Below are 57,671 nucleotides of genomic sequence, written 5' to 3'. Positions count from 1 at the left end.
CGATCTGATCTCTGCAGAAGAGCTGTCGGCAGATAAAGTCATTCCAGGGCCGTTCGACCCGCGTGTCGCGCCAAATGTCGCTGCGGCTGTCGCAAAAGCGGCGATGGAGAGTGGAGTAGCACGGATCACAGTCGATCCAGAGGCTGTCAAAGAAAAAACCAAAAAACTGACTGCGATTTCCTATCAGGAAGTGTAAAAGCAGGTCAGACTCCTATGCTTGCCATGCGAGCTGTATGCGGCTCGCCGAGGTGCAGGCGACAGAAGATCTAGTGAGGAGGATTCAGGGTGCTCGACTCTTCCCAAGAGCGAAAGGTGTACGAGGAGATTCTCCTGCACATCCATCAGATTGTACAGGAGCGCAACTTGCGGGTTGGCGACAAGCTTCCGTCCGAACGGGAGCTGTCGGAGCTATTAGGTGCAGGTCGTTCTTCCGTAAGAGAGGCGTTGCGCGCCCTGGAGCTGCTCGGATTGATCGAGACGCGCCGGGGGGAAGGCACTTTTCTCAAGCATTATCGGCATAATCGTTTGATCGATATCCTCGGTTTTTTCATTCTGCAGGATGGCAAGTCCAAGAAGGATTTGATCGAGATGCGCAGAATGTTGGAGTTGGACGCAGTTCGTCTGGCGTGCCGTCGTGCGACGGATAAGCATTTTGAGGAAATGGAGCGGATCCTGGCTGCTGCCGAGGAGCGGGTAGAGCGCGGAGAGGTTCCCGCGGAGGAAGATTACCAGTTCCATCGTGTAATCTGCCGATCGAGCCGCAACTCGATTCTTCACCGCATCTGGGCGCCGCTGGTTGAATACAGCAACAGCGTACGCGTCGAATCACTGTCTCGAGAGGGCAGGGCGAAGGCTGCGCTGCAGGAGCATCGGGAGATCATGGCTGCAATCCGTGCGGGAGATGTCCAGGTAGCTGTAGAGAAAATGAGGCATCATTTGGAGAACAGCAAGCTGTGATTTCCCCCATTTGCGACTTGCGTTTGGGCTGTGATATGATGATCCAGACCTGTATTGGAGGATGAAGGAGGAAGCCAGCATGTGGACGGTCATCTACATCGCTCCTAGCGCAAAAATAGCAGAACGGATACAGCAACGTTTGACAGATGAAGGATTCCTGGTCAAGGTTCGGGAGGCGAAGGTTTCCAAGCAATTCGAGATTCTCGTCCCCGAAAGCGAGCTTCAAGAGGTCCAGGATGTACTTGGCACGATCCTTCACTGAAGAGAAAGGTGGGGTGCAAAGGTGCTGAAAGACCTTTTCGGCAAAAAGCGAAAATTTGCTACCGTCCCATCGGAAAACCTCACACGTGTCCCCGCTTCTGGCGATCAGGCCAAAGAAGCGGGCGTACGTGAGAAGGAAGTTCCTGAGGGACTGATGAATAAATGCCCGCACTGCGGGACCATTCACTACTCCAAGGACTTGGAGAAGAACCTGCGCGTATGCAAAGGTTGCCAGTATCACTATTCCATATCAGCTCCGGAGCGTCTGGCCTTGCTGCTGGATGACGGCGTGCTGACAGAAGAATTTGATACGGATTTGATCACCTCCAATCCCCTCGGCTTTCCGGGCTATCTGGAGAAGCTGGAGCAGGACATGGCCAACACCAATCTGAACGAGGCGGTCGTGACCGGAGAAGGCTTGCTCGAAGGCAACCGCATTGTCGTCGGAGTGATGGATTCCCGTTTCCGCATGGCGAGCATGGGCTCGGTCGTAGGAGAAAAAATCACGCGTGCAATTGAGCGGGCGATCGACCGTCGACTGCCCTTTATTTTGTTCTCTGCTTCAGGCGGAGCGCGGATGCAGGAAGGTGTCCTCAGTCTGATGCAGATGGCCAAGACGAGTGCGGCATTGGCCAAGCTGGACCGGGAGCGGTTGTTGTACATCTCCGTCCTGACCAACCCTACATTTGGCGGTGTGTCGGCAAGCTTTTCCTCGCTGGGCGATTACAATATCGCCGAGCCGGGTGCGATGATCGGGTTTGCTGGCCGTCGTGTGATCGAGCAGACGATTCGCCAGGAGTTGCCGAAAGACTTCCAAACCGCGGAATTCTTGCTGCAAAACGGACAACTGGACATGGTTGTTCACCGCAAGGAAATGCGCAGTACGCTGGCAAAGCTGGTTGAGATGCACACGTCAACGCCACGGGAAGGAGTGGAAACATGGCAGGAGAGCTCCCCTTTGAAAAGCCTCTCGTAGAATTGCACGACAAGATCAAGGAATTGCGCCGCTTCACCGAGGAGAAGGGCATTGATTTCTCCGACGAAGTGAAGCGCCTGGAACAAAAAGCGAAGGAATTGGCCGATCAGATATACGGCAATCTCACGCCTTGGCAGCGCGTACAGCTTGCGCGCCATCCCGAACGGCCGACTACCCTGGACTATATTCAGCTTCTCTTTACGGACTTCATGGAAATTCACGGCGACCGTCTGTTCGGTGATGATCAGGCCATCGTCGGCGGAATTGCGAGATTGGATGGCCGTCCGGTGACGATCATCGGGAACCAGAAGGGGAAGGATACGAAAGACAATATCCGCAGAAACTTCGGAATGGCCCATCCGGAAGGCTATCGCAAAGCCTTGCGGATCATGGAACAGGCAAACAAGTTTGGCCGCCCTATCATCTGCTTTATCAACACATCCGGCGCGTATCCGGGGAAAGCGGCAGAAGAGCGGGGGCAAAGCGAGGCGATCGCGCGCAACCTGCGTCAGATGGCTACTTTTGGCGTGCCGATTATCTGTGTGGTCATCGGAGAAGGAGGCAGCGGCGGCGCATTGGCGATCGGTGTGGGCAACCGCGTCTTCATGCTGGAGAATTCCTATTACTCCGTGATCGCGCCCGAGAGTGCGGCGGCGATTCTCTGGAGAGATTCGAGCCTGGGCATGCGCGCGGCAGAAACCATGAAGATCACGGCCCCCGATCTGCTGGAGCTGGGTGTCATCGACGGAATTATCCCGGAGCCTTTTGGCGGCGCCCATCGCGATGTAGCCATGCAGGCTGACGCGGTGAAAAAGGTCCTGCTGGAACAACTGGAACAGCTCAGCCAATTGTCTCCGGATGAATTAGTACAGGATCGTTATGAAAAGTTCAAACAGATTGGTGAGTACGCCTCCCTGTAATCGGCAGGGGGCGTTTTTTTGCTTTTTTCTATAAGGATTATCTGCTACAATCGTAATCGGATAAAGCTTTTGCCAGTTCTTTGAAAAAGTATGGCACAAAAGAAAAAAGAGTATAACAGATATCGAAATGCAACTGATACAGCATGTTTCATAGCCGCTTTGGTACATACTGAAGCCAGTTGGAAGACATGCTAGATGGATGGAGGGGATGATTCCATGCAAAAGATTGCTGTACTGACCAGCGGTGGGGATGCGCCGGGCATGAATGCCGCAGTGCGGGCCGCTGTTCGCCGGGCTGCCTATCACAATGTGCAGATGCATGGGGTGTATCACGGGTATGAAGGCTTGATGAACGGCCATATTGAGGAGATGAGTCTCGGCTCGGTAGGCGACATTATCCATCGCGGCGGTACCATTCTCTATTCGGCGCGCAGCGAAGCCTTCAAGACAGAGGAAGGCCAGCAAAAAGCCGTCGAGCAATTACAAAACAAAGGCATCGAAGGTCTGATCGTAATCGGCGGAGATGGCTCGTTCCGCGGTGCGCAGAAATTGACGGAAAAGGGTATTCCCACGATCGGGGTACCTGGGACGATCGATAATGACATCCCATGCACGGATTTTACCATCGGATTCGATACCGCCCTCAACACCATCGTGGATGCGATTGATAAAATACGCGATACGGCAACCTCCCATGAGCGTACCTACATTATTGAGGTCATGGGACGAGACGCTGGAGACTTGGCTTTGTGGGCTGGGCTTGCAGCGGGAGCGGAGTCCATCATCATTCCGGAAGCAGAGCAGAACATGGATGACATCCTGGAACGGCTTCATGCGGGACAGCGGCGCGGGAAGAAGCACTCCATCATCATCGTGGCAGAAGGCGTCGGGAGCGCGACATCCTACGCGGAGGCGATCACCAAAGCTACGGGCTGGGAGACGCGAGTGACAGTTCTGGGCCACATCCAGCGCGGCGGTTCCCCTACCGCGATGGACCGCATGCTGGCAAGCCGTATGGGCGCAGCCGCAGTCGATCTGCTGCTGGAAGGCAAGCGGGATCGCATGGTCGGCATTCAGAACAACCAGATTGTAGACGTTGACTTCAAAGAAGCGCTGGCGAAAAAGCATCGCCTGGATTTATCCATTTACCAGTTGGCTAGAACACTGTCCATATAGGATTGTATGCAGGCAGGGAGCACAGAGGAGGCAGAAAGCATGTTGAGAAAGGCAAAAATCGTATGTACCATCGGACCGGCAAGCGAATCCGTAGAAACCCTGAAAAACCTTATTGAGGCGGGAATGAATGTAGCCCGGCTCAATTTTTCCCATGGCTCTCATGAAGAACACGCTGCGCGTATTGTAAATATCCGTGAGGCTTCCAGACAGACAGGCAAGTCTGTCGCGATCCTGCTCGATACCAAAGGACCCGAAATCCGTACAGGCTCCCTCGAAGTCGATGCGGTCGAATTGATCGAAGGAAACCGGATTGTATTGACGACCGAGGATGTGGCGGGGAATGCGGAGCGCGTCTCCATCACGTATCGGGAGCTGCCAGCTGATGTGACGGTGGGCGACACCATTTTGATCGATGACGGACTGATCGGTCTGACAGTCGAGGAAGTACGCCCTACCGAAATTGTCTGCTTGATTAAAAACGGCGGTACCTTGAAAAGCAAAAAAGGCGTCAACGTCCCAGGCGTCAGCATCAATCTGCCAGGGATCACGGAAAAGGACGCACAAGATATTGAATTCGGGATCAGGCAGGGCGTTGATTTCATCGCGGCCTCCTTCGTGCGCAAAGCAGCAGACATTCTGGAGATCCGGCAGATTTTGGAGCAGCATGGCGCATCGATTGATATTATCGCCAAAATCGAAAACCAGGAGGGCGTGGACAATGTCGACGAAATCCTGGTCGTATCAGATGGCATCATGGTGGCGCGCGGCGACCTGGGGGTAGAGATCCCTGCAGAGGAAGTGCCGCTCGTCCAGAAGCAGCTGATTAAAAAGTGCAACGAGCTGGCGAAACCGGTCATCACGGCGACCCAAATGCTGGATTCCATGCAGCGCAATCCTCGTCCGACGAGAGCGGAAGCAAGCGATGTAGCCAATGCGATCTTCGATGGCACAGACGCAATCATGCTGTCCGGAGAGACGGCAGCAGGCAAGTATCCGGTAGAATCCGTCGAGACGATGGATCGCATCGCATTGCGCGCTGAGCAGGAGCTCAATTATCGGGAAATCCTGCTCAAGCAAGTGACCATGAAGCATGTTACGATCACAGATGCGATCAGTCAGGCAGTCGCAAGCGCCGCGCTGGACCTGAACGCCGCTGCGATCATCACCGCAACAGAAAGCGGCCATACCGCGCGTATGGTCTCCAAGTTCCGTCCGAAGGCGCCGATTGTAGCTGTCACCCCGCATGCTGGCGTCATCCGCCGCCTGGCGCTCGTCAACGGCGTCTACCCGGTTCTGGGAGAGATTGCCCATACTACAGACGAGATGTTGGACAGGTCTGTCCAGGAGTCGTTGCAGAGCGGCTACGTCCGTCATGGGGATCTGGTTGTCATCACGGCAGGCGTGCCTGTACGTGAAGTGGGGACGACCAATCTGATGAAGATTCACGTGATTGGTGACATCGTCGCGAAAGGACAAGGCATCGGGCGCAAAGTCGTCTCCGGCAAGGTGGTCGTCGCCCGGTCCGCCCAGGAAGCGCTCGAAAAGACCGAGGAAGGCTCGATCCTGGTCACAATCGGCACGGATTCCGATATGATCGAGGCATTCCAGAAGGCAGCAGCCGTCATTACCGAGGAGGGGGGACTTACCTCGCATGCGGCGATAGTGGGACTCAATCTGAATGTTCCTGTCATCCTGGGAGTCCAAGCAGCCACCGATATACTGAAAGAAGGAACAGTCGTCACCGTCGATTCAGGTCGCGGACATATCTATTCGGGGCATGCCCGGGTTCTCTAGGTAAAAAGCATTATTTTTCATCCGGAGGAGAAGGAGGATGACATCGGGTCATCCTCTTTTTTTTGCTTTGCGAAGGCTGATTCGACAGGAGGCGCCATCATTTTCCAGGGTCCAACGAGGTATTTTAGCCGATGCTTTTAGATGAGCAATCTGGTAAAATCGTTCGGTAACTCTTCGCTTGTCCAAAAACGAAACTAGGTACAAAAGCCTGAATTCTTGTCAAGCACTTTTTTGGCTGATACACAACATATAGTATTGTCGAAAATTATTTCGCACTATATATGGGGAAAGCTATTGAGTTTTTCGGGGAAAAAGGGTTAACTAGAGTAGATAGATTTGAAGGAGGAACCGATATGCTAGCCACTGAGACGATTACCCCAACTCGTTTTCTAGGGGATGATTTTTTAGCGAAATACCCAGATTTTCCCTCGCATATGAGCCCGTTGGGACAATTTGTTTACTACCGTACTTATTCTCGCTTTATTCCGGAAAAGGGCAGAAGAGAGACTTGGAAGGAAACATGTCGTCGTTCGGTGGATTACAATATCAAGCTTGCTTATCAACACCTGAAGAAGATCGGATTGTATCCAGATATTCGCAAGCTAGAGGAAGAAGCGGAAGGACTGTTCGACAACATGTTCAATCTGCGCCAGTTCTTGTCTGGCCGCACACTGTGGGTAGGCGGAGCGGAGAATGGCGTCGCCGATCTGTATCCGTTGGCGAACTTCAACTGCTCATTTTTGAACATCAAATCGTGGGATGACCTCGGAGACCTGTTTTATTTGCTGTTGGTAGGAACAGGCGTCGGCTTCAAATGCACCAAGGAGATGGCTCGGGGGCTTGATCCGATCCGCACCAATGTCACCCTGCTTTCTTCCGAGTACAAGCCTTTGCCGAAGCATCAGCGCCTCGAGCGCTCCGAGCTGAATGTCCTGGACAACGGCTTTGCCAAGATTTATGTCGGGGACAGCAAGGAAGGCTGGGTAGAATCCTTGCGCCTGTATTTGCAAATCCTGACTGAAAAACAGTACGAGCACATCCATACCGTAAAGATTTCCTATAATAGCGTGCGTCCAAAAGGAGAGCGCTTGATGCGCTTTGGCGGCACTGCGAGCGGACATGAGCCGCTGCGTGAGATGTTTGAAGGCATCGACAAAGTGCTCAAAAACCAGATCGATCCGCATCTGGCCCCGATCGCATGCGACGAGAAGGGGTATGGCAAAGTCCGTCCGATACATATCCTGGACATCGGCAATCTGATCGGAGCCAACGTCGTAGTCGGCGGTGTTCGCCGGACTGCGGAGATCTTCCTGTTTGACCATGACGACTATGAGTGCATGATGGCGAAGTACGGAATCAACGGCTTCTGGACGGACGAGCAGATTGCTCACCACCGCCGCGTAGGAGAGTTGCTTGGAGATAACAAGCCGGTCTGGTTTGACAGCATTCAAAAGGTAGGCGATGGCCGTTTCGGTCTGGACCACCGCCGCATGTCCAACAACTCCATCGCTTTCATGAAGCAGCCGACTAGAGAGTTCCTGCATCTGGTGTTTACCCTGATGCAATTGGAGGGCGAGCCTGGCTTCGTCAATCTCGAAGAGGCCAACCGCCGACGTCCCAATGCTGAAGGCTTGAACCCTTGCGCAGAGATCCTGCTCGACTCTTACGGTGTCTGCAACCTGACGACCGTCAACCTGGTGGAATTCGTCAAGAAAAGCCCGGACGGCTCTCATTACCTGGATCTGGACGGCTTGCTTGAAGCACAGCGCAAATCCGCGCGTGCCGGACTGCGGATGACGCTGGTGACGCTGGAATTGCCGCACTGGGATACGGTGCAGCAGCGCGACCGTCTGCTTGGCACTTCGTTGACCGGTGTGAAGGATGCCCTCGCTACATTGGGCTATTCCGAAGCACAGGAGCTGGAGCTTTTGCGCATGCTGGGCGATGCGGCTCGCGACGAAGCTGACCGCTACGCATACGAGCTGCGCGTCAATTCTCCGCTGCTGGTAACGACTGTGAAGCCGGAAGGGACGCTTTCCCAGGTAGCCGGAGGGGTATCCAGCGGACTGCACTGGTCCCATTCGCCATACTACATCCGCCGCATTCGCATCAATGCGCAGGATCCGTTGGCTAAAGCGGTACAGGCTCTGGGCTGGACGATTAACCCAGAGGTCGGGACTCCAGGAGACACCTACGAGGAGCGGATGGCCAATGCGAGAACGCTGGTGATCGACTTCCCGGTAGCGTCCGGAGCCAAAGAAACGAAAAACGAGGTTAGCGCAAAACGCCAGTTTGATACCTATTTCCGCTTCCAGCAGGAGTATACGGAGCACAACTCTTCCAACACCATTACCGTGCGCAACGAAGAATGGGGCGAAGTCGAGGAAATCGTATACGCCAATTGGGATCAGTTTGTAGGAGTTTCCTTCCTGCAGCTGGATGGCGGAAACTATCAGCTCGCTCCGTACGAGGAATGCACCAAGGAGCAGTACGAGCAGTTGAAAGCTTCCATGAAGCCTTTCGATCCGGCGATCCTGCAGCAATACGAAAACGGCGGAGAGGCCGATCTGTCCACAGCAGAATCGTGCGAAGGCGGAGCTTGCCCGATTCGTTAAGAAATAGCAAGGTGTGACCATAAACCCAGTGCCATTAGGTACTGGGTTTACGTGTGTCGAGAATGTAGCTGTAGTGGAGAGAAGCATGTTTCCGATCTACGCTCCGGTCTGCGTCCTGCAAGGATGTGAAAGATGTCCCCTCCACTACAGTCCGTGGACCTGCAATTAAAAGGACACGGGTGATTGAGAATAGGACGCTATGGTAAAATGAAGATATAGAGAGAAAGGGGCGAATCAGATGAGTCCAATCATCCATACCCATACATTGCGCGCTCGATACGGAGAGACGGATCAGATGAGCGTCGTCTACCATGCCAATTACCTGAACTGGTTTGAAGTAGGGCGCACCGAACTGATTCGGGCAGCAGGGCTTACCTACCGACAGCTAGAAGAAAAGGGCATTCTGCTGCCATTGACGGATGCCAGTCTTTCCTTTAAAAAGCCCGCCAGATATGATGATGTTGTCGAGATTCGTACGCATGTGGACCTGATCAGCCCGCTGCGGCTTACATTTGCTTATGAGATCGTTCGGTTGCCGGACGAAGAATTGCTGGTCACAGGCAAAACCATGCACGTCTTCACTACGACCGACTTGAGACCGATCCGACTCTCCAAAACCGAGCCGGAGGTATACGCTTGGCTGGAAGCTCAGCATAAGGGAGAGCAACTCTAAGGAAAAGGAGGGGATGTCGATGATGTTTCGCATCCTCATCGTCCTGTTCATCGTGGTACCCGCTATTGAATTATGGGGATTGATTGCAGTAGGGAAGGTCATCGGGGGCTGGACTACCGTAGCGCTGGTTATTTTGACAGGTGTAGTGGGAGCATGGCTCGCCAAACAGCAGGGATTGCAGGTATTTCGGCTTGTACAGCTTCAGCTCTCCCGCGGTCAAATGCCGACGGAGACGCTGATCGACGGGTTTTTGGTCCTCGCGGGCGGTATCCTGCTGATGGCACCAGGCTTTGTTAGCGACGTCATCGGACTGATCCTGCTCATCCCCTATACGCGCATGATCGTGCGCCATCTGTTGAAGCTGTGGCTGTGGAGATTGGTATCCTCCGGCCGCATCCAGCTTTTCTTTCGCCGCTAATAGAAGGAAAAAACCGCTGGCCCACGCCTGAAATCAAGCGTTGGACCAGCGGTTTTTTTACATAAAACGGCCTATCTTGATGTACTGCCACACATCCGAAAAGACATCTGCTTTGATCAAGGCGTTGATCAGCACCAGTGCGACGGGTCCGATGATCAAGCCCAAGAATCCGAACAACTGCAGCCCGACGAACAATGCGACTAGCGTCAGCAGGGGATCGAGGCCCACGTTTTCTGCGACGACCTTTGGCTCAATCACCTGGCGGAAAATGAGGACGACCCCGTACAAAATCGACAACCCGATGACGAGACTGTAATTTCCCTTAAAGAACAGGTAGATGATCCACGGGATAAAAACAGTACCTGTCCCCAGGTAAGGCAAGAGGTCAACAAGCCCTGTGAGCAAGCCGATGGTTATTGCGTAGTCCACGCCCAGGACCAACAGACCGATAATGACGATAGCTGCCGTCAGCGAGATCAAGGTTAGCTGAGCTTTGATAAACCCGATCAAGGCCCCTTTCAGGTCGTTTATGACCTGATCGACACGGCTGTTTACGCCATTGGGCAGCAACCGGCGAAAACGGATCTTCCAAAGATAGAAGTCTTTGGAGATAAAGAAGGCCCCGATCAAGGAGATGACAGACACTGTCGCCATATTGGGCAGCGAGAGGAAGAAGTTCTTCAGTCCGTTGAGGAAGCGAATGATCAGATCCTGCCCGGTTTGGGTAATGGATGTGATGCCGCTCTGAACCGTACTGTCGATCTTATCCTTGGATTCCGGGTCCAAGTGGGCGTACATCCACTGAATCTGATCGAACAACCCCATCAGAAAGTCTTGCGAAATCGTGCGTTGCAAATAGGTTCCCAGCTCTGTTGCGAAGCCGGGCAGCATTTTTGACAGATCATTGATCTCGGAGACCGTCTGCGTGATGATCACCGTCGCTACCCCTGCCACGAGAAGCACCAGAACCAGCAAGGCGATAAGAACGGACAGCCAACGGGGAAAGCGAAACTTGGTACTCATAAAGGTAACGGGCCGATTAATCAGGAGGGCAATGATTAAGGCAATGAGAAATGGGTAAAGTAAGGGTGTTCCGAACGTAATAATCCAAAATGTTGCATAGACAAGCAAGCAAACCCATAAGAAACGAATGATCTGAAACAGGCGTTCCACCCAGTTTTCCCGATTCAAATGAGCTCTCCTCTCTGACCGAAATGTTGAAGTATGTACTTCTTTCTATTATGCAACATGCGGATAGGCCGAGCAAGATACGCAGAAAAACAAAACCAAGTTTCATCCTTTGAAACATTTTTTCGCTTACCTTATTCACAAAATCGCAATAATCTTTTATAATTGGGTCGAATTAAGGTGGATTCTTTACCCCGCCATGCGAAAGTGGAACGTTGCCATTTGGTCATCTTTTCCCTTGCCTAATGACACACATCCCAGAGGCAAGGATTTGCGTGGAATACATTCCCAGACAAGAGTGGTGGGTGAAAGAAACCGCTGCTTACAATTTCATAGAACTGTTTCAGGCTGTTTTACCGGTCATCGGGACAAGCGAGGCCTGAAGAGATCAACTACTCGAGTGGAAAAGGAGAGGGAATTCTATGACAGCTACCCGTGGACTGGAAGGCGTCGTTGCCGCACAATCTTCTATCTGTTCCATCGTTGATGGCGTTCTCTGCTACGGCGGGATCAACATCGACGAATTAGCGGAACACGCAACTTTTGAAGAGGTTGTCTACCTACTCTGGCATGGAGCGCTACCGAAGCGTGATCAGCTGGAAACGTTGAAAAAGCAATTGGGTGAAAACGCGGCTGTACCTGCTGAAGTACTGGACAGCATCCGCAACTATCCAAAAGGCGTTCACCCGATGGCCGCATTGCGCACAGCTGTCTCTTCGCTAGCTCTCTACGACCAAGAAGCGCAAGACATGACTCCTGAAGCCAACTATCGCAAGGCGATTCGCCTGATGGCGCAAACGCCTACTCTGATCGCGGCATTCGCTCGTCTGCGCAAAGGTCTGGAACCAGTCGCACCAAAAACGAATTACACCATCGCTGAGAATTTCCTCTACATGCTCAATGGGGAAGAGCCTACCGAGACAGCCGTCAAGGCGTTCAACGTAGCTTTGATCCTGCATGCAGACCATGAGTTCAACGCATCTACCTTCGCTGCCCGTGTAACCGTTGCCACGCTGACAGATATCTACTCCGGTATCGTATCTGCCATCGGCACGCTGAAAGGCCCTCTGCATGGAGGAGCCAACGAAGCGGTTGCCGCTATGCTGACTGAAATCGGTTCTATGGACAAAGTAGAAGGCTATGTACGCAACAAACTGGACAACAAAGAAAAAATCATGGGCTTCGGCCACCGCGTCTACAAAGATGGCGACCCGCGTGCAAAATGGCTCAAACAAATGTCCAAAGCGCTGACTGCACAAATCGGCCGTCCCGAGCTGTACGAGATGTCCGTAAAAATCGATGACATGGTGACAGGCGAAAAAGGCTTGAAGCCAAACGTCGACTTCTACTCCGCATCCGTCTACATCTCTCTGGGACTGGAAATCGATCTGTTTACACCTATTTTCGCGATCAGCCGTATGTCTGGTTGGACTGCGCACATCATGGAACAGTATGAAAATAATCGCCTGATCCGTCCACGTGCGGACTACATCGGTCCGGTCAACCAGCATTACGTGCCAATCGACCAACGCTAATTGATGCTATTCCGAGCGTGGTGACAGGTGTACAGCTTGTCTTTGCACCTGATGGCGAAAGCTTGAGAACTACCACAACCAAGTGGTAGTTCTCCTACGTCTGGAAATATTTCCATTTATACTTACCATTGGAGGGATTCACTTGTTTAAAAACCTGTCTCAACCAACTGCTGGTGAAAAAATTACCGTAGACAACGGGAAATTGGTAGTTCCAAACAATCCGATCATTCCTTTTATCGAGGGTGACGGTACTGGTCCTGACATCTGGAAAGCGTCTGTTCGCGTTCTCGATGCGGCTGTAGAAAAAGCGTACAAAGGCGAGAAAAAAATCGCTTGGTTCGAAGTATTCGCCGGCGAAAAATCCTTCAACCAATTCAATGAGTGGCTGCCAGAAGACACACTGACTGCCGTTCGTGAATACCTGATTGCGATCAAAGGTCCTCTGACTACACCTGTTGGCGGTGGGATCCGCTCCATCAACGTAGCGCTGCGCCAAGAGCTGGACCTGTATGCTTGCGTACGTCCTGTTCAATACTTCGATGGCGTGCCATCCCCTGTAAAACACCCAGAACTGACTGACATGGTAATCTTCCGTGAGAACACAGAAGACATCTACGCAGGTGTAGAGTGGGCAGAAGGCACTCCAGAAGTGAAAAAAGTGATCGACTTCCTGCAAAACGAAATGGGCGTAAAGAAAATCCGCTTCCCGGAAACATCCGGTATCGGGATCAAGCCTGTTTCCAAAGACGGTACAGAGCGTCTGGTTCGCGCGGCGATCAACTACGCGATCGACAACAACCGCAAATCCGTTACCCTGGTACACAAGGGCAACATCATGAAGTTCACCGAGGGTGCGTTCAAAAGCTGGGGCTATGCAGTGGCTGAAGCTGAATTCGGCGACAAAGTATTTACCTGGGCACAATACGATCGTATCAAGGCTGAAGGCGGCGACGCTGACAAAGCGCAAAAAGAAGCAGAAGCAGCAGGCAAAATCATCGTAAAAGACGTGATTGCTGACGCGTTCCTGCAACAAATCCTGACTCGTCCGGCTGAATACGATGTCGTTGCAACCCTCAACCTGAACGGCGACTACGTATCTGACGCACTGGCTGCCCAAGTAGGCGGTATCGGTATCGCTCCTGGAGCCAACATCAACTACCTGACTGGTCACGCGATTTTCGAAGCAACACATGGTACCGCTCCGAAATACGCAGGCCTCGACAAAGTAAACCCATCCTCCGTGATTCTTTCCGGAGAAATGATGCTCCGTCACCTTGGATGGAACGAGGCGGCTGATTTGATCATAAACTCCATGGAAAAAACCATTTCCGCGAAAACCGTTACTTACGATTTTGCACGTCTGATGGAAGGCGCAACCGAGCTGAAATGCTCCGAGTTCGCGGATGCTCTGATCAACAACATGTAAGATCCGTTTCAAACATAACGGTTCGATACTCAACCAATCTGGAGGGGATTGAAAATGGCATTCCAGCGCAAAAAGATCGCAGTCATCGGTAGTGGTTTTACAGGAGCAACAACTGCTTTCATCCTGGGTCAAAAAGAACTGGGTGACGTCGTACTGGTTGACATCCCACAATTGGAGAACCCAACGAAAGGGAAAGCCCTCGATATGATGGAGTCCTCGCCTGTACTGGGCTTTGATGCCAAGATTACAGGTACATCGGACTACGCGCAGATCAAGGACGCAGACCTGGTGATCATCACCGCAGGTATCGCCCGCAAGCCTGGCATGTCCCGCGACGATCTGGTCAACACCAACGCCGGCATCATGCGCTCTGTCGCTGAGCAGGTAAAAACCCATGCGCCTAACTCCATCGTAATCGTACTCTCCAACCCTGTTGATGCGATGACGTACACCTTCTACCAAACCTCCGGCTTCCCCAAAGAACGCGTAATCGGTCAATCCGGCGTTCTCGATACGGCTCGTTTCCGCACCTTTGTAGCGATGGAGCTGAACGTATCGGTGGAAGACGTAACAGGTTTCGTATTAGGTGGACACGGGGATGACATGGTTCCATTGGTGCGCTACTCCTATGCTGGCGGCATTCCATTGGAAAAACTGATCCCGCAAGAACGTCTGGATGCCATCGTAGAGCGTACCCGCAAAGGCGGAGGCGAGATTGTAGGCTTGCTGGGCAACGGTTCTGCTTACTATGCGCCGGCAGCTTCCCTGGTACAAATGGCGGAAGCGATCTTGAAAGACAAAAAGCGCATCTTGCCATCCATCGCTCTCTTGCAAGGCGAGTACGGCTACCAAGACCTTTACATGGGGGTACCAACCCTGCTCGGGGGCAATGGTATCGAGAAAATCTTCGAACTGGAACTGACTGCAGAAGAAAAAGCAGCCCTCGACAAATCTGCTGATTCTGTACGCAACGTCATTGCTGTATTGAAATAAGCAAAAGTACCAAACCTAAGGACGTCCTTCACGTGAGGGGCGTCCTTTTTACATCTTTACAAAAAAATTACTTGTCTTCCTCCCCCCCAATTGGCAGACTGGAGAGGAAACATTGGCATTCTAGGGGGAAAATACGAAAATGACAAAAATCTTGGTCGTGGATGACGAAGTGTCCATTGTGAAGCTGTTACAATTCAATTTGGAAAAATCAGGATACGAAGTGGTGACTGCTTTTGATGGAATGCAGGCGCTGGACATGGTGAAAAGTGAACAGCCGGATTTTATCATTCTCGATCTGATGCTGCCAAAGATGGATGGAATGGATGTATGCAAGACACTGCGACAAGAGAAAATTCTCACGCCAATTCTCATGCTGACGGCCAAAGATGACGAATTGGATAAAATAATCGGCTTGGAGCTGGGGGCGGATGACTACCTGACGAAGCCGTTCAGCCCGCGTGAGGTGATCGCCCGCGTGAAGGCGATCCTGCGCCGGATCCAGGTGACCCCTGAAGCAGCTCCATCTCCGGAGCATCTGGTGATCGCGATGGGAGAAATCCGCATCTATCCGGAAAAGTACGAGGTATATCGCCAAGACACCAAAGTGGAGCTGACACCGAAGGAATTCGAGCTGCTGCTTTACCTGGCCAATCACCAGGGGCGGGTCTTGACTCGCGACCAGTTGCTCAATGCTGTCTGGAATTACGATTTTATCGGCGATTCGCGTATTGTGGACGTCCACGTGAGCCATCTTCGGGAAAAGCTGGAAGACGATACGAAAAACCCACGCTATATCAAAACCGTACGCGGGCTTGGCTATAAATTGGAAGGGTAAACGGGAGGCCGGACATTGACTCGTTTTCGCATCAAACTCACCTTGACGATCCTCGGCTTGATTTCGTTGGTTTTGCTGTTGATGGGCCTCTATTTTGCCAAGGTATTGGAGAATGCCTATCTCCAGTCCCTGCACCAGCTCTTGTTACGGGAGTCGAGGCTGGTCGCACAGGTGGTGCGTTTTCCCGAAGTTTTCTCTCATGAGGGAAATCTGGCCGAGCAGGTGGAGCAGATCGCGCCTGCGGAAGAAGTACGGGTCACTGTCATCAATCGCGACGGCAGCGTGCTATACGACAACTACTCCCGGTTTCAAAAAATGGAGAATCATCTGGACCGACCGGAGTTCCAATCGGCCTTGGCGGGAGAGACGGGGATCTCGCGCCGCTACAGCGAGACGCTTGAAGAAGAGATGATCTATGTGGCAGTGCCAGTGCAGCAAGGAGACAAGACGATCGGAGCGGTGCGCTCCGCGATGTCCATCCGCGATATCACGGATACGGTGCACAACATGTGGTACAGCTTGTTTACGGGGCTGCTGGTGACGCTCATCATCGGCTCGCTGGTTGTTTCCCGCATATCCTTTTCGATTATTCGGCCGATTGAGGAGATTACCCGGGTAGCCGGGAACATCACACAGCGCCAGTTTGAAAGCAGAGTGCGCATCAAAGCCAAGGACGAGATCGGCCAGCTTGCGGGAGCAATCAACTTTATGGCTTCCAGCCTGGAGCAGCAAATGTACGAGATCTCGGAAAATCAGCAGCGCCTGTCCGGGGTGCTGAACAACATGACGAGCGGGGTTATTTTCATCTCGGAGCATCGCCGGATCATGCTCGTAAACCCAGCCGTTGAGAAAATGCTGGGGACCCCCGGGCATGATGTAGTGGGCAAGCTGCACATCGAGGCAGGAAAAAGCTTCGGGCTAAGCCAGTACATCGACCGTTGTCTGGACAAAAAGGAGAAGTTTCGCCAGGAGGTCCACATCTACTACCCGCATGAGCGCATCCTGGACGTCAACTTTGCTCCGTATATCAACTTCAAAGGGGAGTCCAAAGGGGTCGTGGTCGTGCTGCACGACATCACGGAGATCCGCCGCCTGGAGAAGATGCGCAGTGACTTCGTCGCCAACGTCTCCCATGAGTTGCGCACGCCGATTACCTCGATCAAGGGCTTTACGGAGACGCTGCTGGATGGAGCGATGCAGGATGAGGAAACATGCCGCAACTTTTTACAGATCATTTCCGATGAGAGCGAACGGCTCTACCGGATGATTCGCGACATTCTCGATCTGTCCAAGATCGAGCAGAAGCGGATTCCTCTGCAAATGGAGAGTGTCCATGTCCAGGAGGTGATTTCCTCGGCTGTGACCATCGTTCAGGAGTCCGCCCAACGCAAGCATCTGACCATTACCTGTCCGGACGAGACGCCCGAGATCTGGATGATGACCGATAAAGACTGCCTGCAGCAGATCATCCTCAATTTGCTGGCGAATGCGGTTGCGTACACGCCGGAGAACGGCAGGATTACGATCAAGACCGAGGTCACGCAGCAGCAGCTGAAATTGCAAGTAATCGATACGGGAATCGGCATACCGGAGAAGGATATTCCGCGGATCTTTGAGCGCTTTTACCGAGTGGACAAAGCACGAAGCCGCGACTCGGGAGGTACGGGCCTCGGTCTGGCCATCGTCAAGCACCTGATCGACAATTTGAACGGACAGATTTTTGTCGACAGCGTGGAAGGAAAAGGGACGACATTTACCATTCTTCTGCCAGGTGTCAAAAAATTTACGTAAAGAACACAATCCCTTCATGCTGGCTAGACAATTGCCATATACAGTGGTGATGAGATCCGTTTTGGAGGGGGAAACCGCATGACGCGTCATGCCTATGAAGAACAACTTGATGTGCTGCATCGCAAGCTGATGACGATGGGGACACTGGTAGAAGAAGCGATACACAAGTCCATTAAAAGCCTGGTAGAAAGAGATATCCCCTTGGCGGATGAAGTGGTAGCCAATGATCGGCTGATCAATGAGCTTGAACACGAGATTGAGGGCGGCTGCTTCCAATTGATTGCCTTGCAGCAGCCGGTCGGACATGATTTGCGCCGCTTGGGGACGATGCTCAAGCTGGTGACGGATCTGGAGCGGATGGGCGACCATGCCGTGTCGATCGCCAAGACCACACGCCGACTGATGAATGAGGCGTACATCAAGCCCTTGATCGACATTCCTTTGATGGGTGAACATGTCAAGCAGATGGTCCGCGACTCCCTGAACGCCTACATCGCCCGCGACAAGGAAGAGGCTGAGAAAATTGCGGCCCGCGATGACGTCGTCGACAAGCTGTACTCGACGATCTTCCGCGATCTGATTGCTCTCATGACAAGGAACAGCGATTCGATCTCGCAAGCCACTCATCTTTTGCTGGTAGCGCAATACCTGGAGCGGATCGCCGACCATGTGACCAATATTTGCGAGTGGATCATCTACATGAAGACTGGGAAAATGACCGACTTGAATCAGTAAATAAGCAAAGAAGGAAGCCGTTGGGTACGCCAGCGGCTTTTTTCTATCTTCGCAGGGGGAAGCCCACCAAGACAGCTGAACACTCGCAACAAGATATTTGATACGAGACAGACGCCCATCGCGGCATGCCTGCATAGGATAGAGCGTACAAGAAATGTTTGACGAAGCAGCAGGAGGGATCAGGATGACAGCAGCAGAACGCCATATCTACGCGGCGGGCAACACAGCCAGAGGGTATCGGACCTTGTACGAATCCGTGCTGGCGGACATGGACCGCGTCTACTTGCTGACAGGTGTCGTGGAGGGCATTACGTCCGCCTTGATTGAGAAGATGGGAAAAGAGCTGCAAACACGGACAGATCAGGTGGAATGGATTCATTCCCCTTTTATGAATGGACAGTTTGACGGAGTGGTACTGCCCAAACGCAGAGTCGCGATCATGGACCACAGCTATCCCCGCGTGTGGAGACCAAAGGGACCGGGTCTGACGGAGATCCATGTCAATTTGCAGACCGCACTAATCCCCGACCGTCTTGCCCCGCACAGGGAGCAGATCGCCCGATGGTATGAGGAGATTTTTCGCTACAACCAGCAGGCTTATGAGGCTTATGGGGAGGCGCTGCGCATCCACGACGAATGGGAGGGCATCTACATCGGCAGCCTGGATCGGGAGAAGGCGAATCAGATCACAGAAGAATTGAAGCAGCAATTTTTCGGGTCAGACAAATTGGGCAAGACATCCCGCTGCCGCCGCATGTACCTGGGGGCAGCGACTCCTGCAGGACCTGTTGACCACATCATGAAGCTTACCGATCATCTGGAGAAACGCTATTTTATCAAAGGGCGGCCAGGTTCTGGCAAGTCGACGATGCTGAAAAAACTGGTCAGCGAGGCGGAGAGAAAGGGATACGATGTCGAGGTGTACCATTGCGGTCTCGACCCGAACAGTCTGGATATGGTGATCTTTCCGGAAAAAAGCGTGGCGATCTTCGACAGCACAGCGCCGCACGAGTATTTTCCCAACAAGGAGACAGACGAGATCATCGATATGTACACCTTGGCCATTACACCGGGAACAGACGAACGCTACAGCGAAGAAATTGAGAAAATCAAGACTCGCTATACGAAAAAGGTAAAAGAAGCGACAGGTTATCTCGTAGAAGCGAAAAACAGACGTGAGCAACTGAATGCGGTCTACCTGGAAGCGGTCGATCAGACGCGGCTGCATGCAATAGGTCAGGAGATTACAAGTGTATTGATGAGCGATCATTGATCGTGACATATCGAATGAAACCCGTTCGACTGCTCATACTACAGGGGAAGGAGGTGAGCAGCCGGATGGGTTTTTCTTTGACTCTGGCGATGCTGCTGATAGCCGCTCCCTTGGACCCGACTGATCTATTTGAGGTAGAGCTGGAAGGCAAGACGGTCGCGGTATTGAATCGGGAGGATTATACGCTTCCATTTTCTGGTGTACCGCTGGTGGATGTCAATCACCTGGAATCCGTCATAGACGAACTGGACAAGCTCAGCTACCGGGAGCCGATCAACGCAACCATCTCCGACAGCGGCAGAATCGTGCCGGAGCAAAAGGGTCGCCGGCTGGATCGACAAGAATTCCTCTCGCAGGTATACCATTATTACTATGGTGCCGGAGCAAAAGGGCTCAAGATACCTTTTCGGGAGGTTCATCCAAAGGTAGATCAGGCTTTGCTCAAACAGGTGCAAAAAAAAACGATCGGAAGGTATATCACGTACTATAACAGCGGGAACAAGAACCGCTCGCATAATATCATGCTTGCCTCCAAGGCTATCCACAACTACGTTCTGCTTCCGGGAGAAATTTTTTCTTTCAATAAAGTAGTCGGCAAACGAACGCTGGCAAAAGGGTATTTGCAAGCTCCGGTCATTGTACGCGGCGAGCTTTCAGAAGGAATTGGCGGGGGGATTTGCCAGGTCTCCTCTACGCTGTTCAATGCGGTCGACAAGGCAGGACTGCACATTCTCCAACGCTACTCGCACAGCCGCCACGTCGCTTATGTCCCACCCGGCCGAGATGCAACCGTAAGCTGGGATGGTCCCGACTTTGTTTTCCAGAACAAATACGCCTATCCAGTCCTGATCAAGGCGAGGTCAGCTCACGGACAGATGTTTGTATCCATTCATTCCTTCCAGGAACTGGAATACGATCCGCGTGATGTCCCAAGCGTGCAGGACCAAGTACCAGAGGAAGAATCAGTAAATCCCTCCATTACGGATCAAACAGCACCCTGAACAGAGGATGTGCTGTTTTTTGTACTTTTCTACACTTTTGAAGAAAAGAAATAGTTGCCATCCAGCCAAAATAGGCGTATAGTGTTGGCTGTGATTCATTTCGCGTGCGAAATATTTGAGTAGAAAGGAGAGTCAAATGAACAGGCCTTTGCATATCCGCGACTTGCTCAAGCGCTTGAATAAAACGCTGGGCACCATGGCAACCAAAGAGTTGGCCAAATACGGTCTTACCGTCCCGCAACTGGTCGTGATCCGTCAGATCATTGAAGAACCGAAAACCATCGGCCATATCAGCAAGGCGGTTGACTTATCCTACAGTACAACTTCTGGGATCATTGATCGGCTTGAGAGGGAACAATTCGTGGCGAGAGTCCGGGACGAGAATGACCGTAGAGTCGTCTGGATATCGAAAACGGAGAAATTGCAAAATTTGTTTGCAGAAGTGGATCTTTTTACAGGGGAATTTTACAAACGTAGTTTTCAAGGCTTTTCGGATGATGAACTGAATAATATTATCCAATCATTGGAGACGTTGCTCGAGAAAATCGAAGAGAGAGAAAGCTGAGGAGAAAAAGATGAAGCGTAAACTGATATTGTACATCATTTTACTCCTACTCGTCGGAGGCGGCGGAGGGATCGGATACTATTACTGGTATCAAGGTGCGAATTATGTCACAACGCAGGATGCACGTGTATCCGGGGACATCTATCGGGTCATGCCCAAATTGACTGGGAAACTGACCAGCCTGGATGTCAAAGAGGGTGACACCGTTATCGCAGACCAGGCGATCGGACAACAGGACACCGCCAATTTGGCTGCCAATATGCTGGAAAACAGCGTCCTGCGGGCACCTATTACGGGAACCGTAATCAAAACCCAGGCGAAGGTCGGGGAGGTCGTCTCGACTGGTCAAACGGTTGCACTGGTTATCGATGAGAGCCAGTTGTACGTCTCGGCCAACCTGGAGGAAACGGAGATCGGACGCGTCAAATTGGGACAAAAAGTGGAGATCAAAGTGGATGCGTATCCTGGAAAGACCTTGATCGGTCACTTGTCCGAGATCGGCCAAGCGACGAACTCGATGTTTTCCTTGATGCCGGCAGTCAATACAAGCGGCAACTTTACAAAAGTAACCCAGCGCATCCCGATAAAAATCGCCCTGGATGATACGGCAGGAATTCAACTGTCGGCTGGTTTGAATGCAGAAATTAAAGTGCATGTGAAGGAGAGGTAAACAGGATGAAAAAAACAGCAAAAACACTCGGGCTCCTCATAGCGGCTGTATCGTTATTCGCTGCGGGCTGCAGCGAGTCATCCACCTCTTCGGCTGAGACCTACCTGGCAGTGAAAACTTGGAAAGTAGCCTCTGTTCAGACAGGTCTGACAGCGAACGGTAAGGTCGTGGCTGCGGAAGAGGTGCAGGTGGTCTCCAAAGTATCGGGGAAGGTGGCTACCGTTCCCGTACAGGAAGGTTCTGTAGTAAAACAGGGAGATACACTGGTCACGCTTGAAGCGAACGATTTTCAGGAACAGATTAACCAGGCGCAGGCGGCGATTGCGGGAGCGGAAGCCAGACTGCGCGATACCAAGGCTGGCGCGCGCACCCAGCAGCTTCAACAACTGGCAAGTACCGTGGAGCAGGCACAAGCTACATTAAAAGTGGCAGAAAACAACTATGCGCGGATGAAGGCTCTCTTTGATTCTGGTGCCTTGTCCCAGGCAGAGCTGGAACGCGTCACCCTCGATACGGAAAAAGCGCGCACAGGTCTCGAGCAGGCCCAAGCGGCGTACGATTTGGCGAAGGCAGGTCCGACCGCTGATTCCGTAGCCGCACTGGAAGCAGAGGTTGCCCGCTTGAAATCAAGCCTGGATATGGCGAAAAACGGGTATGACAATACCATTATCCACGCACCGATCTCTGGGATTGTCGCGAAGAAAAACGTGAATCCGGGCGAGATGGCCGGAGCGGGAGCGCCACTCCTGGTTCTGGTGAAAATGGACCAGGTGAAGGTAGAGGCAAGCGTGCCGCAAGCCATGATCAACGATGTGAAAGTCGGCAGTACCGTCGACGTGAAAGTGGCGGGAATGGCAGACAAGGTGTGGAGCGGAGAGGTAGAATTTGTCTCCCCTGTATCCGATGCCAACAGCAGCTCTTTCCCGATCAAGGTAAGGCTGGATAATCAGGATGGCCTGCTGCGCGCCGGGATGGTAGCAGAAGTATACCTGCAAGGGGAAGCGCAAAAGGGAACGAAAGTGCCTGCTTCCGCTGTCGTGGAAAAGGACAACAAGAAGTACATCTACACGGTAGATCAAGGGGTGGTCCACCAGGTAGAGGTATCTGTGAGCGAATCCGGAGCAGACTGGTCCGTGGTCGCATCAGGAGTAAAAGAAAACGATCAGATCGTAATTAATCCGACTGATGATTTAACAGATGGCAGCAAGGTGAGCGCAAACTAGCGGGGGTGAGAAATATGGCAGAAGCGGTAGCACAGCAGGAGGAAAAAAGCGGAAGCGGCGGCATGTGGCTGTCTCTTCTCGCTATTCTCTCCGGCACCTTCGTAGCGATCCTGAACAACAGTTTGATTAACGTCGCCCTCCCGTCGATGGTCAACATCTTCGGGTCGACGACAGACACAATGCAATGGGTATTGACGGGATACATGCTGGCCAACGCGGTCATGATTCCGATGAGCGGTTCCTTGTCCGCGAAGTTCGGCTCCAAGCGTATCTTTATTCTCTCACTGGCTTCCTTTACCTTATCCTCGGTTTTATGCGCCTTGGCGTGGAGCGATACTTCATTGATCGCGTTTCGCGTCATTCAGGGCGTCAGCGGCGGCATGATCATGCCCATTGGGATGTCCATGATCTACATGATCGTGCCCCGGGAAAAAATCGGGATGGCCCTTGGTATTTTCGGGATTGCTTCCATGACGGCACCTGCTTTGGGACCTACGCTTGGCGGATACCTGATTGAGTTTTTAAGCTGGCAGTTCCTTTTTTTGGTAGGCGTGCCGTTCGGGATCTTCGCTGTCTTGATGAGCAGCATTCTCTTGAAGGAGACGCCGAAAAAGCCGGAACTATCGTTTGATTATCTGGGAGCTTTTCTTGCAGTCGTAGGGTTTGGCTCTCTCCTGCTTGCTTTCAGTAAAGGGCAAGCGGAGGGCTGGGATTCCTTTTTTATCGTCAGCCTGTTCTTTGTGGCAATCATGAGCCTGGCCCTGTTTGTCTGGGTGGAGCTCGGGAAAGAACAGCCTCTCCTGGATCTTCGCTTGTTGAAAATCCCTGTCTTCTCCCTCAGTATTTTGACATCAGGATTTGTCATGATGGGGATGATGGGCGGGATCTTCCTGATGCCGATCTTTTTGCAGAACGTCCAGGGCTTGACCGCCATGGAATCGGGGATTCTGCTGATGCCGCAATCCATTGCGATGGCCATCATGATGCCGATCAGCGGCAAGCTGATGGACAAATACGGCATCGGCCCGATCGGCTTGGTTGGTCTGGTGACGATGAGCGTCACTACGTTTGAATTGCACAATCTGGCTGCCGACAGCATGCATGAATGGATTGATATGATCTTGACCATCCGGGGGATCGGAATCGGTCTTTGCATGATGACGCTGTCTACTGTAGGGATGAATGCCGTCCCGCGCCAGAATGTAGGGGATGCATCACCGCTCTCCAACGTTTTGCGCCAGGTGATGAGCTCGTTTGCCATCGCGCTTTTGACCGTATGCATGCAGACCCGACAAACGTTCCATATGTCCTCCATCGCTGACAACTTGAACAGTGATATGGCGACACAGCTGTTGACCGGTCTTGGCGGCATGTACGCGCAAGCTGGGGTGGATACGGCTTACGGGACAGCAGGGGCGAGCAGTATCCTGTACGGAATGATGGCAAAAGAAGCCTTGGTTCGGGGGATTGGAGACACTTTCCTGATCTCGGCGATCCCGATCGTCATCTCCATTCCATTCCTGTATTTCCTGCACAAAAAACCAAAGCCGCCAGCCAAAGAAGCGACGGAAAAACAAAAGACAGCAGCCTGATGCGGTTGCTGTCTTTTGTCATGTACCCTGTTCAAGAAGAGAGCAGCTTTGTGATCCAGTAAATGATTCGTCCCACGATGTACCCGAGAAAAATCACCCAGCCGATCTTGGCCCAGACACTGAGCCCTTTGATATATTCACGTAAGCTTTTGCGTTGTCTCGGTTGCCGATGCTGGTTCACCGGGGCTCACTCCTTTCGCGGATGGTTGGTTGAAGCGGATGAACAGATAAATGCCTCCGAGAATGATCAACCCGCCAATCCATTGCGGCAGGGTTACCGTTTCCCCAAGGATGATATAAGCGAGAATGGCGGTCCCGACAGGTTCGCCAAGGATCCCCATGGAGATCGTCGTCGTATTCATCCATTTGATCACCCAGTTGAGCAAGGAATGTCCGAGAAGGGTCGGAAACAATGCGAGGCAGAAAAACCAGCCCCAATTCTCGGCTGAATAGCCGACCAACGGGTATCCCAGCGCCAGATCATAGCCGATCAACAGCAGGCTGGTAACGGAGTATACGACAAGGGTATATGAGAAGGACGAAAGATGCTGGCGAATAAACTGTCCCACCAGCCAGTAGCCAGTGACGGTGACAGCCCCGAGCAAGGCGAGTATGTCTCCCAGCAGAGCCATTCCGCCAATCTGGAAATCACCCCAGGCGATGACGAAGCTGCCAATGATGGCAGCGATCCCACCCAGCAGGGCAAGCGGGCGAATTCGCTCCTGGAAGAAGAAATACCCTCCAACAAAAGCAAAAAGCGGCTGCAGGGTCACGAGCACCGTAGAGCTTGCCACAGATGTGTAGTTGAGAGATTCGAACCAAAGCAGGAAGTGGCTGGCCAAAAAAGCGCCAGACAGGATGCACAATCCCCAAGCCTTCTTGGACATCCGGCCGATTTCCTTCCAGGCGCCGCGATTCCAATACAGCAACGGGAGAGTAAGAACGACTGAAAAAACCAGCCGATACGTGGCGATGATCGGCGCAGGAGCATCCGAGAGTTTGACAAAGATAGCGGAAGTGGAGATGGCAAGAACAGCAAAAATAAGGACGAGATAAGGCGATATTACAGGCTTGTCCGAGGTTTGTTGCACAAAAAGCACCTTCTTACAAAGGAATCTGGATCGTCTCTATTGTATCTCTCGAGGGTGCAATTCACAATGTTAATGCTTTTACCCCCGGCTGAGAGGTTTTCTCTTCAACTGGAAATCCTACAAGCATGCGAAACAGAATGCTTGTAATCATTATGGCGACGCTGTTGGTGCTTGTGAATTACCCGAGCCGAACTTCGGCACTCCCGTTCACCCCCATACAAATACTCATAGACGTCGGACACGGAGGTGTGGATTCAGGTACGACATACGGATCCCTGTATGAGAAGGACATCAATCTCCAGGTTGCGCAAGAATTGTACCGCCAATTGACGGAAGCCGGCTTCAACACCGCACTGAATCGCAACGAAGATATTGCGCTAAGCGATGACAACCGTTGGCAGAAAATCCGCTCCCGTCATCTGCGTGATCTCGCCCAGCGAAGAAATCTCGCTCAAGTGATCGATCCTCAGATGATGCTCAGCCTGCATGTCAACTGGTCAGCGGATTCCAAACGACGCGGGCCGTTGGTATTGTACCAGACCAACGAGCAAAGCTACATGCTTGCCCAGCTGCTGCAAAACTCGCTGAATCGCTATGCGGGTACAAAGCACAAGCCGGTAAAAGGAAAGACGTATTACATGCTTCGCCACAACTATTGTCCGTCTGTAATCATCGAGATGGGATTCATCAGCAATGCCCAGGATCGTGCTGAAATGACCAGCCCCGCGGGGCAAAAAAAGATCGCTCAGGCCATTCGAGAGGCCGTGAGCGAATACGTAACCCTGACGGGAGAGATGACGGTTGAGCAGAAAGTGGAGGAAAGCTTATGGCAGGACTTAGTTGACCGCCTGGAAAATCATTTTTGAGATTGTGACGAATTCAGCCTCCTTCTGGATCCGCGGGATGTACTGCCGCAGAATGGAGGCTGTCTTCTTGCCAGCCGGCCCGACATGGCCGATGACGATACAGCGTCGCTCTTTGTCAAGGCGATGGCAGGTTATTTCCAGCTGCTTGGTGATGTGTTCAGTGGTCAAGGAATCATCGAGAAACATTTGATTCTCCGTGTAGGGAACGCCGATTTCCTTCGCTATTTTGCCTGCTACACTGCGATAGTTGGTCTTGCTGTCCAGAAAATAAAGTCCTCGCTCCTTCAGAACGCCCATGACGATCCGCATGACGCGCTCGTCGGCTGTCGCCTTGGAACCCATATGGTTGTTCATGCCGATTGCGTGAGGGACCTCGTCTATCGCCTTGCGGAGCCGATCGCGGATCTCTTCATCAGACAAATCGGTTGTGATGGCCCCTGGTCCCAGCCACGAAGCCCGTCCCTTGAGGGGCTCCATCGGCATGTGCACGATGACGTCATGCCCGTTTTTATAGGCTAGCTCAGCATCCTTTTTCGTGCTGGGCAAGAAAGGCATGACCGCAATCGTCATCGGAACGGGCATGGAGAGCATTTCCTCCGTGCCTTTCATGTTGTTGCCGAAATCATCGATCACAAATGCAACCTGCTTGGGTTTGGCTGGAAGCGGCGCGGGGGAGACCTCGGGTATGGCTGCTGTCGCATGAATGCCGCTTGTACATGTGATAAAGACCCATGCGAGCACATGCGGAAGGAATTTTTTCATATGCATAGGATCGCCTGCCTTGTCATTTTCCTTTAGTTTGTTCAAGCCTGGTTCTGTTTACCCATTCGCCCTTACAGGCTTGGCTTGGATGTTTCCCCTATGTTACGATTAAGAATAGTACGTTTTGTCACGAGAGGGGTCGGAATCCTTGGGTCATTTTGTCTTGATAGACGGGAATAGTATTGCCAACCGCGCCTTTTATGCACTGCCGCTGCTGTCCACGTCAGCAGGACTGCATACGAATGCTGTGCTCGGTTTTACGACCATGCTGTTGAAGGTATTGGAAGAGCTCCAGCCGACTCATATCATGGTCGCATTTGACGCTGGCAAAGTCGTGTTTCGCCACAGTGAATTTGCGGAGTACAAGGGTGGACGGAAAAAGACGCCGCCCGAGCTTTCCGAGCAGTTCCCGCTCATGCGTGAATTATTGGACGCCTTCTCCATCAAGCGATTTGAGCTGGAAGGCTATGAAGCGGACGACATCATCGGCACCCTGACGAAACAGGCTGACGAACAGAATTGGAAAACGACTGTAATCACCGGGGACAAGGATATGCTGCAGCTCGTCTCGGACCATGTAAGCGTAGCTTTGACGCGTAAGGGCGTCAGCGAGATCGAACTGTACACGCCACAGGAGATTACGGATAAATACGGCCTTGAGCCGCTGCAAATCATTGATCTAAAAGGGTTGATGGGCGATACCTCCGACAATATTCCGGGGGTGCCTGGGGTAGGCGAAAAAACAGCCCTGAAGCTGCTGCATGAGTACGGCTCTGTGGAGCAGGTGCTGGAAAACGTCGATCGCGTATCCGGCAAAAAACTGCAGGAGAACCTGCGTGAAAATGTGGACAAGGCCAAGCTGAGCAAAGCCTTGGCGACGATTATGCGAGATGCCCCTGTTGAGCTCAATCTTGAAGATACGGTCTACGACGGCTATGACGGGGCTTCTGTCACGGAATTCTTTAAAAAGATGGAATTCAAATCCCTGCTGTCCAAAGTGAAGGGGACAGCCTCTACTGCGCCGAGCGAAGAAAAGCAGGCATTTTCCTTTGAGGTGGTGACGCCTGAAAATGCGGACTCCTTCGCAGCGAATCTGACTTCCCCGATGGCGATCTACGTTGAGATGGACGGAGAGAATTATCACCATGCGCCGATTTTGGGATTTGGTCTGGCGAACGAAGACATCGCGCTTTATGTGTCCTGGGACGACGCCAAGGAATGGGAGGCTTTCCGCAACTGGCTGGGGGACGCAGGCCAGGAGAAATGGACGTTTGACGGCAAGCGCGACACAGTGGGACTTGCTTGGCACGGCCTGGACATCAAAGGCATCAACTTTGATGTATACCTCGCCTCCTACCTGCTCAACGCGGCAGAGAGCAATCCGACTGTGGACAGCATAGCGGCCCAATACGCCCAGGTGCACGTCTTGCCCGACGAGGAGTTGTACGGAAAAGGGGCCAAGCGGCTGATCCCGGAGACGGATGAGTTGAGCGAGCATGTCGCGAAAAAGGCGAAGGCCATCTGGCAAGCTGTCCCTGTCTTGCGCGAGCAGCTGGAAGAAAATGACTTGTCCGGGTTGCTCAACGATCTGGAAGGACCGCTCAGCCTAGTGCTTGCGGAGATGGAGAAGCACGGGGTTCGCGTAAACGCCGAACGATTGGCACAGATGGGGGAAGAACTGGATCGCAAGCTGGAGGATTTGACTGCGCAGATCTATGATTTGGCAGGCATGTCCTTTAATATCAATTCGCCCAAACAGCTCGGCGAGGTCTTGTACGAAAAGCTGGATCTGCCTGTTTTGAAAAAGACCAAGACGGGACCTTCGACCAGTGCGGATGTGCTGGAAAAGCTGGCTCCCTATCATCCGATTATCGACACCATCCTCACCTTCCGTCAGTTGGGCAAGCTGCGCTCCACCTATATCGAGGGTTTGACCAAGGAAATTCACGGGAATACAAGCAAGGTACACACCATTTTCAATCAGGCCACGACAGCGACCGGAAGATTGTCCAGTACAGATCCCAACTTGCAGAACATCCCGATCCGTATGGAAGAGGGAAGGAAGATCAGGGAAGCCTTCATCCCTACCGAAGCAGACTGCTATATCCTGGCGGCTGACTACTCGCAGATCGAGCTGCGCATCCTGGCTCATATCTCCGGGGATGAGAATCTGATCGATGCGTTCCGCAAGAATATGGATATTCACACGCGCACGGCAATGGATGTATTTGGTGTGGCCGAACAGGATGTGACATCCCTGATGCGGCGCCAGGCCAAAGCGGTCAATTTCGGGATTGTGTATGGCATCAGCGATTATGGCTTGTCGCAAAACCTGAATATCACCCGTAAGGAAGCAGGCGACTTTATCGAGCGCTATTTCTCCGTCTTCTCAGGCGTGAAACGCTGGATGGAAGAGATCGTCCAGCAGGCCAAGCAGGACGGATACGTCACGACGCTGCTTCAGCGCCGCAGATACCTGCCGGATATTCGCAGCAGCAACTTCAACCTGCGCTCCTTTGCCGAGCGTACGGCGATGAATACGCCGATCCAGGGGACAGCCGCGGACGTCATCAAGCTCGCGATGATCCGCATGCAGAAGTCCCTGGAGGAAAAAGGGTTGAAAAGCCGCATGCTGTTGCAGGTGCATGACGAATTGGTTTTTGAAGTGCCGCAGGATGAATTGGAAATCATGCAGAATCTAGTGCCAGAGGTCATGGAAAACGCACTCGAGCTGGATGTTCCGCTCAAGGTGGACGTGAATTACGGACGCAGCTGGTACGATGCCAAGTAGGCGGGCCGATGACAGATAAGAGAAATGAGACAGCGAGAGGAGGAGGCATATGCCGGAATTGCCAGAGGTGGAGACCGTCGTACGTACCCTGCAGACCTTGGTGAAGGGAAAGAAGATCGAACGGGTAAGTGTAAGCTTGCCGCGAATCATTCGCCAACCTGATGATGTAGAAGCGTTCAAGGCGCAATTGTGCGGACAGACGATTCATGAGATCAAAAGGCGGGCCAAGTTTATCCAGTTCATTCTCGACCAGGATGTGCTGATTTCCCATCTGCGGATGGAGGGCAGATATGGACTGTACCATGCCGTGGAGCCGGTGGAAAAGCATACGCATGTCATTTTTCACTTTACGGACGGGACCGAGCTGCGCTACCGCGACGTGCGCCAGTTTGGCACGATGGATGTCTTTCCCAAGGGACTCGAAACATCGGTCGGGCCGTTGGCAAAGCTCGGCGTGGAGCCGCTGGACGAAGGATTTACGCCGGAGGTTCTGCGCGGATTGTTGAAAAACCGCACGACAAAAATCAAGCCGCTGCTGCTGAACCAGGAATGTCTGGTCGGCCTGGGGAATATTTATGTGGACGAGTCGTTGTTTAAGTCGGGAATTCACCCGGAGACTCCGGCGGGAAAATTGACGGGCAAGCAAGTCGAGCGTCTGCATGAGAGCATTGTGTCTACTCTGCAGGAAGCTGTCGAGCAAGGCGGCAGCTCGATCAAGTCCTACGTAAACGGCCAGGGCGAAATGGGGATGTTCCAGCAGTCGCTCGCGGTCTACGGACGCAAGGATGAACCGTGTGTCAACTGCGGAACGCCGATCGTCCGCTTGGTTGTCGGCGGCCGTGGGACACATGTCTGTCCCAAATGTCAGAAGCGGAAGTCATAAAGTACGAGCAGGGGAGGAGGATGGAGATGATTCTGGGTTTGACAGGCGGCATTGCCACTGGAAAAAGCACCGTCACCGGGATGCTTCGGGAACGAGGGATACCGGTGATCGATGCAGATCAGATTGCCCGGGATGTAGTAGAGCCGGGAAAACCGGCGTATGAAGCAATCGTGGCGCATTTTGGCCGCGAGATTCTTCTCGCTGACGGTCAGATTGACAGGAAAAAACTGGGTGAGATCGTATTTTCGGATGAATCAGAGCGGCAAAAACTGAATGCCATCGTCCATCCTGAGGTGCGTCGTGTCATGCGCGAAGAAGCAGAAGCGGCAGAAAAGAACGGAGCAAGCATCGTTTTTATGGATATTCCCCTGCTGTTTGAAAGCAAGCTGCAACACATGGTGGACAAAATCGTCGTGGTCTACGCACCCGCTCACATGCAGTTGGCACGGATGATGGAGCGCGATGAGATGCAGGAAGAGCAGGCCCAAAAACGGCTGCGCGCGCAATTGCCCATCGATCAGAAAAAAGCCGAAGCTGATTTCTTGATCGACAATTCGCGCTCACGGGAAGAGGCGGAGCGGCAAGTCGAAGAAATGCTGTCGGCGATCCGTGCGGAGATCGGTTTATGACGTTAGGCAAACGAAGAGCATGGTTGGGAATTGTCTTGATCGCGTTCTTCTTTTTGCTCAATACCTCGTTTGTCTGGAAGTGGATGTACCCCATCAAGTACCGGGAGGAAATCATGGATGCCTCGCGTCAATATCGGGTGGATCCACATCTCATCCTGGCAGTGATCCGTTCGGAGAGCAGCTTCCAAGCTGATCGGGTCTCCAAAAAAGGGGCTATCGGATTGATGCAAATCATGCCGGATACGGCTGAATGGATCGTTCAGCAGGGGGGATTCAAGCCTGCGAATAAGGATTATCTCTACGATCCGGTCATGAATATCCAGATCGGCACCTGGTACCTCCAGTTTTTGGGGAATCGCTATGAGGGGGATATCGCCAAGGTGATTGCTGCCTACAATGCCGGTCCCGGCAAAGTGAATGGATGGTTGAATGACGGACAGTGGAATGGGCGAAGAGAGTCGCTGGAGGACATTCCTTACCCGGAGACGCGCATGTACGTCCAGCGGGTGTTGTATTATCAGGACCGTTACCAGCGGGTATACGACCAGGAATTGCATTGAAAAGTCGCTTTCTCGATACAAAGAGAGAGCGACTTTTCGCTTTTTAGGTCCAAAATAATACGAAAAATCGTCCAAATATTTATTTTTCAGTAAAACACATTGATAATTGTGTCATACTTATTATAATAAAGGTAACAAATCAGCGTAACTTAATTGAGGAAGGGGTTTCTTTTATGACTATCAAAATTGGTATTAATGGTTTCGGCCGTATTGGGCGCATGGTCTTTCGCCGCGCTATTCAGGACCCCAACATCGAAATCGTCGCTATCAACGCCAGTTATCCAGCAGAGACACTTGCTCACCTGTTGAAATACGACACCATCCACGGACGTCTTCCAAATAAAGTTGAAGTAAAGGATCAAACCATCATCGTAGATGGAAAGCCGACAAAGGTATTGTCCGACCGCGACCCGCTCAAGCTGCCTTGGGGAGAGCTCGGCGTGGAAATCGTCGTCGAAGCCACAGGCAAATTTACCAACCGTGAAGGCGCTGGCAAGCATCTGCAAAGCGGCGCGAAAAAGGTTGTCATCACCGCTCCGGCAAAAGAAGAGGACGCTACGATCGTAATGGGCGTCAACGATACCATTTACGATCATGCGAACCATCATATCGTTTCAAACGCTTCCTGCACGACGAACTGCCTGGCTCCTGTAGCCAAGGTGCTGCATGAGGCGTTCGGCATCGAGCAAGGCTTGATGACTACGATTCACTCGATCACCAATGACCAGGTGAATATCGACAACCCGCACAAGGACTTGCGCCGTGCCCGTGCGGCAGGGGAATCGATCATTCCGACTACGACTGGAGCTGCTCGGGCTGTAGGGATCGTATTGCCAGAATTGAATGGCAAGCTGAACGGCTTTGCGCTTCGTGTTCCGACTCCCAACGTCTCAGTCGTCGATCTGGTGATCAACACCAAAAAACCAGTGACTGTAGAAGAAGTGAACCGCGTCCTGCGAGAAGCGAGCGAGGGCAGCATGAAGGGATACCTGGAATTCTGCGACGAGCCGTTGGTATCCAGCGACTTCAACGGCAATGAAAACTCTTCGATCGTCGATGGTCTGTCGACGATGGTCATGGGCACCAATCAAGTGAAAGTAATCGCCTGGTACGACAACGAGTGGGGCTACTCCTGCCGCGTCGTGGACCTGGTGCGTCACGTATCCGAACAGTACAATGCCAGTCCAGTGAAAGAGACAGCGGCTGCAGGAGTTCGCTAATCGCAACTGGAACAAAAAAGGAGAGGGGCTGTCCCGAGAAGTCAATAGACTTCAGGACAGCCCCTCTTCAGCGTTTCCCTATTCGGTTGTAGCTGCCGATTCGCTAGGCGGGGTCAAGGCGCTCATCTCAAACAGCTGCTCGTCTTCAAATCCGACAATAAAAAGCTTGATGAGTGTCTTCAGATCGAGATCGTAAGGGGAATGCACATCATTGCCGCGTCCATCCTTGAGAACACGGACAGTCGGACGGTGGCAGTAGTCTGGGTCGACCTTGCTGACGACGCCGACCTCTCCTGTATTGAGAACGACGCTGCTTCCGATCGGAAAAACGGCGATATGCTTGATAAAAGCATTGATCAGGTGATGCTCGAACAAGTGGCCGCCTGCGCCGAGCAGGTATTCCATGGCGTCCTGCGGCATGTAGCGCCCGCGCCAGGGGCGAGGTGAGGTGAGGGAATCATAGACGTCGCAGATCCCGACGATCTGGGCGTATTCATGCACTTGTTTTCCTTTCAAGCCCTGGGGGTAGCCGCTGCCATTGATGCGTTCATGATGCTGCAGACAGACATGTGCCGACAAGAGGGAAATGTCATGCTGCTTGCGCAATAGATTAAACCCGTTCATCGTGTGCTGCTTGGCGATCTCCTGCTGCTCGGGAGTCCAACGCTCTTTGGTATTCAGGAGTTCCTCTGGAAGCTGCAGCTTTCCAATATCGTGAAGCATCGCGCCAATCCCCAATTCCATCAGTTGGCTTTGGTTGTAGCCAAGCGACATTCCGACTGCCGTCGAAAGCACGGCCACATTAACCGAGTGATGGTACAGGGAAGGGGAATGAGTAGAGATCGTCGTCAGATGTCCGACCATTTGCTCGTTGTGCATCAGATCTTCCAGGATCGCGCTAAAAGCCCGCTGAAAATGGAGGCCCATCTCGAGCAAGGAAATTTTGCGCGCCAATTTGTTCGAATTGGTGATCTGCTTCACTGTTTTTTCAATCGCTTCTACAGCGATCTGCCTTGTTTGCGGGCGGATGACATCCTCGACAACGATGTCGGAAGTCCGAGGATCATCAATGTAGATGGCATCTACTTCTGAGCGGTGCAGCCCTTGGATGAGCCTTTCGGTGAGGTCCATGCCTTTTCCTAAAAGCACCTTGCCATCCTGGGTAAACACGGTTCGCGCCAGCTTCATGCCTGGCCGAACTTGTTTCAAAGATACTAGGCGCATTGAAATCCCTCCAACAGTCCATATTGTAATTTATTCGAAAGAGGCTTGAAATAGGTAGAAGGATTGACTTGACTTCTTGTAGGCACATGAGGGACACTGTTTACAACGAATGTTCGCAAGGGAGTTGATTCCACGATGCGCTGTCCATTCTGTGAGTACAACGGGACCAGAGTCCTGGATTCGCGTCCTTTCAACAATTATAAATCGATTCGCCGCCGTCGTGAGTGCGAAAAATGTGAACGCAGGTTTACCACATTCGAAATGGTAGAAGAATCTCCTTTAATTATCGTCAAAAAAGACGGAACTCGTGAGGAATTTAGTAGAGAAAAAGTATTGCGCGGACTGGTGCGCGCTTGTGAAAAACGTCCGGTTCCATTGGAAACCCTGGAAGATGTAGTGAGTGACATCGAAAAGGAATTGCGCAATTGCGGCCAAGCGGAAGTGCCGAGCGACGATGTCGGAGAAAAAGTAATGGAGCGCTTGTACCATGTCGATGAAGTTGCCTATGTCCGGTTCGCTTCGGTTTACCGCCAGTTCAAGGATATATCCGTATTCATGAAGGAGCTGGAAGAGCTGTTGTCGCAAGCCAGAAACAGCCAATCCCCTCTCTCCAAAGAGTAGCGCATATCTCTACGTACGGGACAAGCCAATCGCGGCTCTCGCTATCTGACAGCGGGGGTCTTTTTCGCTTTCCATCGGTTTTCCCCACTTTGCATTCATCGCCATGCTATAATAGAGAAATGAGATTTCACAGGAAGGAAAGAGTCACATGCGCCGACTGGTATGGAACGAAATGACGCCGAAGGATCGGTATCTGGTGCGGATGATCAGGCCGCTCAGCTTTGCCGAGATGGGCTTCGTCGCCCAGCTTTATTTGCCGATCATGGGTGTCGAATCCTTCGCCCTCTATCAACTGCTGGCCCATGAGGTTCAGCCTGTCAGCGGCGGAGCAGCCGAAAACACACACCGAAGCCTGATGCTCATTACCTCGATGTCGCTGGACCGATTGCTCAGCGCGCGGGAGCGGCTGGAGGCACTGGGGCTTCTGGAGGTGCGCCGAAGGGAAAATGCGCAGCGTGACTATTTCTATGAATACATGGTCAAACCGCCATTGAGTCCAAACGAGTTTTTTGCGGACTATGTGCTGTCACTCATGCTGTTGAACAAAATCGAAAACATTCGCTATCAACAGCTGCGGCAGCAGTATGCGGACCCGCTCGCCAATCAGTTGACGAAGGAATACACGGCAGTGGAAAACATGACCAAGGACTTCCACGAAGTGTTCCAATCCTTGAAGCCGTCTGAGCTGGAGGTCGAGAAAGGCTCGGAGAGGGAGCAGTTTTTGCTGCAGATGGAGTCTGATTATCCGGCAGCGGAGATGAAATCGTGGTATGAGCCGGAAGTGCAGCATCCGCTCAGCGTCTCTTCCCTTCGTCTCTATTTGCCCGACAACGCGGACGCGGACCAGGTGCTGGTCGGTGACAGCATGGAATTTTTGTACCGTTTGTGCCACTTCTATCAATTGGATAGCTGGGGGTTGGGACAAGAGCTTCGCGACTGGACGCTGTACAAGCCGGACCGCAGTCTGGACAAAGAAGTGCTGCGCAAGCGATTGGTGCAACGGTATACGGATGACAAGCTGTACCGCACCGAGCCAGTCACCCTCCCTGCAGGAGAGAGCTTTGGACCGGGCAAGCTGCCGCCAGCAGGCAGTGAAGCGTTCGTACGGGCATGCCGTCTGCTCTCTCCGCTTGCCTTATTGGAGCAGGTGGTCGGGGGCCGGGTCAGCAAAGTGTTTCTGGAACGGGCTGAGACGCTGGTCTTCACGGACGGAATGCAGGCGGAGGTAGTGAATGCGTTGCTGCTGCATACCCTGGCAAGCATGCAGATGGAACTGCCGAAGTCCTATATGGAGACGATTCGCGACAGCTGGAAAGCGAAACGGATCGCGACAGTGGACGAGGCAGTGAAGCAGATCCTGGAACGGACGGAACAGCGCGAGCAGGCCGCAGAAAAAGAGAAGCAGCCAAAAAAAGCGTCTGCACCCGCACGACGCAACAATCGCGCAGTCCTCGAAGACAAGCTGCCAGCCTCTGTGGAGTGGCAGATGGCTCAGGAAAAGCAGGCGACCGGAGGAAAAAAAGGTCAGTCGATTCAGGATTTTCCGGAATTGCAAGAAATGCTGCAAAGCCTGCGCAGCAAGCAGAAGGGAGAGTGATGGTAAATGGAGTCTATCGGTCAATTCATGCAAGAGCTATCCAAGCGTACGCCTCGCCAGCTTCTGACTCCCGAGCAGCAGTTGGACAAAATGTTGGGCTCGTCCTCCTATTTGAAAGGCTTTGCCCAAAACCATCATGAACTCGGGAGGGAGGACTACCTGCGTTCACTCTCCACCGTTTACACCGCCGTCAAGGAACAGTACTGGTGCGAGCATTGTCCGGGGCTTGGCGAGTGCCCCAATCTGGTAAAAGGGCATCGGACCCAACTGGATGTGGTGAACAACACCGTTGTGAGCGCAATCGCCCCCTGCAGCAAGCAGCTTTCCTACGAGGAGGAGCTGAGACGGCGCCGCCTGATGCGCAGTTACTACGTCTCCGAGGAGACGATGAACGCCTCCTTTGAAGGCCTGGTTATCGACGAGGGCAACCTGAACGTGGTCGGAGCAGCGATTCAATTTTGTGAAAAGGTAGGGACGGGCGAGAGAGTCAAGGGACTCTACTTGCACGGTCCTTTCGGAGTAGGGAAAAGCTATATCATGGGCGCCATCGGAAGGGAATTGTCGGAGCGAAACGTGGCTTCGCTGCTCGTCTACGTTCCTGATTTTATCCGCGAGATGAAAGATTCCATCTCCGATCAGTCCTACGCAAGCAAGCTGGAACTGCTAAAAGAAGTGCCCGTGCTCATCCTCGACGACATCGGCGCGGAGAATCTGACGCCCTGGGTTCGGGACGAGATCCTCGGTGTCATCCTGAACCAGCGCGCCAACAACCATCTGCCTACTTTGTTTACTTCCAATTATTCCCTGGAGGAGCTGGAGGAGCATCTTTCCATCTCCAACGGCAATCGCATCGAACGAACCAAGGCAGCGCGAATCATGGAGCGAATCCGCCATTTTGTGGATGTGTACGAAATCCTGCGCGAAAATCATCGCGGCTAGGACCAGATCTGTTCCAGTTCCCATACGGTGAGGGCAAGCACTTCACGCATTTTATGATAGGGAGAATAGAGGACGTGAGACTGGACGCCTGCGACGGCGGCTGGCAGCTGCAGACTGTCAGCCATCTTTTTCGCCCGCGCCAGGTGATAGTCATGACTGATGATCAGAGCATTTTTTAAATGGGCTTTTTCCATGACCTGCTGGCTGAACAGCAGGTTTTCGTATGTGCTGCGCGCTTTGTCTTCGATCAGGATCGCATCGGCAGGAACGCCTTTTTCCAGCAGATAGGTGCGCATGGCCTGGGCTTCGGTCACCTTTTTCCCCTCTCCCAATCCTCCCGACACCAGCAGCACCTTCACATAGCCTTGGTTATAGAGCCACAGCGCGTACTCCAGGCGTTCACTCAAGCCGGGGCTTGGTCGATCGCCCCAGACTGCCGCGCCGAGAACAATTCCGACATCGGCTTTGCGGGGTGCTGCTTCGTCGATCGTGCGCTGGATCAGATAAAGGTTGTAGCCGCACCAGATGGAAGCCGTGGCGAGCAGGATCACGCTGACGAGAAGGAGCTTTTTGCGCCAGGTCTTTCTTCGTTTTTCTTTCACGATGGGTTCTCCTTTGTGTGACACTGCATGAGTGGTTCTATCTTTTCTTTCATTCTATTTGACGCACGAAATTTCCTAGCAGTTACAAGATTCGACGCATTTCTGACATGAAGAACTAGTAAATTTATTCGGGGAGAAGCCGATATAGTTAGAGAGGCAACATTTTTGAAGTGGATTACACACACGTGGGGGAGGCTGACGATGTTCTGGAAGAAAACGATGCTCATGTTCCTGGCCGTCTTGCTGTTGAGCGGATTGGGAACAACCCAAGTCGGATTGGCTGCGGATGAAATCAGCAAATTGGTGTTGACTACCAATAAAGTGACTCTGGAGACAGGGGACACGACACAATTGACAGCCAATGCGATCTATCAATCTGGCAAAGTCGAAGATGTGACCATACATACTACTTGGTCGAGTGCAGATGCGAGTATTGCCTCCGTCTATGCAGGGAAGATTGCGGCAAACGGAGTTGGAAACACCACTTTGACCGCCAATTACAAAGGCTTTCCGGCAATCGTGGATGTTACCGTAACGAAGAAAGTGAAAGCTTTGACCTCCGAGACGCAATCTGTCAATCTGCGGATCGGCAAGGATGTGCTGGTGAATTTGACGGCCGTGTACAGCGACAATTTGCAGGAAGAGGTTACCGAGCTGGCGGACTGGTCCGTCGATAAACCCTCGATTGCCTCTGTACTCAACGGTAAAATCAAGGGCTTGAGTTCGGGTACGGCTACGGTCACTGCCAAATACGGCAGTCAGTCGTTCAGCCTGCCGATCAGCGTCGAGATTGCCCATCGACTGGAGCCTGAAAAAAGCAAAGTTTCTCTGTTGCTCGGTGAAGAGGATGAAGTCGGGCTGAAGGCGATCTTTCCAGATGGTTCGGAAATTCCGAACGTAGCAGACAAGGCGGAGTGGTCGACGAGCAACGCGGATGTAGCGGATGTCATCAAAGGAAAGATCAAGGGTTACGGGGCAGGTACAGCCGTAATTACCGCTGCCTATGGCACGAAGACCGCAACAATCCAGGTGGAAGTCGACATGGCGCAAAAGCTGGAAGCCAGCCATCAAGACATCTTCCTGAAAGTCGGGGATGAAAAAGAGATCACCCTGACCGCAACCTACGCCAACAAGGACCAGGTTGAGGTCGGAGACAAGGCTGTATGGACATCGAACAAGGAAGATGTCGCGTATTACAGCAAGGGCAAGATTCACGCGGTATCTACAGGTGAGGCGATCATTACCGCTTCATACGGCAGTAAAACCGTTCAGGTGAAAGTAGACGTCGAAGTGCCGCGATCCCTGGATGTTGTACCTGCTTTCCTCATGATGAAGAGCGGGACTAAGGAAAAGGTCATTGTGCAGGCTTCGTTTGCCAACGGATCGAAAGAACAGGTCACAGGGAAAGTAACCTGGACTTCGGACAACGAGGATGTCGTTTTTGCCAAGGAAGGCGAAATCTCCGCTTTCAAGCCGGGTACGGCAAATCTGAAGGCGGCATATGGCGGGAAGACGGCTACTCTGGTAGTGGATGTGGATGTACCGCAAAATCTGGTCGCCAATATGACCCAGCTCGCCATGCAAGTCGGTGAAGCGAAGCAAATTGAGGTCACTGCAAGCTTTCCAAATGGCGGAGGCCAAAGTGAAAACGTCACGAAGAAAATGACTTGGTCTTCGACTTCGCCAGCGGTTGCGACCGTACGTGAAGGTCTGGTGACAGGTGTAGGAACCGGCTCCACGACGATCACGGCAACGCTCGGCACGCGAACCATTACGATTCCGGTAGCGATCGGTGTGATGCAGACGCTGACGGTCGACAAGAAGAAGCTCGTTCTCAACAAGGACGAGAGTGATAGAGTGAAGCTGACGGCGAGCTATGCGGACGGGACGACCAAAGACGTAACCGAGCAGGCAGCGTGGACGACTTCCTCTGCGGCGATCGCCGAAGTAAATCAGGGAAAAATCACCGCAGTAGGCTCAGGTTCCACGACCATCAGCGCTGCCTTTGACGGAAAGACGGTCACCATTACGGTAGAAGTGGGTCAGGCCCAATCACTGTCGGTTGATCCGCGTTTGTTGATTCTGAACGTCAACGAGTCCGCTGAGCTGGTCCTGACAGCGACAGATTCGTCAGGTAACACGAAAAAGGTAACGGCAGATGCGGAGTGGAGTTCTTCGGCAATCAAAATTGCAGATGTTTCGCAAGGACGCGTGACAGGACTCTCCAGCGGACGAGCCACCATCACAGCGAAGTACGGCGGCAAGTCAATCAGTGTTCCGGTAGAAGTGGGCATTGTGACCAAGCTGGAGGCAGATAAGCGATTTGTTTCCCTGAAATCGAAAAAATCCGCCCAGGTTACCCTTACCGCTACCTTCTCAGACGGACGCCAATTGGATGTCACTTCGGCTGCTGAATGGAAGACCAGCAACTACAAAGCTGCCGATGTCTCGCAAGGCCTGATCACGGGAATTGCGTTTGGCAAGTCGACGGTGACGGCCCGCTACGGCGGCAAGAGCCTGTCCATTCCAGTGGATGTGGATACGCTCAAGTACCTGAAAACGGATGTCGTGCAGATTGTCATGAACAAGGGCGAGGTCAGACAGGTTACGGCCACAGCTACGTACATGGATGGATCTGAAGAGAATGTAACGATTCCTGGTCTCTGGACGACCAACCGTCTGCTGGTGGCAGACGTGAAGGATGGCCTGATTAAAGCCACCGGTTCAGGAAAAGCAACCATTTACGTCACATATGGCGGGAAGAAAACGCCAATTGTGGTGACGGTGAGATAATAGGAACGCGAAGAAAGCCAACCAACATGCATCGGTTGGCTTTTTTCTACGCCTTTGCCTGCTTGGGCCAGATAAAATGGGAGAGGGCGATGAGCAGGTCTGCTCCGAGAACCAGCGTCCAAAGCTTGAGCATGCCTGACAAGGCCTCCGTGCGGACAGGGTCCTGGACGAGATAGATGAGGAGGACCAAAAATCCTGCACCAATGAGATAGGCCAGCACATGACGAACCCAGCTTTTGAAATAGTGTTTCGCGTAGTCCAAACCGTAACGTTTGACCGGCTTGGGTCCTTGCTTGACGATGTAATATTGGAAACGTTCATCTGCCCAGGCGATCATGCTTTTCCCGAAGGCAATCGAGACGCCGATATAGACGGCTGCAAGAGAATGGGCTTGCGTAGCAGTAGCGCCGCGATAGAGATCCACGCTGGTAGTGAGCAGCAGAATCAGGTCAATGACGGGAGTGAGCGCGAGCAAGACTAGACCCAGTCGCTGCTTTTTCAACAGGTACCGAAAGACGAAACCAGCGATAATTACGACCCAAAAGGCGATCTCACTGGCAACGATCATCCAGGCGACAAATGACAAAGTATCTCCCCACCTTTTTTTTACTTTCAAGAAAATGTAAGACAAAAAGATTGTAACACGCTGCTTTTAAATAATACAAGTGTATTATTTAAATTGTCGCCCGATTTATTCTCTGCTACAATGAAGACATGCCAAAAATCGTTGATCATGAAGAAAGAAGGAAACAAATAGCCGAAGCAACATGGAGAGTGATCCTGCGGTGGGGCATGAAGGGGGCGACTGTGAGAAAGATTGCCCAGGAAGCAGGAGTTTCATTGGGTGCGCTGCGCCATTACTTTACTACGCAGGATGAATTGCTGCTATTTGCCATGAAGCTGGTGAAGGAAAGGGCGGCACAGCGAATTCGGGAGGTCGAGATGCGCGACCTGTCCCCGAAAGAGATGGTGATCCAAATCCTGTTGGAGATTCTTCCCGTGGACGAGCAGAGGATGGCCGAGATGGAGGTATGGTTCGCTTTTGTCTTTCATCAAAAATACAGGGAAGGCGAATCGGAGGAGATACCGCAAGGATTTTATCCTCAATTACGAAAACTTCTCTTCTACCTGGATCAGCAAAATTTGCTGGAAGAGGGACTGAATCTGGAGACGGAGGCGGAGCGATTATACGCATTAATCGACGGCATTGCTGTGCATGCGATGCTGGAAACGCAGAGGCTCCATCCAGAACGCATTGAACAGGTTTTGCGCCATCATATTGATTCGATTTGGAAAAAGGACTTTTAGCCCCACCGCGATCTGCGAGCTGCTTGAACGATCAGTTGGCCAGTTTAAGTCTATACAGGTATGAAAAAGATCAGCAATACGAATTAGACAAACGGGCGGGGATACGCATGAAATTGGAGCGTTTGATCTCCATCATCTATAAGCTGTTAAATCACGAAGTTTTGTCTGCCTCCATGCTGGCTGAAGAATTTCAAGTTTCCCAAAGAACCATCTATCGGGATATCGATGTGCTCTGCGCCGCGGGCTTCCCCGTCGTATCGTATCAGGGAACGAACGGCGGATATGGCATCATGGACGGGTACAAAATGGATAAAACCCTGCTCGGTTCGTACGATGTCAATTCTCTGATTACTGTGCTTAGAAGCCTCTCCACCGTGTTTGAAGACGAGCGTGCGCAGGGGACCATCGAAAGACTGCAGACGATTGGACCAAAGCATCACGACACGAGTCTGTCTGTAGACTTGGACACCCGCCACATGGAGCCCAACGCGCTTCGGCATTTACGTATGGCCATTGCCCAGCGAAAAATCGTCCGCTTTGAGTATATCGATGCCAAGAATGAACGCACAACCCGTGACATGGAACCGCTTCGGCTTCATTTTAAACATGCCAATTGGTACGTGTATGGGTTTTGCCGAACTCGGCGAGATTATCGGGAATTCCGTCTGTCCCGGTTAATGAATTTGTTCGTGACACAGGAAACCTTCGAGCAGCATGACAAGGTGCCGGAAGAGGCTGCTTCAGCAAACAAAAGATGGCAAGGTCAGCTGGAGGACGTAGTGATCCGGGTGGGACCGGAGGCTTTGGCGGAAGCAATGGACCGGTTTCCCCATGCCGATAAGCAATTTCATGCCGACGGGAGTATGAGAATGCGAATTCCTGTTTTCCAACCACTCGAAGCACGTTGGCTTTTGACAATTCTGCTTGGTTTTGGCTGCGGAGCAGAAGTCCTCGAGCCTCCCGAACTGCGAGGAATTGTAAAAGAACAGCTTCAAAATGCGCTCAAACATTACGAAGATGTATGACAGACTGTTGTCATACATCTTTTTTTATTATAAGGACATGAACAAATCACATGAAATGTTAAAAGGAGACGATCCAAATGAATCATCCAGTGCAAATGTTCGACTACCATTCGTGGGCTACTCAAACCCTTTTGGGACGAATCAAGGAGCTCCCGTCCTCCGTGCTGCAACAGGAAGTAAACACCTCGTTTCCCACCATAGGGGAGGCTTTTGCGCACATCTATGCAGTCGACAAGTGTTGGCTTCAGGTACTGAAAGGCGTTAGCATGCCTAATGCCTTGGAAGAGTGCCTTCCACTTCAACAAGAAACACTTCATTACTCTGTCGAGGAATTCGCGAAAGCCTTTACTGAGCTAACGGAAGAATACAGAGCATGGTTCCGGAGCCAGGACGACCTGGAGCAAACCATTGCGCTCGAAAATCCGTACGCCGGATCGCGCAGCACCCGATTATCGGAAATTGTGCTGCAAACGGTCAACCATGGCACCTATCACCGAGGCAATATTTCGACCATGCTACGCCAGCTGGGCTACGCATCCACAATGACCGAATATGCACTGTATTGGTATCATACACCGATTGCCAAGGACTATTAATACTCGGAAGGCAGATTGGTAAAAAGCACGATTCTTTTCGCTAATGATTACGCGAAAAGAAATCGTGCTTTTATTTGAAAACGATGCGAGATTCCAACATATGATTGATCAATACATCGGCGAATGCTTCTGCTGTGTTGTAGCATTCCTCCAATGTATTGTTGGTGCCGCCAAATTCCAGAAGCAGGCTCCCCTGGGACAAAGACTGGTTATACTCGCCGTTTCCCTCGTTCTTGCTCTTTAGAATGACACCGCGAGACAACCCGGGATATGCCGCTTCGAGACGGGCATGCAGACTGTCTGCCAGTTTTTTGTTTTCGTGGTAGTTCGGGTTGGCTGTCCCGATGACAAACAACATGCGTGCATAGGTTTTGCCGTTCAAGGTGAGCGCTACCTTGCTGCGTGGCTCGTCGCTGTCCCGATGAATATCAAAAATGTACTGCAGACTCGGGTTTGCGGCGACTGCTGCCACAACGGCATTATACGATTCCGCATAGGACATCGCGTAGCTCTTTTTTTGTTCTGCAAGCCTCTTGGCGAAGTCATCCTGATTCACCATCGTTTGGATGCCTCTTTGCTGCAGCAGCTCGCCCAAGCGCTTGCCGACCAAAGTAATGTTGATCTCTGGATCATCTACGGAACTGCCCTGTGTTTGCCTTGCGACATTTCGCCAAGACTCGCGATTGTGGGTGTGGTAGATGTAGACCGTTTCGTTCCCGATCATACCTGCGTTATAACCGACGCCGGGACTGCCAGTGCCATTCGTCGGGTGCACCTGGTCTACGATCCAGCCTGCGATGTAGGCGGTGGATTGGTCAGGCAGCCGAATCATATACCAGTCGCCTTCCGTCTGTACAATCGGGAAGGTTTGCCCGGGTTGAGCCGTTCCTACGACCGCATAGTGAGTTCCGGGACCGCTCCGCAGATTGGTGTCCGCATTTTTTACCCGAATGGAGGCTTCAGCCTGAGCGGGAGGGGGAGTGTTCGGCGTCCACGGATTGACCGGTTGTTGCGGTGCTGCGGCTTCCGGCTTGTATATGTAGGCATCTGCGCCGTTGAAGCGAATCTTGTACCAGCCGTTGGCATAACCGAAATGCTCCAAGACCATGCCGCCGTATAGCTCACCGATGACAGCACTCAAAAAGTCAGGAGCGGCAAATATCGCGTAGCCTTCCTGCAAGGTGAGGGTACCCGCGGCCTGTCCGTCAATCGGGAAAGGCGCTGGCGTCGGTGCTGGCAGAGACGGAGTTGGGACAGGAGCTGGAGTCGGTGCCGGCAGAGACGGAGTTGGGACAGGCGCTGGGTTCGGTGCCGGCAGGGACGGTGTTGGGACAGGCGCTGGAGCGGGAGCAGGCGCTGCCGTTTCAGTCATATAACGTGAATTGACCCAGCCGTTCACTTCGTTGGAAAGCTTGATCTGAACCCAATCCCCTTGTTTTTTTACTTGCAGGTAGGTGCCGTTTGGCGTAATGGTTTGCAAGATTTGCGAAGTGGCATTCGGTTCAGCGCGCACATTCAGCAGCTCGACCGTGCTTTTCAGATAGATCGTACGCGGTATGTCGATCATTTTGACATATTTGTTGTTGACCCAGCCAGTCGTGCCGTTGGCGAGCTTCACTTGCGACCAGCCGTTTTTCTGAGTGACAATGGGCAGGCGCGTTGCTTTGTTGAGCGTTGCGACGATCTGTGTGGTTGTATCGGGGGCACTGCGAATATTCAATTGATCAACGGCCACCTCGACATGGGTGGCTGCATGAGAGATCGGAAGCGGCAGCAGCCAAACCAAGAAAAAAGCGACAACCAAGATAGTAGGGGCATGGTAACGCATGGACTCGTTCCTCTCTTTTCGACTCTTTCTACCAAAAATTTCTTGCCTACCATAAGCCTTTCTCGATAGAGCGACAGAATCCTTCAAGCAATGACATCTTTTTCTGACAAAGCTGAGAAGACGCTCACTTCCGATCCAAAAAAAAGAATACGGCATTTCTGCCGCATTCTGACTTACACCATGATTTTGCAGATTTCGTTCGTAAATTCGACCGGGTCCTGGATCGGCAATCCTTCGATCAGGAGCGCCTGATTGTACAGCAGGGACGTATACAAGGCCAGCTTTTCCTTGTCGGTGGCATAGGCGTCCTTCAGGGATTGGAAAACCTCATGATGCACATTGATTTCCAGCACCTTGTCTGCCTTTACTTGCGGATTGTTCGGCATGGCGTTGAGGATTTTTTCCATCTCCAGGGAGATTTCGCCGTCGCTGGTCAGGCAGACCGGGTGGGATTTCAGCCGCTTGGAGGCACGCACCTTGGTTACCTTTCCGGACAGCTGGCTGGTCATATAGTCGAACAGCTCCTGGTTTTCACTGTTTTCATCGGCTTCCTTGTCCGCATCATCGGCTTCGATGCCCAGATCACCGCTGGATACAGAGCGGAATTCCTTCTCTTTATATGTCTGGAGCATCTTGATTGCGAACTCGTCAATATCTTCGGTGAAGTACAGGATTTCATAGCCTTTATCCGCCACCAGTTCGGTCTGTGGAAGCTTTTCGATGCGTTCGACGGATTCGCCGGTCGCGTAGTAGATGTACTTTTGCTCTTCGGGCATCCGCGAGACGTATTCATCGAGGGAGACGAGCTTCTTCTCTTTGGAGGACGTGAACAAGATGAGATCCTGCAGGGTGTCCTTGTGCATCCCGAAATCGTTGTAGATGCCGAATTTCAACTGTCTGCCGAACGCTTTGAAGAATTGCTCGTACTTCTCACGCTCGTTTTTGAGCATGGTTTGCAATTGTCCCTTGATCTTGCTGTTGATATTTTTGGCGATCAGCTTCAATTGCCGGTCATGCTGCAGCATCTCGCGGGAGATGTTCAAAGACAAGCTCTCCGAATCGACCATCCCTTTGACGAAGCTGAAATAGTCGGGGAGCAGATCAGCGCATTTGTGCATGATCAGCACGCCATTGGCATACAGCTCCAGGCCTTTTTCGTACTCCTTGGAATAGTAGTCAAACGGAATGCTCTCCGGGATGTAGAGGATGGCCTGGTAGATGACGGCGCCATCCGCGCTGATATGGATATGCTTGAGCGGCTTGTCAAATCCGTAGCGCTTTTCATTGTAGAACTGCACGTAATCCTCGTCGGTCAGCTCGTTTTTGTTCTTCCGCCAGATCGGCACCATGCTGTTGATGCGCTGTTCTTCCTTGTACTCCTCGTACTCGCTGTCGCTGCCTTCCTTCAGGCGCTGTCCGCTGACGTCCATTTTGATCGGATAGCGGATAAAGTCGGAGTACTTTTTGATGATCGCTTTCAGGCGATACTGGTCCAAATATTCGTCGTAGATTTCTTCTTCTGTATTTTCCTTGATTTTCAGGATGATGTCCGTACCGTGACTTTCCTTCTCGCAAGGCTCGATGGTGTAACCGTCGGCTCCGGTCGATTCCCATTTATAGGCTTGGGTAGAATCGACGGATTTGCTGATGACTGTAACCACGTCAGCCACCATGAAGGCAGAGTAGAAGCCGACGCCGAATTGTCCGATGATGGCATGGCCGTCTTTGGTTTCGTTCTCATTCTTGAAGGCGAGGGAGCCGCTTTTGGCGATGATGCCGAGATGGCTTTCCAGTTCTTCCTGGGTCATCCCGATTCCTGTATCCCGAATCGTCAAGGTCCGGTTCTCCTTGTCGGCGATGACCTTGATATAGTAGTTGTCCTTGTCAAAAACCAGCTTTTGATCCGTCAAAGCCTTGTAGTAGATCTTGTCGATTGCATCGCTGGCGTTGGAGATCAACTCCCGCAGGAAAATCTCCTTCTGCGTGTAGATCGAGTTGATCATCATTTCCAAAAGCCGTTTGGATTCAGCCTGAAACTGCTTTTTTTCCATGGAAATAGCTCCTTTCCATTCGCTTGACGTCAATTTTTAGCACTCTCGGTCTTAGAGTGCTACCCAATATTTTTTATAGCAGTCCCCTATTTTAAAGTCAATACGGGATTGCCTGATGGTTCCAGCAAATCGCAAGGACCACCGGAGGCTTTCTGACAGCTTTATGATCCTGTGAGCGGGACGTATCCGGTCTTCTCCACGAGGGATTGGCCTTGCGGGGTCAAGATCCATTCGATGAGTTTGGGCACATTCGGGTTATCGCTGCCCGCCGTGACGGCATAAAACTCTGCGGCGAGCGGGTAGGTCTTGTTCGCGATCGTTTCCTTGCTGGGCATGACCCCATCTACCTCAAGAAGGCGGATGTTTCCGTTTTGGACCATCTCAGTGGCGAAGAAGCGGAACGAATATCCGATGGCATTAGGATAATTTTTGTAATCAGATGTTTTTTCGATGATGCCTCCCATGCCGCTGATCCGATCTTCGTTGGGCGGCTTCATCAGCTTGTGGTTGCCCATGATTTTTTGCAGCATGGTTTGGCTGCCGCTGTTCTCCGGTCTTTGAAAAGCGCGGATCGGTTCATTTTTCCCGCCCACCTCTTGCCAGTTGGTAATGGCACCGGAGTAGATCCCTTGGATTTGCTCCGTCGTCAGTCCCTTGACCGGGTTGTCGGCATGGACGAAAAAGACAAAGGCTTCCCGACCGATCGGGGTGAGCTTCAGCTCGACGCCTTTTTCTTTGGCGATGGCCATTTGCTGTGTGGAGGGACCTGCGACGAAAATCACGTCGGCAGCACCGTCCATCACGTTCTTGTAGGCATCCGGTGTTGTATTGGCACTTACCTCGCTGTCGTAGAGATCGTATTCCTTCTTCGGATAGACAGCCTGGGCGAAGGCGGAATAGAGCGGGTAGAGCGCGGTCGCCCCATCCAATCGGGGCAATGGGGACTCCAGCTTCAGAGTAGAAGGCTGATCAAGCGCCACTGCTTTGGTATTCTCCTGGAATGGCTTGTAAGCGGACAAGTCAAAATCCTGTTCGCTGACGGTTGGAATGCTGTTGTGATAGGCTTGATTTGCTTCATATGCAGCAGTCGCCAATGCGCATACAACGAAAAAACCAAGCAGGGAACGATTGGCGATCCGTATTTTGCCGGGGGCGAAGAAGAGCATGATGATATACAGAATCAATGCTGCCGTGACCGCGATGATGAGAGGCATGTAAAAGGTTTGTCCGCCAGACAAGACGGAAAAGATCACGGCAACAAAACCGATGATGCCAATAAAGAAGATGCTTGCCAGGCAAGATATGATTTTCCCGATCCATTCTCCCACTGATGGTTCCTCCTTTCCTTTTACGCCTTTTCATTATACTGGATTGGAAGGAATTGGGCATGGGGAGAAATAGAAAAGCACGGGAATACCCCGTGCTATTTGATCGACATCACTTGACCTTGCGTCATCGCAACCAATTGATCTGGCGTTAGTTTAAATACTGCTTTGGGATGGCCTGCCGCCGCCCAAATGAAGGAATACTGCAGAAGATCCTCGTCCAGGATGGTCGTGATGGCTTCCTTATGACCGATCGGAGCGACACCGCCGATGACATATCCCGTTTTCTCCCGCACATAGTCAGCATCCGCTTTCCCCAAGCTGTCCTGAAACAGGGAGGCGATATGCTTTTCGTTCACGCGGTTTATTCCACTTGCCACCACGAGGAGGGGCTTGTCGGAGGAGGTGAGGCGGAAGATGATCGATTTGGCGATCTGCGCCACCTCGCAGCCGATCGCATCTGCGGCTTCCTGGGCTGTCCAAGCGCTGTCCGGAAGCTCCACAACTTGGTTGGAGTATCCCATCTCCTGCAACAGATCCTGGAATCGTTGCGCGCTCTCTTTCAACGGAATCATATGACATCCCTCCGGGTACAGAGAATGTTAGCTGTAGCTGCGCTCTGGTGTCGGGCTTTCTTGGGCTGCGGTATCAAGCAGCGCGGCATTGATCCCGTTGAGGAAAGCCAGGGCGCTCGCTTTGATGATGTCGGTATCCATCGCACGTCCCGAGTAGATATTGCCCTGGTATTCGATGCGGATGTTGACCCGCCCGATGGCTTCTTTTCCGCGAGACAGGCTGTTGATCTTGTAGTCCTTCAGATGCACATCCTGCCCGACCAGGTTCTTGATGACCGTGTACAGGGCATCGATCGGACCGTCGCCCACAGCGCTTCCGACGAAGGTCTCCGAGCCTTTTTTCAGGGAAACGGTAGCTGTCGGGGACTGATTGTTGGTGATGACCTGGAAGGAATCCAGCTCGTACAGATGGCTGTCTTTGACGTCGAGCGTGCGATGGTTGGTCACCAGGTAAAACACGTCGTGGTCGTATACTTCCTTCTTGCCGTCAGCCAAGGTCAGGAATTTATCGAACAAAACCTCGAATTCAGCAGCGTCGCTAGTATCGAAGCCCAGCTTTTCCACGGCGTTCTTGAAAGCGTGGCGGCCGGAGCGGGCGGTCAGGATCAATTCCATGCTTTCTGCGCCGACTTCCTCCGGCGACATGATTTCATACACTTGCTTATCCTTGAGCAGTCCGTCCTGATGGATGCCGGAGGAGTGGGCAAAAGCGTTGTCTCCCGTGATCGCTTTGTTTACCTGCACATCCAGGCCCGTCAAATAGGTGAGCAGACGGGAGGTTCGGAGCAGCTCGGTAGTCTTGATGTTGGTGTGGCATTGGAAGCTGTTTTCCCGCACTTTGAGAGCCATGATGACTTCCTCCAAGGACGTATTGCCGGCGCGTTCGCCCAGTCCGTTGATCGTCACCTCGACTTTGTCCGCGCCATTTTTGACGGCGGCCAAGGTATTGGCAGTCGCCAGTCCGAGGTCGTTGTGGCAGTGTACGCTGAGAATCACGCTGTCATCGAGGTTTTTCAGGCGTTCATTCAGCTTGCGGATCATCTCGCCGAATTCATCCGGGACAGCGTAGCCGACGGTGTCGGGCACGTTGATCATTGTGGCCCCTGCCTTCACGACGGCCTCAATCGTTTTCCAGAGATATTCGAATTCGGAGCGGGATGCGTCCTCGGTCGAGTACTGGACATGCGGGAGCAAGGTTTTGGCGTATTTGACCGCTTCAACGCCCATTTCCAAGACGGCGTCCTTGGAGCGGTTGAATTTTTTATCAACATGGATGTCGGAGGTGCCCAAGACGATGTGAATCAAAGGATTTTGGGCCAGTTTGATGCTGTTGTAGACTGCGTCGATATCGCTTTTGACAGCGCGCGCCAAGGCGGTGATGGATACGGTGTCGCCGACGCTGCGGGCGATTTCCTGCACGGCTTGGAAATCGCCTGCGGAGGAAGCGGGAAAGCCTGCCTCGATAATATCCACTTGCAGACGCTTCAGCTGTTGGGCGAACTCCACCTTTTGCTGCACATTCAATTTGGCGCCGGGAACCTGTTCACCGTCACGCAGGGTAGTGTCCAATACGATGATTTTACGACTCATGATCATGTCCTCCTTCAAGTGTGGGGTATTTTTGCAATAAAAAAACCCCGTCTCTACGTATAGAGACGAGGTTGAACTCGCGGTACCACTCTAATTCATTTCAGCAAAGCTGAAATGCTCTTCTTCGATGGCCATCACCATCTATCCTTGTAACGGTGGAATTCCGGCAAACCCTACATATCAGGCCGCAGTTCATAGACGAGTTCAAAGTGAGCCACGCTGCCGTTTCGCACCACCCAACGGCTCTCTGAAAGGTTTCTTCACTTCTACTATTTCTAATCGCAACATTTGATTGTGAAATTTTTTGTTAGTATATCCGGTAGTGGAGCAATTTGTCAATACGTAGCCGGAACATTTTTTTATAGTTTAAACGTCTGGACGGATTGCTGCAAGTCTTCTGCCATTCTCGCCAGCGTGAGGGAAGTAGCGGCGATTTGCTCCATTGACGCACTCTGCTCCTCGGCTGCAGCGGCCACCTGCTGTGTGGTTCCGGCGAATTCCTGGGAAATGCCCTGGACGGATTCAATGGAGGAGACCATTTGGTTGGAGCCAGTCTGCAACTCCTGGATGGCTTGTGTGACCTTTTGGATATGCAGATACACTTCTCCGACAGAGTGGGAAAAGGCGTGAAAGGAGTTCCCGGCTTTTTCTGTCAGTTGCGCACCTGCTTGGACCGCAGCAATGCCCTCGTTCATTTCGGTCATGGATGCCTGGATGTCGGTTTGGATCTGTTGGACAATCGCACCGATTTGCTCGGCAGCGAGAGCGGATTGCTCCGCCAATTTTCTTACCTCATCGGCAACGACCGCAAAACCCCGACCCTGTTCACCTGCCCGCGCCGCTTCGATCGCTGCATTGAGGGCGAGCAGGTTGGTTTGACTGGCAATGCCGCTTATGACGGAGATGATATTCTCGATTTCCGCAGATTTGCTGCCTAGTTCATGGACAGTTTGGGCGATGCGGTTTGTCTTGTCTTCAATCTGCTTCATCTGGTTCATCGATTCCGTCACAGCCTGATTCCCTTGGCTGGAGGTTTGTACTGCCTCATCGGAAAGCTCGGTCACATTTTGACTGAGTTCGGAGATGTGAACGATCTCGCCGGACATTTTCGTCACGATCTCCAGAGACCTGTCGGTATTGGTCACTTGCTGTCCCGCACCTGAAGCGATATCCTGAGCGGCCGCAGAGATTTGTTCTGTCACGCGGCTTGCTTCTTCCGCACTCGCCGTCAATTCCTGAGAGGATGCGGCAACCTGTTCGGATGTCGAGGCGACTTTGCCAATCAACTCGCGCAGCTGCTTGATCATATCCTGGACATGCTGACCCAGCTGTGCAATCTCGTCAGTGCCTTTTACCTGCACTTCCGCCATTGTCAAATCTCCTTGAGCGATTCTGGTTACCTGATGGATCACCTTCGTAATCGGTTTGGCAATCGTGCCGCTGATGTAGATCGCCAGGATGACAACCAGCACGGCTGCAATCGTCATCACGAGTATCATTTCCATCTGAAGGGCGTTGGCGCTGGCCAATACGGTATCCAGCTTGATCGTGTAGAAGATGTTGTAATCCGTTTCCGTGATCGGAGCGAAGGCGATCAGGTACTCGACCCCATTCTCCGTGTTCAGCGTGATTCCCGTTTCATTTCTGTTATTTTTCAAAATGGCTTTCAAATCTTCGCTAAGATCCGTTTCATCCACCGTCTTGGCAATCAGATCTTGATTAGCGGTGTACTGTATGCGTTCATTTCCATCCACGAGCAGGATATTCGCTTCGTCATCTGTGTCTTCCAAAAAGGTTTTGATGAACATCTCAAAGTTGACGGTACCATACATGACGCCGATGACCCGCCCCTGCTTGTCTTCAATGGGGGAGGAGACGATCAGGATCCGGTTCCCCGTCGATTTGGAGACGATGATGTCAGAGAAATAGGACTCACCCTTGATCCCTTTTTGAAAATAATCCGTGTCATGGATGTTCAACCCGACTATACCAGGTGTGGAATTGGCGATGACAATTCCGTCTGGTCCCGCAACCCCTACGGATTCATAAACTTTGGACTGATTATGTATCACTTCAAGGTAGGGTGTGATTCCGGATGGCTCCAGAGATTGAACCGTGTCAGTCTTGGCCGACAGCTCGATCTCAGCCATATGGCGGTCCAGCCATTGATCCATGGCGGCAGCTTTCGTCTCGACGATGCTGCGGAAGGTATCCTTTTGATTCTGAATCAATTCTTTCGAGGTTTGCTGATAGGTGATAATGGATGATGTAAGGAGCGGCAAGAGTGCGATAAGCAAAAACCAAATGATTAATTTTGCCCGAATGCTTTTTCTTATTTTCCCCATGATGTCAAGCCTCCACAAGTTCAAGTTCGCGATCAATAGCTGTCTTGGGGCAATGGTTCACTCCATTGCATTTTGTCTGTTTTTCGCTTACCTCAACTCCTTCGTGCATGCCAGGGGAGAATGAAAACCAGCCTGGCTCGAACAGGGGAATCAAACCTGCGGAAAATCGTACGCCCCCGAGGAAACGAGCTGGCTGTAGGTATTGCAAAAATACGTGAATAAACTATTATCAATATTTTCTTGAATTGCGCAACGATTTTCACCCATAGGAAAAACCCATGCTGAACATGCAGCATGGGCAACAGACAATGCTCTTTACATCATCATCGCCGGTTGTTTCACAGGTTGGTACAGGGCACCCAGCGTTTGCAATGTGGATGCAGCAGCGGGTTCAACAGGGTAGTAGCCTTTTTTCACCATCCATTGCCATACCTCATGCGCCTGATGGGAACACATCCGAAAAGCGTCCTCCAGAAACGTCCTGACCTCCGGATTCCCCATTTCCATCGCAGCCCAGGCGTATTCTCTGCCTGCTCTTTTCAGGGTCAACAGGTAGGCTGTCGCGATTTCACGGTCATTAAAATCCTGGGCATCTGTGCGCGGTGTCACCGGAATAGGTGTATTCCCCTGTGTGTAAGATTGCAGGGCTTGCTGAATGTCTGGCACAGGCAAGGGGGACTTGGCGCCTTCCGGGAGACTCAGGTACTCGACTTTGTTGTTGTAGTCCTTCAGATGCAGGGGGAAATGTCTTTGCAACATCGCTTTCAATTCCGGGTCTTGGATATGGTTCATAAAGTAGCCCATATTTGTGATCGAATTGACGCAGCTCATCGTCAATTCATGTATATCCATTGCTTCATGTGTGGTTAATTGCAATGTGATTCCACTCCTTTGGGTCATATACTAGCAGTTGTATAATTCCCGAAGGGGGAGAAGATATTCGGTGTTTCCGAGTGGATGCGATCCGATCCTCATCATGGTGGCAAATACTCAGCGCATTCCATTTGATATGCTCGGTCAACTGACTAATCCTTCAGCGGCATCTTCGCTGGATCCATGTACAGCACATTCCAGCGATGACCATCTACATCAGCAAAACCGGCCCCGTACATCCAGCCGTCTTCTTTCGGCTCGCTATAGATGGTCCCGCCTGCCAGCATGACCTTCTTTACCAGATCGTCTACTTCGTCTTTGCTGTTTGCTCCGATTGAGAGCAATACTTCCATGGATTTGTTTGTATCGGTGAGGTCACTTCCCGCGAAAGTGCGGAGAGTTGCTTCGGGAAAGAGCATGACGGCGACGTTCTGTTCGCCGATCAGCAAGCTTACGACTTCATCGTCATTGGGACAATTCGGGTTGAGCGGAAAGCCAATTTCCGTGAAAAACGCTTTGGATTTGCGGATGTCCTTGACGGGGAGGTTGATCCACAGGTTCTTTGGCATTTTGGGCATAACGATTCTCCTTTCAGGGGCAGGGTTCTTGATGCAAGCATATCATGAGGGGAGAACGACGGTTTCTTATGGATTGCTGTCTCTGCTGCATTCTGGCCTTGATGAAGGAGCCTTAATGACAAACAAGGAGCTGTCGGATGCTGCGGAAAAATGGTATGTATTTTTTGTTGACATTGAAATTTGTCCATGCTAAGATAAATCTTGTCCATGGGGCATTAGCTCAGCTGGGAGAGCGCTACACTGGCAGTGTAGAGGTCAGCGGTTCGATCCCGCTATGCTCCACCATACTTAACCTTAAAAACGGCAGAGATGCCGTCTTTTTGTTTTGAATTCATGTTTTCGTATTCAACGCGCGTGGAGTGTACAGTAATTACGCAAATTGCCTCCCCTGCTGGTAGTGGGCAGGCAGTATGTAGCTTGCTGGTAAGAATAGTAATGTTGTAAAGTGTAGAAAAATTCATTATAATAGTATTTGTTTTAATGGAATTTAACTTTATTGCAGCGGTATTAGAAATGAATGGCTCGATATTACAATTTTATCTTCAACTAGTGGGGGAACATCTATGAAGAGTATACTGAAAAAGTGGAGTCAATTGAGCCTGGTAAAACAAATAATTGTAGGCCTGATTATTGGTATTGCCCTAGCTGTTACGATCCCCGAAGCAGCAAAGCCTGTTTTAATTTTAGGGACTTTATTTGTAGGCGCATTGAAAGCGGTTGCACCTGTGCTAGTACTTTTCTTGGTTATGTCAGCCATCGCTCAACACAAGAGTGGTCACCAAACGAATATGAAATCCATTATCGTCCTCTATCTTTTAGGAACCTTTTTAGCTGGATTAACCGCAGTAATTGTAAGTTTTATTTTTCCTGTAAGCCTAACACTTGCAAATGGCGCTGAGGGTGTGACGGCTCCTGGCGGTGTTGTAGAGGTTCTCAAATCATTACTGCTAAACGTTGTGGATAACCCAATTAAGGCTATTTATAATGCGAACTATATCGGTATCTTAGCTTGGGCGGTACTCCTTGGTTTGGCTTTAAGAAATGCCCCTGATACGACCAAAACGATGATTTCTAATTTTTCAGATGCTATATCCAAAGTGGTAACATGGGTGATTAAGTTTGCACCACTAGGAATCATGGGTCTAGTATTTGATTCTATTACTACAAATGGAATTGAGTCGTTACTAAGCTATGGAAAATTACTTGCGGTTTTACTTGGTTGTATGGTCTTTGTGGCGTTAGTTGTCAATCCCATTATTGTGTTCATCGTTATACGTCAAAACCCTTTCCCGCTTGTTTTTAAGTGCTTAAAGGAAAGTGGTATTACAGCTTTCTTTACACGTAGCTCAGCTGCGAATATTCCTGTAAATATGAGATTATGTGAAAATCTAGGTTTAAATAAAGATAGTTATTCAGTATCCATTCCATTGGGTGCAACCATTAATATGGCTGGTGCCGCTGTTACCATTTCTGTTTTGACACTTGCAGCGGTTCACACACTTGGTATTCAGGTGGACATCCCTACAGCAATCATCCTCAGCGTACTATCAGCGATATGTGCTTGTGGTGCTTCAGGGGTTGCTGGTGGATCCTTGTTGCTGATTCCTCTGGCATGCAGCTTATTTGGAATCTCTGCTGATGTTGCTATGCAGGTTGTTGGAGTAGGCTTTATCATAGGCGTTTTACAGGACTCTTGTGAAACAGCACTTAACTCATCTACAGACGTACTTTTCACAGCTGCTGCTGAATATAAGGAGTGGCGTAAAGAAGGCAAAAAAATAAATATAAACCAAGCAGTATAAAGGAGATATTTTCTTAGCGGGTTTTGAACTGCACCCCAATTGTTAGATTCTACTAGCAATTTGAGGTGTAGTTTTTTTATGGAAATGGAGCTTTTCTCTTAAAGTGGCACGGCGTCTCTTCTTCCATGCCAGGCACATTCTCACCAAGCGCCTTTTTGGATCGGCTACACTGAATTGGACAATTCTCTTAAGGTCTAGTAGATTGAAATCAAATCGACAAGGAACGGAGAGAATGTCATGCAGAAACGTGAGCGTCGGTCATTTACAGACGAGTTCAAGCAGCAGATGGTTCAACTTTACGAGAATGGGAAACCGCGTGCAGATATTTTGAGAGAATATGATCTGAGTGCATCTGCGTTTGACCGTTGGGTCAAACAGAGTAGAACAACAGGTTCTTTCAAAGAAAAAGACAACCGAACCGAGGAAGAAAAGGAACTCATAGCGCTGCGTAAGGAAATCCAACGGTTGAAGATGGAAAACGATATTTTAAAGCAAGCAGCGCTGATCTTCGGACGAAAATAACGGTAATCCAGCAAAACGCTCATAAGTATCCCATATCGGCCATGTGCAAGATCCTTCA

Annotated in this window: 51 protein-coding genes, 1 tRNA gene, 1 pseudogene and 1 other annotated feature (1 of these 54 running past the window's edge); of the genes and pseudogenes, 38 read left to right on the top strand and 15 right to left on the bottom strand. The window is 51.7% G+C overall.

The window, feature by feature from the left end; translation table 11 throughout:
- The 10 genes from ystJ to EDM58_RS23655 all read left to right on the top strand — a co-directional run.
- On the top strand, positions 1-196 hold the end of the coding sequence (gene ystJ, locus EDM58_RS23700; RefSeq protein WP_122915512.1) for an NADP-dependent malic enzyme. 1,049 nt of this gene lie to the left of the window's left edge; 196 of the gene's 1,245 nt are visible here — the last part of the coding sequence; the start codon falls outside the window, past its left edge; its stop codon occupies positions 194-196.
- Between the two features lie 89 nt (positions 197-285).
- Positions 286-957: a FadR/GntR family transcriptional regulator gene (locus EDM58_RS23695; protein ID WP_122915511.1), complete on the top strand. Its 672-nt coding sequence runs from the start codon at positions 286-288 to the stop codon at positions 955-957.
- A gap of 79 nt (positions 958-1,036) precedes the next feature.
- Positions 1,037-1,219, top strand: a complete 183-nt coding sequence (locus EDM58_RS23690; RefSeq protein ID WP_023555854.1) for a hypothetical protein — start codon at positions 1,037-1,039, stop codon at positions 1,217-1,219.
- Positions 1,220-1,240: 21 nt separating this feature from the next.
- On the top strand, positions 1,241-2,194 hold the full coding sequence (accD, locus tag EDM58_RS23685) for an acetyl-CoA carboxylase, carboxyltransferase subunit beta (RefSeq protein WP_023555853.1): 954 nt from the start codon (positions 1,241-1,243) through the stop codon (positions 2,192-2,194).
- Complete coding sequence (gene accA / locus EDM58_RS23680) at positions 2,158-3,114, top strand: acetyl-CoA carboxylase carboxyl transferase subunit alpha (protein WP_122915510.1); 957 nt, start codon at positions 2,158-2,160, stop codon at positions 3,112-3,114. The genes accD and accA overlap by 37 nt, the downstream gene beginning before the upstream one ends.
- A 216-nt stretch (positions 3,115-3,330) precedes the next feature.
- On the top strand, positions 3,331-4,290 hold the full coding sequence (gene pfkA, locus EDM58_RS23675; protein ID WP_122915521.1) for a 6-phosphofructokinase: 960 nt from the start codon (positions 3,331-3,333) through the stop codon (positions 4,288-4,290).
- Between the two features lie 39 nt (positions 4,291-4,329).
- Positions 4,330-6,084 carry a pyruvate kinase gene (gene pyk, locus EDM58_RS23670; RefSeq protein WP_122915509.1) on the top strand — a complete coding sequence of 585 codons (1,755 nt, stop codon included), beginning with the start codon at positions 4,330-4,332 and terminating at the stop codon, positions 6,082-6,084.
- A 353-nt stretch (positions 6,085-6,437) separates the two neighbouring features.
- Positions 6,438-8,699, top strand: a complete 2,262-nt coding sequence (gene nrdJ / locus EDM58_RS23665; RefSeq protein ID WP_122915508.1) for a ribonucleoside-triphosphate reductase, adenosylcobalamin-dependent — start codon at positions 6,438-6,440, stop codon at positions 8,697-8,699.
- A gap of 238 nt (positions 8,700-8,937) precedes the next feature.
- Positions 8,938-9,372, top strand: coding sequence for an acyl-CoA thioesterase (locus tag EDM58_RS23660; RefSeq protein WP_122915507.1), 435 nt, complete (start codon positions 8,938-8,940; stop codon positions 9,370-9,372).
- 22 nt (positions 9,373-9,394) lie between these two features.
- A complete protein-coding gene (locus EDM58_RS23655) occupies positions 9,395-9,790 on the top strand; it encodes an FxsA family protein (protein ID WP_122915520.1) in 396 nt (131 codons plus the stop codon).
- A 57-nt stretch (positions 9,791-9,847) separates the two neighbouring features.
- Here EDM58_RS23655 and ytvI read toward each other — a convergent pair whose 3' ends face one another.
- Positions 9,848-10,981, bottom strand: coding sequence for a sporulation integral membrane protein YtvI (ytvI, locus tag EDM58_RS23650; RefSeq protein WP_122915506.1), 1,134 nt, complete (start codon positions 10,979-10,981; stop codon positions 9,848-9,850).
- Positions 10,982-11,400: 419 nt separating this feature from the next.
- Between ytvI and citZ the strand changes: the two genes are divergently transcribed.
- The 12 genes from citZ to EDM58_RS23590 all read left to right on the top strand — a co-directional run bounded on the left by citZ (position 11,401) and on the right by EDM58_RS23590 (position 24,617).
- Positions 11,401-12,513 carry a citrate synthase gene (gene citZ / locus EDM58_RS23645; protein ID WP_122915505.1) on the top strand — a complete coding sequence of 371 codons (1,113 nt, stop codon included), beginning with the start codon at positions 11,401-11,403 and terminating at the stop codon, positions 12,511-12,513.
- A gap of 142 nt (positions 12,514-12,655) precedes the next feature.
- Entirely contained in the window at positions 12,656-13,939 is a 1,284-nt protein-coding gene (gene icd / locus EDM58_RS23640; RefSeq protein ID WP_023555842.1) for an NADP-dependent isocitrate dehydrogenase, read from the top strand.
- 54 nt (positions 13,940-13,993) lie between these two features.
- On the top strand, positions 13,994-14,932 hold the full coding sequence (gene mdh, locus EDM58_RS23635; protein WP_023555841.1) for a malate dehydrogenase: 939 nt from the start codon (positions 13,994-13,996) through the stop codon (positions 14,930-14,932).
- A 139-nt stretch (positions 14,933-15,071) separates the two neighbouring features.
- Entirely contained in the window at positions 15,072-15,767 is a 696-nt protein-coding gene (locus EDM58_RS23630) for a response regulator transcription factor (RefSeq protein ID WP_023555840.1), read from the top strand.
- Positions 15,768-15,782: 15 nt separating this feature from the next.
- Entirely contained in the window at positions 15,783-17,558 is a 1,776-nt protein-coding gene (gene pnpS / locus EDM58_RS23625) for a two-component system histidine kinase PnpS (RefSeq protein ID WP_122915504.1), read from the top strand.
- A gap of 78 nt (positions 17,559-17,636) precedes the next feature.
- Positions 17,637-18,293: a phosphate signaling complex protein PhoU gene (phoU, locus tag EDM58_RS23620; protein WP_122915503.1), complete on the top strand. Its 657-nt coding sequence runs from the start codon at positions 17,637-17,639 to the stop codon at positions 18,291-18,293.
- 184 nt (positions 18,294-18,477) lie between these two features.
- A complete protein-coding gene (locus EDM58_RS23615; RefSeq protein WP_122915502.1) occupies positions 18,478-19,566 on the top strand; it encodes a PRK06851 family protein in 1,089 nt (362 codons plus the stop codon).
- A 65-nt stretch (positions 19,567-19,631) separates the two neighbouring features.
- Positions 19,632-20,567, top strand: a complete 936-nt coding sequence (locus tag EDM58_RS23610) for a VanW family protein (protein WP_122915501.1) — start codon at positions 19,632-19,634, stop codon at positions 20,565-20,567.
- A 136-nt stretch (positions 20,568-20,703) separates the two neighbouring features.
- Complete coding sequence (locus tag EDM58_RS23605; RefSeq protein WP_122915500.1) at positions 20,704-21,132, top strand: MarR family winged helix-turn-helix transcriptional regulator; 429 nt, start codon at positions 20,704-20,706, stop codon at positions 21,130-21,132.
- Positions 21,133-21,142: 10 nt separating this feature from the next.
- Positions 21,143-21,802 (top strand): HlyD family secretion protein, encoded by a 660-nt coding sequence (locus EDM58_RS23600; protein ID WP_122915499.1) that lies wholly within the window; start codon positions 21,143-21,145, stop codon positions 21,800-21,802.
- A gap of 5 nt (positions 21,803-21,807) precedes the next feature.
- Complete coding sequence (locus tag EDM58_RS23595) at positions 21,808-23,025, top strand: efflux RND transporter periplasmic adaptor subunit (protein WP_122915498.1); 1,218 nt, start codon at positions 21,808-21,810, stop codon at positions 23,023-23,025.
- A 14-nt stretch (positions 23,026-23,039) separates the two neighbouring features.
- A complete protein-coding gene (locus EDM58_RS23590; RefSeq protein WP_122915497.1) occupies positions 23,040-24,617 on the top strand; it encodes a DHA2 family efflux MFS transporter permease subunit in 1,578 nt (525 codons plus the stop codon).
- 31 nt (positions 24,618-24,648) lie between these two features.
- On the opposite strand, the gene EDM58_RS25935 is transcribed toward EDM58_RS23590, so the two are convergent.
- Both EDM58_RS25935 and EDM58_RS23585 read right to left on the bottom strand, forming a co-directional pair.
- Positions 24,649-24,798, bottom strand: a complete 150-nt coding sequence (locus tag EDM58_RS25935) for a hypothetical protein (RefSeq protein WP_183187609.1) — start codon at positions 24,796-24,798, stop codon at positions 24,649-24,651.
- Positions 24,755-25,708: a DMT family transporter gene (locus EDM58_RS23585; RefSeq protein WP_122915496.1), complete on the bottom strand. Its 954-nt coding sequence runs from the start codon at positions 25,706-25,708 to the stop codon at positions 24,755-24,757. The genes EDM58_RS25935 and EDM58_RS23585 overlap by 44 nt, the downstream gene beginning before the upstream one ends.
- A gap of 125 nt (positions 25,709-25,833) precedes the next feature.
- Between EDM58_RS23585 and EDM58_RS23580 the strand changes: the two genes are divergently transcribed.
- Positions 25,834-26,574: an N-acetylmuramoyl-L-alanine amidase family protein gene (locus EDM58_RS23580; protein ID WP_122915495.1), complete on the top strand. Its 741-nt coding sequence runs from the start codon at positions 25,834-25,836 to the stop codon at positions 26,572-26,574.
- Here the strand turns inward: EDM58_RS23580 and EDM58_RS23575 are convergent.
- Positions 26,545-27,342 carry a divergent polysaccharide deacetylase family protein gene (locus tag EDM58_RS23575; protein WP_122915494.1) on the bottom strand — a complete coding sequence of 266 codons (798 nt, stop codon included), beginning with the start codon at positions 27,340-27,342 and terminating at the stop codon, positions 26,545-26,547. The two genes, EDM58_RS23580 and EDM58_RS23575, sit on opposite strands and share 30 nt — an antisense overlap.
- A gap of 142 nt (positions 27,343-27,484) precedes the next feature.
- Here EDM58_RS23575 and polA point away from each other — a divergent pair, with 142 nt between their 5' ends.
- From polA to EDM58_RS23550, 5 genes are all read left to right on the top strand, one after another.
- Positions 27,485-30,127 (top strand): DNA polymerase I, encoded by a 2,643-nt coding sequence (gene polA, locus EDM58_RS23570; protein ID WP_122915493.1) that lies wholly within the window; start codon positions 27,485-27,487, stop codon positions 30,125-30,127.
- A gap of 49 nt (positions 30,128-30,176) precedes the next feature.
- On the top strand, positions 30,177-31,010 hold the full coding sequence (mutM, locus tag EDM58_RS23565; protein WP_122915492.1) for a DNA-formamidopyrimidine glycosylase: 834 nt from the start codon (positions 30,177-30,179) through the stop codon (positions 31,008-31,010).
- 20 nt (positions 31,011-31,030) lie between these two features.
- Positions 31,031-31,639 (top strand): dephospho-CoA kinase, encoded by a 609-nt coding sequence (coaE, locus tag EDM58_RS23560; protein WP_122915491.1) that lies wholly within the window; start codon positions 31,031-31,033, stop codon positions 31,637-31,639.
- Entirely contained in the window at positions 31,636-32,199 is a 564-nt protein-coding gene (locus EDM58_RS23555) for a lytic transglycosylase domain-containing protein (RefSeq protein WP_122915490.1), read from the top strand. Before coaE ends, EDM58_RS23555 begins: the two co-directional genes overlap by 4 nt.
- Before the next feature lie 173 nt (positions 32,200-32,372).
- Entirely contained in the window at positions 32,373-33,419 is a 1,047-nt protein-coding gene (locus EDM58_RS23550) for a glyceraldehyde-3-phosphate dehydrogenase (RefSeq protein WP_122915489.1), read from the top strand.
- A 78-nt stretch (positions 33,420-33,497) separates the two neighbouring features.
- On the opposite strand, the gene EDM58_RS23545 is transcribed toward EDM58_RS23550, so the two are convergent.
- Positions 33,498-34,643 (bottom strand): HD-GYP domain-containing protein, encoded by a 1,146-nt coding sequence (locus tag EDM58_RS23545; protein WP_122915488.1) that lies wholly within the window; start codon positions 34,641-34,643, stop codon positions 33,498-33,500.
- 135 nt (positions 34,644-34,778) lie between these two features.
- Here EDM58_RS23545 and nrdR point away from each other — a divergent pair, with 135 nt between their 5' ends.
- The 3 genes from nrdR (at position 34,779) to dnaI (ending at position 37,800) form a co-directional block, all read left to right on the top strand.
- A complete protein-coding gene (gene nrdR, locus EDM58_RS23540) occupies positions 34,779-35,264 on the top strand; it encodes a transcriptional regulator NrdR (protein WP_122915487.1) in 486 nt (161 codons plus the stop codon).
- A 148-nt stretch (positions 35,265-35,412) separates the two neighbouring features.
- Positions 35,413-36,861, top strand: coding sequence for a replication initiation and membrane attachment family protein (locus tag EDM58_RS23535; RefSeq protein ID WP_122915486.1), 1,449 nt, complete (start codon positions 35,413-35,415; stop codon positions 36,859-36,861).
- Between the two features lie 6 nt (positions 36,862-36,867).
- A complete protein-coding gene (gene dnaI, locus EDM58_RS23530; RefSeq protein ID WP_122915485.1) occupies positions 36,868-37,800 on the top strand; it encodes a primosomal protein DnaI in 933 nt (310 codons plus the stop codon).
- Here the strand turns inward: dnaI and EDM58_RS23525 are convergent.
- Positions 37,797-38,402 carry a YdcF family protein gene (locus tag EDM58_RS23525; protein WP_246001002.1) on the bottom strand — a complete coding sequence of 202 codons (606 nt, stop codon included), beginning with the start codon at positions 38,400-38,402 and terminating at the stop codon, positions 37,797-37,799. The two genes, dnaI and EDM58_RS23525, sit on opposite strands and share 4 nt — an antisense overlap.
- Before the next feature lie 201 nt (positions 38,403-38,603).
- Between EDM58_RS23525 and EDM58_RS23520 the strand changes: the two genes are divergently transcribed.
- The gene (locus tag EDM58_RS23520) at positions 38,604-41,195 is read left to right on the top strand and encodes an Ig-like domain-containing protein (RefSeq protein ID WP_122915483.1); all 2,592 of its coding nucleotides are present in this window, start codon (positions 38,604-38,606) and stop codon (positions 41,193-41,195) included.
- Between the two features lie 46 nt (positions 41,196-41,241).
- On the opposite strand, the gene EDM58_RS23515 is transcribed toward EDM58_RS23520, so the two are convergent.
- Entirely contained in the window at positions 41,242-41,763 is a 522-nt protein-coding gene (locus tag EDM58_RS23515) for a hypothetical protein (RefSeq protein ID WP_425455636.1), read from the bottom strand.
- A gap of 146 nt (positions 41,764-41,909) precedes the next feature.
- Between EDM58_RS23515 and EDM58_RS23510 the strand changes: the two genes are divergently transcribed.
- The 3 genes from EDM58_RS23510 to EDM58_RS23500 all read left to right on the top strand — a co-directional run bounded on the left by EDM58_RS23510 (position 41,910) and on the right by EDM58_RS23500 (position 44,124).
- A complete protein-coding gene (locus EDM58_RS23510) occupies positions 41,910-42,503 on the top strand; it encodes a TetR/AcrR family transcriptional regulator (protein WP_122915481.1) in 594 nt (197 codons plus the stop codon).
- Between the two features lie 107 nt (positions 42,504-42,610).
- A complete protein-coding gene (locus tag EDM58_RS23505; protein WP_122915480.1) occupies positions 42,611-43,528 on the top strand; it encodes a helix-turn-helix transcriptional regulator in 918 nt (305 codons plus the stop codon).
- Between the two features lie 77 nt (positions 43,529-43,605).
- On the top strand, positions 43,606-44,124 hold the full coding sequence (locus EDM58_RS23500; protein WP_122915479.1) for a DinB family protein: 519 nt from the start codon (positions 43,606-43,608) through the stop codon (positions 44,122-44,124).
- Between the two features lie 70 nt (positions 44,125-44,194).
- Here EDM58_RS23500 and spoIIP read toward each other — a convergent pair whose 3' ends face one another.
- The 8 genes from spoIIP to EDM58_RS23460 all read right to left on the bottom strand — a co-directional run bounded on the left by spoIIP (position 44,195) and on the right by EDM58_RS23460 (position 55,280).
- Positions 44,195-45,952 (bottom strand): stage II sporulation protein P, encoded by a 1,758-nt coding sequence (gene spoIIP, locus EDM58_RS23495; RefSeq protein WP_122915478.1) that lies wholly within the window; start codon positions 45,950-45,952, stop codon positions 44,195-44,197.
- A 173-nt stretch (positions 45,953-46,125) separates the two neighbouring features.
- On the bottom strand, positions 46,126-48,003 hold the full coding sequence (gene htpG / locus EDM58_RS23490; RefSeq protein ID WP_122915477.1) for a molecular chaperone HtpG: 1,878 nt from the start codon (positions 48,001-48,003) through the stop codon (positions 46,126-46,128).
- A gap of 161 nt (positions 48,004-48,164) precedes the next feature.
- Entirely contained in the window at positions 48,165-49,331 is a 1,167-nt protein-coding gene (locus EDM58_RS23485) for a substrate-binding domain-containing protein (RefSeq protein WP_246001001.1), read from the bottom strand.
- A 95-nt stretch (positions 49,332-49,426) separates the two neighbouring features.
- A complete protein-coding gene (locus EDM58_RS23480) occupies positions 49,427-49,903 on the bottom strand; it encodes a YbaK/EbsC family protein (protein ID WP_122915476.1) in 477 nt (158 codons plus the stop codon).
- Positions 49,904-49,930: 27 nt separating this feature from the next.
- Positions 49,931-51,493, bottom strand: coding sequence for a 2-isopropylmalate synthase (locus EDM58_RS23475; RefSeq protein WP_122915475.1), 1,563 nt, complete (start codon positions 51,491-51,493; stop codon positions 49,931-49,933).
- 58 nt (positions 51,494-51,551) lie between these two features.
- Positions 51,552-51,785, bottom strand: a binding site (T-box leader).
- Positions 51,786-51,852: 67 nt separating this feature from the next.
- The gene (locus EDM58_RS23470) at positions 51,853-53,838 is read right to left on the bottom strand and encodes a methyl-accepting chemotaxis protein (RefSeq protein ID WP_122915474.1); all 1,986 of its coding nucleotides are present in this window, start codon (positions 53,836-53,838) and stop codon (positions 51,853-51,855) included.
- 315 nt (positions 53,839-54,153) lie between these two features.
- Entirely contained in the window at positions 54,154-54,714 is a 561-nt protein-coding gene (locus EDM58_RS23465) for a spore coat protein (RefSeq protein WP_122915473.1), read from the bottom strand.
- A gap of 149 nt (positions 54,715-54,863) precedes the next feature.
- Positions 54,864-55,280, bottom strand: a complete 417-nt coding sequence (locus EDM58_RS23460; protein WP_122915518.1) for a VOC family protein — start codon at positions 55,278-55,280, stop codon at positions 54,864-54,866.
- Between the two features lie 218 nt (positions 55,281-55,498).
- Here EDM58_RS23460 and EDM58_RS23455 point away from each other — a divergent pair.
- The 3 genes and pseudogenes from EDM58_RS23455 to EDM58_RS23445 form a co-directional block, all read left to right on the top strand.
- Positions 55,499-55,574: transfer RNA gene (locus tag EDM58_RS23455), tRNA-Ala, on the top strand.
- A 278-nt stretch (positions 55,575-55,852) separates the two neighbouring features.
- A complete protein-coding gene (gene sstT / locus EDM58_RS23450) occupies positions 55,853-57,091 on the top strand; it encodes a serine/threonine transporter SstT (RefSeq protein ID WP_122915472.1) in 1,239 nt (412 codons plus the stop codon).
- A 237-nt stretch (positions 57,092-57,328) separates the two neighbouring features.
- A pseudogene (locus EDM58_RS23445) lies at positions 57,329-57,671 on the top strand (transposase); the annotation flags it as partial.

Origin of the sequence: Brevibacillus panacihumi (genome assembly GCF_003710985.1) — a bacterium.
Classification (GTDB): domain Bacteria; phylum Bacillota; class Bacilli; order Brevibacillales; family Brevibacillaceae; genus Brevibacillus; species Brevibacillus panacihumi.
This window is presented reverse-complemented; position numbering and strand designations above follow the sequence as displayed.

Excerpts from the sequence above, each read along its gene's own strand:
- EDM58_RS23690 (WP_023555854.1), top strand. The coding sequence starts at position 1,037 with ATGTGGACGGTCATCTACATCGCTCCTAGCGCAAAAATAGCAGAACGG.
- accA (WP_122915510.1), top strand. The coding sequence starts at position 2,158 with ATGGCAGGAGAGCTCCCCTTTGAAAAGCCTCTCGTAGAATTGCACGAC.
- pfkA (WP_122915521.1), top strand. The coding sequence starts at position 3,331 with ATGCAAAAGATTGCTGTACTGACCAGCGGTGGGGATGCGCCGGGCATG.
- pyk (WP_122915509.1), top strand. The coding sequence starts at position 4,330 with ATGTTGAGAAAGGCAAAAATCGTATGTACCATCGGACCGGCAAGCGAA.
- nrdJ (WP_122915508.1), top strand. The coding sequence starts at position 6,438 with ATGCTAGCCACTGAGACGATTACCCCAACTCGTTTTCTAGGGGATGAT.
- EDM58_RS23660 (WP_122915507.1), top strand. The coding sequence starts at position 8,938 with ATGAGTCCAATCATCCATACCCATACATTGCGCGCTCGATACGGAGAG.
- EDM58_RS23655 (WP_122915520.1), top strand. The coding sequence starts at position 9,395 with ATGTTTCGCATCCTCATCGTCCTGTTCATCGTGGTACCCGCTATTGAA.
- citZ (WP_122915505.1), top strand. The coding sequence starts at position 11,401 with ATGACAGCTACCCGTGGACTGGAAGGCGTCGTTGCCGCACAATCTTCT.
- mdh (WP_023555841.1), top strand. The coding sequence starts at position 13,994 with ATGGCATTCCAGCGCAAAAAGATCGCAGTCATCGGTAGTGGTTTTACA.
- EDM58_RS23630 (WP_023555840.1), top strand. The coding sequence starts at position 15,072 with ATGACAAAAATCTTGGTCGTGGATGACGAAGTGTCCATTGTGAAGCTG.
- phoU (WP_122915503.1), top strand. The coding sequence starts at position 17,637 with ATGACGCGTCATGCCTATGAAGAACAACTTGATGTGCTGCATCGCAAG.
- EDM58_RS23615 (WP_122915502.1), top strand. The coding sequence starts at position 18,478 with ATGACAGCAGCAGAACGCCATATCTACGCGGCGGGCAACACAGCCAGA.
- EDM58_RS23610 (WP_122915501.1), top strand. The coding sequence starts at position 19,632 with ATGGGTTTTTCTTTGACTCTGGCGATGCTGCTGATAGCCGCTCCCTTG.
- EDM58_RS23605 (WP_122915500.1), top strand. The coding sequence starts at position 20,704 with ATGAACAGGCCTTTGCATATCCGCGACTTGCTCAAGCGCTTGAATAAA.
- EDM58_RS23600 (WP_122915499.1), top strand. The coding sequence starts at position 21,143 with ATGAAGCGTAAACTGATATTGTACATCATTTTACTCCTACTCGTCGGA.
- EDM58_RS23595 (WP_122915498.1), top strand. The coding sequence starts at position 21,808 with ATGAAAAAAACAGCAAAAACACTCGGGCTCCTCATAGCGGCTGTATCG.
- EDM58_RS23590 (WP_122915497.1), top strand. The coding sequence starts at position 23,040 with ATGGCAGAAGCGGTAGCACAGCAGGAGGAAAAAAGCGGAAGCGGCGGC.
- EDM58_RS23580 (WP_122915495.1), top strand. The coding sequence starts at position 25,834 with ATGCGAAACAGAATGCTTGTAATCATTATGGCGACGCTGTTGGTGCTT.
- EDM58_RS23575 (WP_122915494.1), bottom strand. The coding sequence starts at position 27,342 with ATGCATATGAAAAAATTCCTTCCGCATGTGCTCGCATGGGTCTTTATC.
- mutM (WP_122915492.1), top strand. The coding sequence starts at position 30,177 with ATGCCGGAATTGCCAGAGGTGGAGACCGTCGTACGTACCCTGCAGACC.
- coaE (WP_122915491.1), top strand. The coding sequence starts at position 31,031 with ATGGAGATGATTCTGGGTTTGACAGGCGGCATTGCCACTGGAAAAAGC.
- EDM58_RS23555 (WP_122915490.1), top strand. The coding sequence starts at position 31,636 with ATGACGTTAGGCAAACGAAGAGCATGGTTGGGAATTGTCTTGATCGCG.
- EDM58_RS23550 (WP_122915489.1), top strand. The coding sequence starts at position 32,373 with ATGACTATCAAAATTGGTATTAATGGTTTCGGCCGTATTGGGCGCATG.
- EDM58_RS23545 (WP_122915488.1), bottom strand. The coding sequence starts at position 34,643 with ATGCGCCTAGTATCTTTGAAACAAGTTCGGCCAGGCATGAAGCTGGCG.
- nrdR (WP_122915487.1), top strand. The coding sequence starts at position 34,779 with ATGCGCTGTCCATTCTGTGAGTACAACGGGACCAGAGTCCTGGATTCG.
- EDM58_RS23535 (WP_122915486.1), top strand. The coding sequence starts at position 35,413 with ATGCGCCGACTGGTATGGAACGAAATGACGCCGAAGGATCGGTATCTG.
- dnaI (WP_122915485.1), top strand. The coding sequence starts at position 36,868 with ATGGAGTCTATCGGTCAATTCATGCAAGAGCTATCCAAGCGTACGCCT.
- EDM58_RS23520 (WP_122915483.1), top strand. The coding sequence starts at position 38,604 with ATGTTCTGGAAGAAAACGATGCTCATGTTCCTGGCCGTCTTGCTGTTG.
- EDM58_RS23515 (WP_425455636.1), bottom strand. The coding sequence starts at position 41,763 with ATGATCGTTGCCAGTGAGATCGCCTTTTGGGTCGTAATTATCGCTGGT.
- EDM58_RS23510 (WP_122915481.1), top strand. The coding sequence starts at position 41,910 with ATGCCAAAAATCGTTGATCATGAAGAAAGAAGGAAACAAATAGCCGAA.
- EDM58_RS23505 (WP_122915480.1), top strand. The coding sequence starts at position 42,611 with ATGAAATTGGAGCGTTTGATCTCCATCATCTATAAGCTGTTAAATCAC.
- EDM58_RS23500 (WP_122915479.1), top strand. The coding sequence starts at position 43,606 with ATGAATCATCCAGTGCAAATGTTCGACTACCATTCGTGGGCTACTCAA.
- spoIIP (WP_122915478.1), bottom strand. The coding sequence starts at position 45,952 with ATGCGTTACCATGCCCCTACTATCTTGGTTGTCGCTTTTTTCTTGGTT.
- htpG (WP_122915477.1), bottom strand. The coding sequence starts at position 48,003 with ATGGAAAAAAAGCAGTTTCAGGCTGAATCCAAACGGCTTTTGGAAATG.
- EDM58_RS23480 (WP_122915476.1), bottom strand. The coding sequence starts at position 49,903 with ATGATTCCGTTGAAAGAGAGCGCGCAACGATTCCAGGATCTGTTGCAG.
- EDM58_RS23475 (WP_122915475.1), bottom strand. The coding sequence starts at position 51,493 with ATGAGTCGTAAAATCATCGTATTGGACACTACCCTGCGTGACGGTGAA.
- EDM58_RS23470 (WP_122915474.1), bottom strand. The coding sequence starts at position 53,838 with ATGGGGAAAATAAGAAAAAGCATTCGGGCAAAATTAATCATTTGGTTT.
- EDM58_RS23460 (WP_122915518.1), bottom strand. The coding sequence starts at position 55,280 with ATGCCAAAGAACCTGTGGATCAACCTCCCCGTCAAGGACATCCGCAAA.
- sstT (WP_122915472.1), top strand. The coding sequence starts at position 55,853 with ATGAAGAGTATACTGAAAAAGTGGAGTCAATTGAGCCTGGTAAAACAA.